51 protein-coding genes (2 of these 51 cut by a window edge) are annotated in these 57304 nt (G+C 71.3%); 38 read left to right on the top strand and 13 right to left on the bottom strand.

Annotated features, from left to right (window positions below; all coding sequences use genetic code 11):
- The 8 genes from lysA to ACFQ7C_RS14195 form a co-directional block, all read left to right on the top strand.
- Window positions 1-241, top strand: the 3' end of a protein-coding gene (gene lysA, locus ACFQ7C_RS14160) for a diaminopimelate decarboxylase (RefSeq protein WP_378902212.1). 1208 nt of this gene lie to the left of the window's left edge; the window shows 241 of its 1449 coding nt (coding positions 1209-1449); its start codon lies off the left edge, out of view; the stop codon is at window positions 239-241.
- Window positions 238-1554, top strand: coding sequence for a homoserine dehydrogenase (locus ACFQ7C_RS14165; RefSeq protein ID WP_378902215.1), 1317 nt, complete (start codon window positions 238-240; stop codon window positions 1552-1554). Before lysA ends, ACFQ7C_RS14165 begins: the two co-directional genes overlap by 4 nt.
- A 20-nt stretch (window positions 1555-1574) precedes the next feature.
- A complete protein-coding gene (gene thrC, locus ACFQ7C_RS14170) occupies window positions 1575-2663 on the top strand; it encodes a threonine synthase (RefSeq protein WP_378902218.1) in 1089 nt (362 codons plus the stop codon).
- Window positions 2660-3607 (top strand): homoserine kinase, encoded by a 948-nt coding sequence (gene thrB / locus ACFQ7C_RS14175; RefSeq protein WP_378902221.1) that lies wholly within the window; start codon window positions 2660-2662, stop codon window positions 3605-3607. The genes thrC and thrB overlap by 4 nt, the downstream gene beginning before the upstream one ends.
- Before the next feature lie 201 nt (window positions 3608-3808).
- Window positions 3809-6028 carry a transcription termination factor Rho gene (gene rho, locus ACFQ7C_RS14180; RefSeq protein ID WP_378902224.1) on the top strand — a complete coding sequence of 740 codons (2220 nt, stop codon included), beginning with the start codon at window positions 3809-3811 and terminating at the stop codon, window positions 6026-6028.
- Window positions 6029-6034: 6 nt separating this feature from the next.
- A complete protein-coding gene (gene prfA, locus ACFQ7C_RS14185) occupies window positions 6035-7114 on the top strand; it encodes a peptide chain release factor 1 (RefSeq protein ID WP_378902228.1) in 1080 nt (359 codons plus the stop codon).
- Between the two features lie 118 nt (window positions 7115-7232).
- Window positions 7233-7631: a hypothetical protein gene (locus ACFQ7C_RS14190; RefSeq protein WP_378902231.1), complete on the top strand. Its 399-nt coding sequence runs from the start codon at window positions 7233-7235 to the stop codon at window positions 7629-7631.
- Between the two features lie 61 nt (window positions 7632-7692).
- On the top strand, window positions 7693-10494 hold the full coding sequence (locus tag ACFQ7C_RS14195) for an AAA family ATPase (protein ID WP_378902234.1): 2802 nt from the start codon (window positions 7693-7695) through the stop codon (window positions 10492-10494).
- 22 nt (window positions 10495-10516) lie between these two features.
- Here ACFQ7C_RS14195 and epsC read toward each other — a convergent pair whose 3' ends face one another.
- From epsC to cysK (ACFQ7C_RS14210), 3 genes are all read right to left on the bottom strand, one after another.
- On the bottom strand, window positions 10517-11101 hold the full coding sequence (gene epsC, locus ACFQ7C_RS14200) for a serine O-acetyltransferase EpsC (protein ID WP_378902237.1): 585 nt from the start codon (window positions 11099-11101) through the stop codon (window positions 10517-10519).
- A complete protein-coding gene (gene cysK / locus ACFQ7C_RS14205; RefSeq protein WP_378902240.1) occupies window positions 11098-12051 on the bottom strand; it encodes a cysteine synthase A in 954 nt (317 codons plus the stop codon). The genes epsC and cysK (ACFQ7C_RS14205) overlap by 4 nt, the downstream gene beginning before the upstream one ends.
- Before the next feature lie 83 nt (window positions 12052-12134).
- Window positions 12135-13073 carry a cysteine synthase A gene (cysK, locus tag ACFQ7C_RS14210; protein ID WP_378902243.1) on the bottom strand — a complete coding sequence of 313 codons (939 nt, stop codon included), beginning with the start codon at window positions 13071-13073 and terminating at the stop codon, window positions 12135-12137.
- A gap of 159 nt (window positions 13074-13232) precedes the next feature.
- On the opposite strand from cysK (ACFQ7C_RS14210), the gene prmC reads away from it, so the two are divergent.
- The 13 genes from prmC to ACFQ7C_RS14275 all read left to right on the top strand — a co-directional run bounded on the left by prmC (window position 13233) and on the right by ACFQ7C_RS14275 (window position 24565).
- Window positions 13233-14111 (top strand): peptide chain release factor N(5)-glutamine methyltransferase, encoded by an 879-nt coding sequence (gene prmC, locus ACFQ7C_RS14215; protein WP_378902246.1) that lies wholly within the window; start codon window positions 13233-13235, stop codon window positions 14109-14111.
- Window positions 14112-14168: 57 nt separating this feature from the next.
- Window positions 14169-14978, top strand: coding sequence for an L-threonylcarbamoyladenylate synthase (locus ACFQ7C_RS14220; protein WP_378902249.1), 810 nt, complete (start codon window positions 14169-14171; stop codon window positions 14976-14978).
- Window positions 14975-16231: an undecaprenyl/decaprenyl-phosphate alpha-N-acetylglucosaminyl 1-phosphate transferase gene (locus tag ACFQ7C_RS14225; RefSeq protein ID WP_378902252.1), complete on the top strand. Its 1257-nt coding sequence runs from the start codon at window positions 14975-14977 to the stop codon at window positions 16229-16231. Before ACFQ7C_RS14220 ends, ACFQ7C_RS14225 begins: the two co-directional genes overlap by 4 nt.
- Window positions 16228-16722 (top strand): hypothetical protein, encoded by a 495-nt coding sequence (locus tag ACFQ7C_RS14230; protein WP_378902255.1) that lies wholly within the window; start codon window positions 16228-16230, stop codon window positions 16720-16722. The genes ACFQ7C_RS14225 and ACFQ7C_RS14230 overlap by 4 nt, the downstream gene beginning before the upstream one ends.
- A gap of 164 nt (window positions 16723-16886) precedes the next feature.
- Window positions 16887-17681, top strand: coding sequence for a F0F1 ATP synthase subunit A (atpB, locus tag ACFQ7C_RS14235; RefSeq protein WP_378902466.1), 795 nt, complete (start codon window positions 16887-16889; stop codon window positions 17679-17681).
- Between the two features lie 47 nt (window positions 17682-17728).
- Complete coding sequence (gene atpE, locus ACFQ7C_RS14240; protein ID WP_045274135.1) at window positions 17729-17962, top strand: ATP synthase F0 subunit C; 234 nt, start codon at window positions 17729-17731, stop codon at window positions 17960-17962.
- A 29-nt stretch (window positions 17963-17991) separates the two neighbouring features.
- Window positions 17992-18546, top strand: coding sequence for a F0F1 ATP synthase subunit B (locus ACFQ7C_RS14245; RefSeq protein ID WP_378902258.1), 555 nt, complete (start codon window positions 17992-17994; stop codon window positions 18544-18546).
- Window positions 18546-19337 carry a F0F1 ATP synthase subunit delta gene (locus tag ACFQ7C_RS14250; RefSeq protein ID WP_378902261.1) on the top strand — a complete coding sequence of 264 codons (792 nt, stop codon included), beginning with the start codon at window positions 18546-18548 and terminating at the stop codon, window positions 19335-19337. The genes ACFQ7C_RS14245 and ACFQ7C_RS14250 overlap by 1 nt, the downstream gene beginning before the upstream one ends.
- Before the next feature lie 60 nt (window positions 19338-19397).
- Entirely contained in the window at window positions 19398-21035 is a 1638-nt protein-coding gene (atpA, locus tag ACFQ7C_RS14255; RefSeq protein ID WP_378902264.1) for a F0F1 ATP synthase subunit alpha, read from the top strand.
- Window positions 21036-21055: 20 nt separating this feature from the next.
- A complete protein-coding gene (locus tag ACFQ7C_RS14260; RefSeq protein WP_378902267.1) occupies window positions 21056-21952 on the top strand; it encodes a F0F1 ATP synthase subunit gamma in 897 nt (298 codons plus the stop codon).
- Window positions 21953-22013: 61 nt separating this feature from the next.
- Window positions 22014-23462 carry a F0F1 ATP synthase subunit beta gene (gene atpD / locus ACFQ7C_RS14265; protein ID WP_378902270.1) on the top strand — a complete coding sequence of 483 codons (1449 nt, stop codon included), beginning with the start codon at window positions 22014-22016 and terminating at the stop codon, window positions 23460-23462.
- Window position 23463: 1 nt separating this feature from the next.
- Window positions 23464-23724, top strand: coding sequence for a F0F1 ATP synthase subunit epsilon (locus ACFQ7C_RS14270; RefSeq protein ID WP_045297537.1), 261 nt, complete (start codon window positions 23464-23466; stop codon window positions 23722-23724).
- 91 nt (window positions 23725-23815) lie between these two features.
- Complete coding sequence (locus ACFQ7C_RS14275) at window positions 23816-24565, top strand: YaaA family protein (protein ID WP_378902274.1); 750 nt, start codon at window positions 23816-23818, stop codon at window positions 24563-24565.
- 23 nt (window positions 24566-24588) lie between these two features.
- On the opposite strand, the gene ACFQ7C_RS14280 is transcribed toward ACFQ7C_RS14275, so the two are convergent.
- Window positions 24589-25317 carry a GNAT family N-acetyltransferase gene (locus ACFQ7C_RS14280; protein WP_378902277.1) on the bottom strand — a complete coding sequence of 243 codons (729 nt, stop codon included), beginning with the start codon at window positions 25315-25317 and terminating at the stop codon, window positions 24589-24591.
- 79 nt (window positions 25318-25396) lie between these two features.
- Window positions 25397-25849, bottom strand: a complete 453-nt coding sequence (locus ACFQ7C_RS14285; RefSeq protein WP_378902280.1) for a DUF4282 domain-containing protein — start codon at window positions 25847-25849, stop codon at window positions 25397-25399.
- Between the two features lie 183 nt (window positions 25850-26032).
- Between ACFQ7C_RS14285 and ACFQ7C_RS14290 the strand changes: the two genes are divergently transcribed.
- The 7 genes from ACFQ7C_RS14290 (at window position 26033) to ACFQ7C_RS14320 (ending at window position 37270) form a co-directional block, all read left to right on the top strand.
- Window positions 26033-26863, top strand: a complete 831-nt coding sequence (locus tag ACFQ7C_RS14290; protein ID WP_378902283.1) for a large exoprotein — start codon at window positions 26033-26035, stop codon at window positions 26861-26863.
- Window positions 26864-26982: 119 nt separating this feature from the next.
- Window positions 26983-27966 carry an aldo/keto reductase gene (locus tag ACFQ7C_RS14295; RefSeq protein ID WP_378902286.1) on the top strand — a complete coding sequence of 328 codons (984 nt, stop codon included), beginning with the start codon at window positions 26983-26985 and terminating at the stop codon, window positions 27964-27966.
- Between the two features lie 135 nt (window positions 27967-28101).
- Entirely contained in the window at window positions 28102-29835 is a 1734-nt protein-coding gene (locus tag ACFQ7C_RS14300; protein ID WP_378902289.1) for an ABC transporter ATP-binding protein, read from the top strand.
- Window positions 29832-31880, top strand: coding sequence for an ABC transporter ATP-binding protein (locus ACFQ7C_RS14305; protein WP_378902292.1), 2049 nt, complete (start codon window positions 29832-29834; stop codon window positions 31878-31880). Before ACFQ7C_RS14300 ends, ACFQ7C_RS14305 begins: the two co-directional genes overlap by 4 nt.
- Window positions 31881-31942: 62 nt before the next feature.
- Window positions 31943-32755 (top strand): PP2C family protein-serine/threonine phosphatase, encoded by an 813-nt coding sequence (locus ACFQ7C_RS14310; RefSeq protein WP_378902295.1) that lies wholly within the window; start codon window positions 31943-31945, stop codon window positions 32753-32755.
- A gap of 66 nt (window positions 32756-32821) precedes the next feature.
- A complete protein-coding gene (locus ACFQ7C_RS14315) occupies window positions 32822-35638 on the top strand; it encodes an FtsK/SpoIIIE domain-containing protein (RefSeq protein WP_378902298.1) in 2817 nt (938 codons plus the stop codon).
- Window positions 35639-35704: 66 nt separating this feature from the next.
- Entirely contained in the window at window positions 35705-37270 is a 1566-nt protein-coding gene (locus tag ACFQ7C_RS14320; protein WP_378902301.1) for an APC family permease, read from the top strand.
- Between the two features lie 25 nt (window positions 37271-37295).
- On the opposite strand, the gene ACFQ7C_RS14325 is transcribed toward ACFQ7C_RS14320, so the two are convergent.
- The 3 genes from ACFQ7C_RS14325 to ACFQ7C_RS14335 form a co-directional block, all read right to left on the bottom strand.
- A complete protein-coding gene (locus ACFQ7C_RS14325; RefSeq protein WP_378902304.1) occupies window positions 37296-37676 on the bottom strand; it encodes a DUF5655 domain-containing protein in 381 nt (126 codons plus the stop codon).
- A 98-nt stretch (window positions 37677-37774) separates the two neighbouring features.
- Window positions 37775-38890 carry an alanine dehydrogenase gene (ald, locus tag ACFQ7C_RS14330; protein WP_378902307.1) on the bottom strand — a complete coding sequence of 372 codons (1116 nt, stop codon included), beginning with the start codon at window positions 38888-38890 and terminating at the stop codon, window positions 37775-37777.
- A gap of 56 nt (window positions 38891-38946) precedes the next feature.
- The gene (locus ACFQ7C_RS14335; protein WP_378902310.1) at window positions 38947-39936 is read right to left on the bottom strand and encodes an asparaginase; all 990 of its coding nucleotides are present in this window, start codon (window positions 39934-39936) and stop codon (window positions 38947-38949) included.
- Between the two features lie 52 nt (window positions 39937-39988).
- Here ACFQ7C_RS14335 and ACFQ7C_RS14340 point away from each other — a divergent pair, with 52 nt between their 5' ends.
- A complete protein-coding gene (locus ACFQ7C_RS14340; protein WP_378902313.1) occupies window positions 39989-40465 on the top strand; it encodes an OsmC family protein in 477 nt (158 codons plus the stop codon).
- A gap of 109 nt (window positions 40466-40574) precedes the next feature.
- Here ACFQ7C_RS14340 and ACFQ7C_RS14345 read toward each other — a convergent pair whose 3' ends face one another.
- On the bottom strand, window positions 40575-41402 hold the full coding sequence (locus ACFQ7C_RS14345) for a lysophospholipid acyltransferase family protein (protein ID WP_378902316.1): 828 nt from the start codon (window positions 41400-41402) through the stop codon (window positions 40575-40577).
- A 74-nt stretch (window positions 41403-41476) separates the two neighbouring features.
- On the opposite strand from ACFQ7C_RS14345, the gene ACFQ7C_RS14350 reads away from it, so the two are divergent.
- Window positions 41477-42445 carry an FKBP-type peptidyl-prolyl cis-trans isomerase gene (locus tag ACFQ7C_RS14350; RefSeq protein WP_378902319.1) on the top strand — a complete coding sequence of 323 codons (969 nt, stop codon included), beginning with the start codon at window positions 41477-41479 and terminating at the stop codon, window positions 42443-42445.
- Between the two features lie 40 nt (window positions 42446-42485).
- Window positions 42486-43571: a 1-deoxy-D-xylulose-5-phosphate reductoisomerase gene (gene dxr / locus ACFQ7C_RS14355; RefSeq protein ID WP_378902322.1), complete on the top strand. Its 1086-nt coding sequence runs from the start codon at window positions 42486-42488 to the stop codon at window positions 43569-43571.
- A gap of 104 nt (window positions 43572-43675) precedes the next feature.
- On the opposite strand, the gene ACFQ7C_RS14360 is transcribed toward dxr, so the two are convergent.
- The 3 genes from ACFQ7C_RS14360 to ACFQ7C_RS14370 all read right to left on the bottom strand — a co-directional run bounded on the left by ACFQ7C_RS14360 (window position 43676) and on the right by ACFQ7C_RS14370 (window position 46919).
- Window positions 43676-45340, bottom strand: coding sequence for a Mur ligase family protein (locus ACFQ7C_RS14360; protein ID WP_378902325.1), 1665 nt, complete (start codon window positions 45338-45340; stop codon window positions 43676-43678).
- 154 nt (window positions 45341-45494) lie between these two features.
- The gene (locus ACFQ7C_RS14365; protein ID WP_378902328.1) at window positions 45495-46220 is read right to left on the bottom strand and encodes a YcnI family protein; all 726 of its coding nucleotides are present in this window, start codon (window positions 46218-46220) and stop codon (window positions 45495-45497) included.
- Window positions 46221-46355: 135 nt separating this feature from the next.
- A complete protein-coding gene (locus ACFQ7C_RS14370; protein WP_378902331.1) occupies window positions 46356-46919 on the bottom strand; it encodes a hypothetical protein in 564 nt (187 codons plus the stop codon).
- 108 nt (window positions 46920-47027) lie between these two features.
- On the opposite strand from ACFQ7C_RS14370, the gene ACFQ7C_RS14375 reads away from it, so the two are divergent.
- From ACFQ7C_RS14375 to ACFQ7C_RS14385, 3 genes are all read left to right on the top strand, one after another.
- The gene (locus ACFQ7C_RS14375; protein ID WP_378902334.1) at window positions 47028-48341 is read left to right on the top strand and encodes a M50 family metallopeptidase; all 1314 of its coding nucleotides are present in this window, start codon (window positions 47028-47030) and stop codon (window positions 48339-48341) included.
- Between the two features lie 106 nt (window positions 48342-48447).
- On the top strand, window positions 48448-48813 hold the full coding sequence (locus ACFQ7C_RS14380; protein WP_378902337.1) for a YciI family protein: 366 nt from the start codon (window positions 48448-48450) through the stop codon (window positions 48811-48813).
- Window positions 48813-50066 carry an RNA polymerase sigma factor gene (locus ACFQ7C_RS14385; RefSeq protein WP_378902468.1) on the top strand — a complete coding sequence of 418 codons (1254 nt, stop codon included), beginning with the start codon at window positions 48813-48815 and terminating at the stop codon, window positions 50064-50066. Before ACFQ7C_RS14380 ends, ACFQ7C_RS14385 begins: the two co-directional genes overlap by 1 nt.
- Window positions 50067-50174: 108 nt before the next feature.
- Here the strand turns inward: ACFQ7C_RS14385 and ACFQ7C_RS14390 are convergent, their stop codons facing one another.
- Window positions 50175-52109, bottom strand: coding sequence for an anthranilate synthase family protein (locus ACFQ7C_RS14390; RefSeq protein ID WP_378902340.1), 1935 nt, complete (start codon window positions 52107-52109; stop codon window positions 50175-50177).
- A 233-nt stretch (window positions 52110-52342) separates the two neighbouring features.
- On the opposite strand from ACFQ7C_RS14390, the gene nhaA reads away from it, so the two are divergent.
- From nhaA to ACFQ7C_RS14410, 4 genes are all read left to right on the top strand, one after another.
- A complete protein-coding gene (gene nhaA, locus ACFQ7C_RS14395) occupies window positions 52343-54244 on the top strand; it encodes a Na+/H+ antiporter NhaA (protein WP_378902343.1) in 1902 nt (633 codons plus the stop codon).
- An 84-nt stretch (window positions 54245-54328) separates the two neighbouring features.
- Complete coding sequence (gene ispG, locus ACFQ7C_RS14400; protein ID WP_378902346.1) at window positions 54329-55480, top strand: flavodoxin-dependent (E)-4-hydroxy-3-methylbut-2-enyl-diphosphate synthase; 1152 nt, start codon at window positions 54329-54331, stop codon at window positions 55478-55480.
- A complete protein-coding gene (locus ACFQ7C_RS14405) occupies window positions 55480-56334 on the top strand; it encodes a phosphotransferase (protein ID WP_378902349.1) in 855 nt (284 codons plus the stop codon). Before ispG ends, ACFQ7C_RS14405 begins: the two co-directional genes overlap by 1 nt.
- Before the next feature lie 130 nt (window positions 56335-56464).
- On the top strand, window positions 56465-57304 hold the 5' portion of the coding sequence (locus tag ACFQ7C_RS14410) for a benzoate/H(+) symporter BenE family transporter (RefSeq protein WP_378902352.1). The gene runs 372 nt beyond the window's last position; only the first 840 of its 1212 coding nucleotides appear in the window; the start codon lies at window positions 56465-56467; the stop codon falls past the right edge of the window.

The raw sequence follows: 57304 nt of genomic DNA on the forward strand, positions 1-57304 counted from the left end.
CCCCGGCGACGTCTCGCCCGGCGACCTGCTCGCCGTGCCGGCGACCGGCGCGTACTGCTTCTCGCTCTCGAGCAACTACAACTACGTCCCCCGCCCGCCGGTCGTGGCGCTGCGCGGGGGAGAGGCGCGCGTCATCGTGCGCGGCGAGACGGTCGACGACCTGCTCGCGCGCGACGCCGGCCTCGGCACCGTGCACGACGGGCGCGAGCTCGCCGGTGCACCGATGGAAGGGAACGCATGACCGACTACCGCCGCCTCCGGGTCGCACTGCTGGGAGCCGGAGCCGTCGGCTCGCAGGTCGCCGCGCTGCTGCGACAGCACGCCGATGAGCTCGCCGACCGGGCGGGTGCGCGACTGGAGCTGGTGGGCATCGCCGTGCGCGACGTCGACGCCAAGCGCGACGTCGACCTCCCGCGCGAGCTCTTCACGACCGACGCGGACGCGCTCATCGTCGGCTCCGACATCGTCATCGAGCTCATGGGCGGCATCGAGCCGGCCCGCGAGTACCTGCTGCATGCGATCAACTCGGGCGCCGACATCGTGACCGCGAACAAGGCGCTCCTCGCGACGCACGGTCCGGAGATCTTCGACGCGGCCGATCAGGTCGGCGCCGAGGTGTACTACGAGGCGGCCGCGGCCGGAGCGATCCCGATCATCCGTCCGCTGCGCGACTCGCTCGCCGGCGACCGCGTGCAGCGGATCATGGGCATCGTCAACGGCACGACCAACTACATCCTCGACCGCATGGACACCGAGGGCGCCGAGTTCGCCGACGTGCTCGCCGACGCGCAGCGACTCGGCTACGCCGAGGCCGACCCGACGGCCGACGTCGAGGGCTACGACGCCGCGCAGAAGGCCGCGATCCTCGCGAGCCTCGCGTTCCACACGACGGTGCCGCTCGATGCCGTGCACCGCGAGGGCATCACCGCGATCGACAAGTCGATGATGGATGCCGCGCGCCACGCCGGCTACGTCATCAAGCTGCTCGCGGTGTGCGAGCGCCTGACCGAGGCATCCGGTGAGTCGATCTCGGTGCGCGTCTACCCCGCGCTCATCGACCGCGCGCACCCGCTCGCGAGCGTGCACGGTGCGAACAACGCGGTGTTCGTCCAGGCGGAGGCGGCCGGCAACCTGATGTTCTACGGTGCGGGCGCCGGCGGCGTGCAGACCGCGTCGGCGGTGCTCGGCGACGTCGTGTCCGCGGCACGCCGTCACATCGCGGGCGGGGTCGGCGTCGGCGAGTCCACGCTCGCGAACCTGCCCATCGTCCCGGTCGGACGCGTGACGACCCGCTACCAGATCACGCTCGAGGTCGACGACCAGCCGGGCGTGCTCGCCACGGTCGCGGGCATCCTGAGCGAGGGGCGCGTGTCGATCGCGACCGTCGAGCAGACGGTGGTGGGGTCCGCGGGCGACGACGAGGTCGGCGTGGCACGGCTCGTGATCGGCACGCACAAGGCGTTGGAGCAGGACCTGAGCGAGACGGTCGACCGTCTCGCGGCGAGCGGCGTCGTCGAGCGCGTCGTCTCGGTGCTGCGGGTCGAAGGCAACTGAGGGTTTCGAAGGAGACTGACATGGCACATGTTTGGCGCGGAGTCCTCCGCGAGTACGCAGATCGTCTGGGCGTCACGGATGCCTCGACCGTGGTCACGCTCGGCGAGGGCGGCACGCCGCTCCTGCCCGCCCCGGCGCTGTCGCGCCGCACCGGCACCGACGTGTGGGTGAAGTTCGAGGGCATGAACCCGACCGGGTCGTTCAAGGACCGCGGCATGACCGTCGCCGTGTCGCGCGCGATCGACCACGGCGCGAAGGCCGTCATCTGCGCCTCGACCGGAAACACGTCGGCGTCCGCCGCCGCATACGCCGCGCACGCCGGGATCACGGCTGCCGTGCTCGTGCCCGAGGGCAAGATCGCGATGGGCAAGCTCAGCCAGGCGGTGGCGCACAACGGCCGCCTCATCCAGATCCGCGGCAACTTCGACGACTGCCTCGAGATCGCGCGCGAGCTCGCCGACAACTACCCGGTGCACCTCGTCAACTCGGTCAACCCGGACCGCATCGACGGACAGAAGACCGCCGCGTACGAGATCGTCGAGCAGCTCGGCGACGCCCCCGACTTCCACTTCATCCCCGTGGGCAACGCCGGCAACTACACGGCCTACACCCGCGGCTACCGCGAGGAGGCCGAGGCGGGCGTCTCGACGCGCGTCCCGCGCATGTTCGGCTTCCAGGCGGAGGGCTCGGCGCCGCTCGTGCGCGGCGAGGTGGTCAAGAACCCCGAGACGGTCGCGAGCGCCATCCGCATCGGCAACCCCGCGTCGTGGGACCTCGCGCTCGAGGCGCGTGCGGCGACGGACGGCTGGTTCGGGGCCATCGACGACGACCGCATCCTCGCGGCGCAGAAGCTGCTCGCCGGCGAAGTGGGCATCTTCGTCGAGCCGGCGTCCGCGATCAGCGTCGCCGGACTCCTCGACCGCGTCGAGGCGGGCGTCGTGCCCCAGGGCGCGCGCGTCGTGCTGACGGTGACCGGCCACGGCCTCAAGGACCCGCACTGGGCGCTGCGCAACGCCGACGGCTCGGAGGTCGAGCCCACGGTGGTCGACGCCACGACGTCGGAGGTGGCGTCCGTCCTGGACCTCGCCCCCGCGGCGGCGACCGCGTGAACGCAGCCGTCGCTCCGGCGCCCGGCCGCCGCGTGGTGGTGCGGGTTCCGGCGACGAGCGCCAACCTCGGACCCGGATTCGACACGCTCGGCCTCGCGCTGAGCGTGTACGACGAGCTCGACGTCACGGCGCTGCCCGAGGGCGAGCTCGAGATCGAGGTCGAGGGCGCAGGCTCCGCCGACGTGCCCCGCGACGCCTCGCACCTCGTGGTGCGGGCGATCGCCTACGCGTACGAGTCGGTGGGGCGACGGATGCCGGGACTCCGCCTGGCCGCCAAGAACGTCATCCCGCACGGGCGCGGCCTCGGTTCGTCCGGTGCGGCGGTCGTGTCGGGCCTGCTGGCCGCGAAGGGACTGCTCGAGGGTGACGTCGAGTTCGGACCCGACACCCTGCTCGCACTGGCCACCGAGCTCGAGGGGCACCCCGACAACGTCGCTCCGGCGCTGTTCGGCGGCCTGACCATCGCGTGGGTCGACGAGGACGGCCCTCAGCACAAGAAGCTGCTCGTGCATCGCGGTGTGTCCCCGCTGGTCTTCGTGCCGACGTTCACGATGTCGACGAAGCTCGCGCGCAGCCTGCAGCCGCTGCACGTGCCGCGTGAGGACGCCGTGTTCAACGTCTCCCGCTCCGCGCTGCTGATCGCGGCTCTCACGCAGAGCCCCGAGCTGCTGCAGGCGGCGACCGAGGACAAGCTGCACCAGAACTACCGCGCGAGCGCGATGCCCGAGACCGACGCTCTGGTGCGCACCCTGCGCTCAGCGGGCTTCGCGGCGGTCGTATCGGGCGCCGGCCCGAGCGTGCTCGTGCTCGCCGACGGCCCCGGGCGGCGCCTGGAGGCGGCGCGACTCGCCGCGGAGACGACCGACACCCCGTGGGAGGCGCTCATGCTCGCCGTCGACTTCAAGGGTGGTACAGTGAGGGAGTACGCGGAGGGTTCCACGTAAGACGTGAATCTGGCCTCCGTCGCAAATCTGCGAAACCACCGCACGGCATTCTGACCTGCCGACGTCCGCTGAGCACCCTCGCGGTCCCTCACCCGTCGGCGGGTGTTCCGACAGGCGTGACAACTGTTCGGAACAGCCAGACGCCACCGGCAGTGCCGTGCGATCGTGCACAATCGTTCCGTTTTTCACAAGGGAGAACTCGTGGAGTCCATCTCCGAGATCCACGCCGACGTTCCGGCCGACGAGCGCGCGGAAGCGCCCGAGGCCATCGAGAACACCGACAGCATCGAAGCCCAGACCGAGGCCGTGGCCGAGGAAGCCGTGATCGAGGCCGTCGCGGCCGAGGAAGTCGCCGAAGCGGCCGTCGAGGTCGCCGAGGCGGCCGACGCCGTCGCCGACGAAGCGGTGGTCGAGGCCCTCGCTGCCGAAGCCGTCGCCGAGGAGGCGGTCTCCGAGGCGATCGCCGCCGAGGAAGCGGGCGACGCCGCGGCGGCCGAAGTCGCCGAGGAGACGGCCGAGGAGGCCGTGGCCGAGGCGATCATCGCCGACGCCGTCGCCGAAGAGGCCGTGGCCGAGGCCGCCGTCGCCGACGCCGTCGCCGAGGAGGCGGTCGCCGAGGCGATCGTCGCCGAGGTCGTGGCCGAAGAGGTCGTGGCCGAGGCCGTCGGTGCCGAGGCTGCCGCCGCCGAGGCCGTCGAGGCCCCCGCCGCGCCCGCCAAGGCGCCGCGCAAGCGCGCGCCGCGCCGCGCGAAGAGCACGGACGTCGCTCCGGCCGAGCCCGTCGCCGAGGCGCCTGCTGAAGCACCCGCCGACGCGCCCGCCGAGGCCGCGCCCGCCGAGGCCGGCGAGCAGGCGGCGGATGCAGCATCCGTCCCCGCAGAGGCCCCCGCCGCCGACGCCGAAGCGCCCGCCGCCGACGCAGAGGCGCCCGCGGAGGGCGCCGAGCAGGCCGCCGAGGCCGAGGGTGCCGAGACCCCGTCGCGCAGCCGGAGCCGCAGCCGCAGCCGCAGCCGCAACCGCAACGCGCAGGGCCAGAACGCCCAGGCCGGCCAGAACGCGCAGGGCCAGAACGCCCAAGGCGGCCAGAACCAGAACGCCCAGCCGGCCGCCGAGGCACCGAAGGCCGACGCCCAGGACGAGGAGCAGCCGCAGGCGGGCGGCCGCGGCCGTCAGCGCAACAAGCGCCGCACCAGCCAGGCGACGGGTGACGAGTTCGAGACCGAGATCGGCGAGGACGACGTCCTGATCCCGATCGCGGGCATCCTCGACGTGCTCGACAACTACGCCTTCGTCCGCACGAGCGGCTACCTGCCCGGCACGAGCGACGTCTACGTCTCGCTCGGCCAGGTCAAGAAGTACAACCTGCGCAAGGGCGACGCGGTCGTCGGCGCGATCAAGCAGCCCCGCGAGGGCGAGCAGTCGAGCCGCCAGAAGTACAACGCCCTCGTCAAGGTGGACGCGATCAACGGCCTGTCCGTGGACGACGCGGCGACCCGCGTCGAGTTCGGCAAGCTCACGCCGCTCTACCCGCAGGAGCGCCTGCGCCTCGAGACCGCGCCCGAGAAGCTGACGCAGCGCATCATCGACCTCGTCGCACCGATCGGCAAGGGCCAGCGCGGCCTCATCGTCGCGCCGCCCAAGGCCGGCAAGACGATCGTGCTGCAGCAGATCGCCAACGCCATCGCGATCAACAACCCCGAGGTCCACCTCATGGTCGTGCTCGTCGACGAGCGCCCCGAAGAGGTCACCGACATGCAGCGCACGGTGAAGGGCGAGGTCATCGCCTCGACGTTCGACCGTCCCGCCGAGGACCACACCACGGTCGCAGAGCTCGCCATCGAGCGCGCGAAGCGCCTGGTGGAGCTCGGTCGCGACGTCGTCGTGCTGCTCGACTCGATCACCCGCCTCGGCCGCGCCTACAACATCTCGGCGCCGACGTCGGGCCGCGTGCTCACCGGTGGTGTCGACGCGTCGGCGCTGTACCCGCCCAAGCGCTTCTTCGGCGCCGCGCGCAACATCGAGAACGGCGGATCGCTCACGATCCTCGCGACCGCTCTCGTCGAGACCGGCTCCAAGATGGACGACGTCATCTTCGAGGAGTTCAAGGGCACCGGCAACAGCGAGCTGCGCCTGAACCGCCAGCTCGCCGACAAGCGCATCTTCCCGGCGGTCGACGTCAACGCGTCGTCCACGCGCCGCGAAGAGATGCTGCTGTCGCCCGACGAGGTCAAGATCACCTGGAAGCTCCGCCGCGCGCTCGCGGGCCTCGAGCCCCAGCAGGCCCTCGAGGTCGTGCTCGGCAAGCTCAAGGAGACGCAGTCGAACGTCGAGTTCCTGGTGCAGATGCAGAAGTCGATCCCGGCGCCCGCGAACGGGCACGGCGGTGGCCGCAGCCACGACCACGACAACAGCATTCGCTGATCCTCGATGTTCGAGTCAGTCAAAGGGCTGATCGACGAGCACCGCGCGGTCCAGGAGGAGCTCTCGGACCCCGCGGTGCACGCCGATGCGGCGCGCGCCAAGCGGGTGAACCGGCGCTACGCCGAGCTGTCGCGCATCGTGAAGGCCCACGAGGACTGGGTGGCGGCATCCGATGACCTGGATGCCGCCCGCGAGCTCGCCCGTGAGGACGATGCGTTCGCCGAGGAGGTTCCCGCGCTCGAGGCCGGGCTGGCCGAGGCGCAGGAGCGCCTGCGGCGCCTGCTCATCCCGCGCGACCCCGATGACGCGCGCGACGTGATCATGGAGATCAAGCAGGGCGAGGGCGGTGCCGAGTCGGCGCTGTTCGCGGCCGACCTCCTGCGGATGTACCTGCAGTACGCCGCGTCGAAGGGGTGGAAGACCGAGCTGCTCGAGCGCAACGAGTCCGACCTCGGCGGCTACAAGGACGTCCAGGTCGCGATCAAGGGCACCTCGAGCGACCCGGCACAGGGTGTGTGGGCGCACCTCAAGTACGAGGGCGGCGTGCACCGCGTGCAGCGCGTGCCGGCGACCGAGTCGCAGGGGCGCATCCACACCTCGACGACGGGGGTGCTGGTGTTCCCCGAGGTCGACGAGCCCGAAGAGATCCACATCGATCCCAACGACCTGAAGATCGACGTCTTCCGCTCGTCGGGCCCCGGCGGTCAGTCGGTGAACACGACGGACTCCGCGGTGCGCATCACGCACGTCCCGACGGGCATCGTCGTGTCGATGCAGAACGAGAAGTCGCAGCTGCAGAACCGCGAGGCCGGCATGCGCGTGCTCCGAGCCCGCCTGCTCGCCAAGCAGCAGGAGGAGCTCGAGGCTGCGGCATCCGATGCCCGCAAGTCGCAGATCCGGGGCATGGACCGCTCCGAGCGCATCCGCACGTACAACTTCCCCGAGAACCGGATCGCCGACCACCGCACCGGCTACAAGGCGTACAACCTCGACCAGGTGATGGACGGCGCGCTCGAGCCGATCATCGAGTCGGCGATCACCGCCGACGAGGAGGCGCGCCTGGCCGCCCTCGGCACCGACGACTGATCCGTCGGGACGGGGGATCGTCCGCGAGACGGGGCGAGACCATCGGTCTCGGCGGGAATCCTCGGTCTCGGCGTTGACGGTCGGCGGGGGGCGGATGCCGCGCCGCTATGCTTCGAGCGTGCTCACGCTCCTGATCCGTGCCCTGATCTTCCTCGTCTCAGCGGCGCTCGGCCTCATCGCGGCCGACTTGATCCTGCCCGGCTTCACCCTCCACTGGAACGACTGGTGGGGGATCCTGCTCGCTGTCGTGATCTTCGCCGTGCTCCAGAGCGTGCTCGCGCCCTGGCTCTTCAAGATCACGCGAAGGCACGCCAACGCGCTGATCGGGGGCATCGGCCTGCTGTCGACGTTCGTGGCGCTGCTCATCGCTGTGCTGATCCCCGCCGCCGGCATCGGCATCGACGGGCCGGTGGCCTGGATCATCGGAACGCTCATCGTGTGGCTCGTCACCGCGCTCGCGACGTGGCTGCTGCCGCCGCTGTTCATCAAGAACAAGGTGCAGGACCGCCGCGCCTGACGCCGGAAGATAGGGATTCCTCCTGATCCCCGACGGCCGCCTCAGCCGGGAGGCTGGTGGGATGATGGGCGGTATGCAGATCGGCCGGGTGCCCCTCGTCGGCCGCCAGGCGGACCTCGACGCGCTCCGCGAGGAGGTCGACGCCGTCGGCTCCGAAGGCCGCGCCGTCGTGGTGTCGGGCGACGCGGGAATGGGCAAGACGCGCCTGCTGCGGGACTTCACCGAGGGCCTCGACGGCGTCGTGGTGGTGCGCGGCGCGTGCGTCGACTCGGGCTCGGGTCCGGCGCCGCTGACGGCGGTGACCGACCTCTTGCGGGACCTCGTCGACGCGCTCGGCGTCGATGCGGTGCGCGCGGCCGCAGGACCCGGAGCCGACGCGCTCGGCGTGCTCGTGCCCGCACTCGCCCACACCCCCGGAGACGCGGAGCGCCTCGCCGACGTCGTGGTCGAGCTGTTCTCGCAGCTGGCGCGCACCCACCGGCTGGTGATCATCGTCGAAGACCTGCACTGGGCCGACAGCACCACGTGCGACATCGCCGCGCGGCTCGTCCGCCGGGCAGCGGTCCTGCCGCTGTTCGTGCTGCTGTCGTACCGCACCGACGACGTGGGGCGAGCCCATCCGCTGCGCCCGGTGCTCGCCGAGCTCGACCGCGGCCGACTGCTGACGCACCGCCCGCTCGCCCGCCTCAGCCCCGCCGAATCCGGCGCTCTCGCCACCGCCGTGCACGGCGACGCGCTGGCGCCCGGCGTCCTGAACGACATCGCAGCCCGGAGCGAGGGCATCCCGTTCTACGTCGAGGAGCTCGCGAGCTTCTCGGGCGCCCGGCTGCCGGTCTCGCTGCGCGATGTGCTCCTGCTGCGCTACGAGCGGTTGGATGCTGCCGCCCGCCGCTTCGCACGCGTGCTGGCGACCGGCGGCGTCGAGGTGGCGCATCCCGTCCTGCGCGAGGTCTTCCACGGCGACGAAGCCGACCTCGAAGACGCCGTCCGCAGCGCCGTGGACGCGCAGATCGTCGTGATCCGCGACGACGCCTATGCCTTCCGCCACGCGCTCATGCAGGAGGCGGTGTACGCGGAGCTGCTGCCGACCGAGCGCACGCGCCTGCACACCGCGTACGCCGTCGCCCTCGAAGACGCCGCGCCGACGGCGCGCGTCCTGGCCGACATCGCCCACCACTGGCGTGCGGCCCGGGTGCCCGATCGCGCGCTGGCGGCGGGAGTGGCGGCGCAGCGCGCCGCGAGCGTCGCCTCGGCGTGGTCGACGGCGGCCGAGGCGGGGGAGCGGGTGCTCGAGCTGTGGGACGCGGTTCCCGAGCCGGAGAAGGTGAGCGGCATGTCACGCGCCGAGGTGCTGCGACGCACCTCCGCGGCCCTCGTGTCGGCGAACCGCAACGACCGCGCCCTCGCCTTCGCGCAGGAGGCGGTCGCACTGTGGCCCGAGGACGACGTCGTGGGGCGCGCCGAGATGCTCGGAGACCTCGCGACCATCGAGTTCCAGGCCGGGGTGTCGGACGGCATCGAGAGCATCGAACAGGCGCTCGCGATCCTCGGCGACGATCCGCGCCACGGCGTGCAGCGGGCCGGGCTGCTGCTCAGCTCCGCCCGCGTGCACATGCTGAACGGGCGTCAGAGCCTCGGCGACGAGGTCGCCGCACAGGCGCGCGCGACGGCCGGGACGTCGACGTCGGCCGGCGATCCGGCAGCCGAAGAGATCGTCGCGCAGGCCCTGCTCATCTCTGCGACCTGCCGCGCGAGCGTGGGCGACGTGCGCGGCGTCGCCCTCTTCGAGGAGGCGCGAGGCCACTCGGCCCCCTTCGTCCGCGCGATGATGCGGTACTACATCAACTACTCGAACACCTTGATGCAGGTGGGCCGGTACGACGACGCGGTGGGCGTGGCGCAGGAAGGTCTGGAGTACGGACGCTCGCACGTCGCCGACCTGGGGCCGCTCGTCATGATCGAGGCCAACGTGATCGAGGCGCACATCTACGCCGGACGCCTGAGGGAGGCCGAGCAGCTCGGCGGACTGCTGCCGCTGGTCGAACCGGGTCTCTACTCCGCGTTCCTCCGTGAGCGGCTGGTCTGCCTCGCGATCTGGCGCGGGCGCATCGACGGCGCCGAGGCGGCGCTGGAGGCGGCGCGCCTCGAGCTCGACCGGTTCGGTGCCTACGAGTATCAGACGCGATTCGGCATGGCGTACGACTTGGGCGAACTCGCGCTCGCCCGCGGCGATGCGCGGCAGGCCCTCTCCCACGCGCAGCTGGCGTGGGAGACGTCCGCCGGCGGCGTGCTCGCGCTGCCCCTCACGGCCGTCGCGGCGCGAGCCGTCGCGATGCTGCGCGAGCGCGGCGAGGACGCCGACATCGAGCCGTATCGAGCCGTGCTCGCCGGGTTCGACGCGTGGCCCGTGACACCCCTCTGGGCCGCGGTCTTCGCGGCCGAGCTCGGCGAAGGCCCATGGACAGCCGCGATCGACGCGGCGGGACCCGCCTACGTCCGGGCGTACTCCCGCGTGCGGCACGGCGAGGCGCTCCTCGCCGGCGGCGATCGCACGGGCGCCCGGGAGGTGCTCGCGGCGGCCGCGTCGTACGCCGACGAGCTCGGTGCCGATGGCCTCGCGGCGCGAGCGACCGCATTGATGACCGACGCCGGGCTCACGGGCGATGCGTCACGGTCGGTGCTGACCGCTCGCGAGGAGCAGGTGCTCGAGCTCGTCGCCGAGGGACTCAGCAACGGCCAGATTGCAGAGCGGCTCTACATCAGCGTCAAGACCGTGTCGGTGCACGTCTCGGCGATCCTGCGCAAACTCGAGGCGCCGTCGCGCACGGCCGCCGCGGCGATCTACCGCCGCAGCGCGGCCTGACGCGACATCCGTCCCGCAAAGCTCAGATGTAGTACTCGGGCGTCGTCAGCAGGGCGCGGGTGTCGTCGCCGACACGACGGGCGCGCGGCTTCGCGGGCACGCCGACGAGCACGCTGTCGGCGGGGGCGTCCTTGGTGACGACGGCGTTCGCGCCGACGACGGATCCGGCGCCGATCGTGATCGGGCCGAGGATCTTGGCGCCGGCGCCGACCGCGACGCCGTCCTCGATCGTGGGGTGCCGCTTGCCGCCCTCGCGCTGCCGGCCGCCGAGCGTGACGCCGTGGTAGAGCATCACGTCGTCGCCGACCTCGGCGGTCTCGCCGATCACGACGCCCATGCCGTGGTCGATGAAGAAGCGCCGCCCGATCGTCGCGCCGGGGTGGATCTCGATGCCGGTGAGCCAGCGCGTGATCTGGGACCCGGCCCGTGCGGCGAACCGGATGTCGCGCGTCCAGAGGGCGTGCCACACGCGGTGGGCCCAGATCGCGTGCAGGCCCGGATACAGCACGGCGATCTCCACCCCGCCGCGCGCGGCGGGGTCGCGCAGTTTCGCGGCCGCGACATCCTCCCGTGCGCGCGCGAAGAATCCGATGCGTTCGTCGGTCATTTGGTCTGGGCCTCCGGCTCGCGCAGGTGCTCGTACAGAGCAGTCGACAGGTATCGCTCGCCGGAGTCGGGCACGATCACGACGATGCGCTGCCCGGCGGCCTCGGGGCGTGCGGCGATCTGCAGCGCCGCCCACACGGCCGCCCCCGCCGACATGCCCGCGAGGATCCCCTCGCGGGTGGCGAGGTCGCGGGCGACCCCGATCGCGTCGTCGAAGTCGACGTCGAAGATCTCGTCGACCACGGAGCGGTCGAGCACCTCGGGGACGAAGTTCGGCCCGATGCCCTGGATCCGGTGGCCGCCGGCGCGGCCCTCCGTCAGGACGGGGGAGTCCTTCGGCTCGACGAGCGCGATCTTCACGTCGGGGTTGCGCTCCTTGAGCACCTGCCCGACGCCCGTGATCGTGCCGCCGGTGCCCGAACCCGCGACGAACCAGTCCACGCGGCCCTCGGTGTCGCGCCAGATCTCCTCGGCGGTGGTCTTGCGGTGGATCGCGGCGTTCGCCTCGTGCTCGAACTGGCGCGCGAGGACGGCGCCCGGCGTCTCGGCAACGATGCGCCTGGCGGTCTCGACCGCCTCGGTCATGCCTTTGTACGGGTCGGTCAGCACGAGTTCCGCGCCGTACGCCTTCAGCAGCGTGCGGCGCTCCTTCGACATCGAGGCGGGCATGGTGAGGATGACGCGATAGCCGCGTGCGGCGCCGATCAGCGCGAGGGAGATGCCGGTGTTGCCGCTCGTGGACTCCACGATCGTGCCGCCCGGGGGCAGCTCGCCCGCCTCCTCGGCGGCCTCGACCAGCGCGTAGCCGAGACGGTCCTTGACCGACGAGCCCGGATTGTAGAACTCGAGCTTCGCCAGCACCTCCGCTCCGAGACCCTCCGTGAGCGCGTTGAGGCGCACGAGCGGCGTCTCGCCGAAGGCGGTGGTGATGTCGGAATGGATGCCGGGCACGGGGTGCTCCCTCGGATCAGCGATGTGCGAAGACGGCGACGGCGCGCCGGCACCCGAGCGGGCCGGCGCGCCGTCGTGACGTGTCAATCTTCGCGCAGATCCTCGAAGAGCGCGGTCGAGAGGTAGCGCTCGCCCGTGTCGGGGGTGACGACGACGATCTTCTTGCCGGCGTTCTCGGGGCGGGCCGCGATCTGGAGAGCGGCCCATACGGCGGCGCCGCTCGAGATGCCGACGAGGATGCCCTCCTTGGCGGCGAGGTCGCGCGAGGTCGAGATGGCGTCCTCGAATTCCACGGTGACGACCTCGTCGAACACGTTCGTGTCGAGGATCGGCGGAACGAAGTTCGGGCCGATGCCCTGGATCTTGGCCGGTCCGGGGGTGCCGGTCGACAGCAGCGGGGAGGCGGTCGGCTCGACGGCGACGACCTGCACCTCGGGCTTGCGCTCCTTGAGCACCTGGCCGACACCGGTGATGGTGCCGCCGGTGCCGATGCCGGCGACGAAGATGTCGACCTCGCCGTCGGTGTCGCGCCAGATCTCCTCGGCGGTGGTCTTGCGGTGGATCTGGCGGTTCGCCTCGTTCTCGAACTGCTTGGCGAGGATCGCACCGGGCGTCTCGGCGACGATGCGCTCGGCCTCGGCGACGGCGAGCTTCATGCCGCCGGCCGGGTCGGTCAGGACGAGCTCCGCGCCGAACCGCTTGAGCAGCTGGCGGCGCTCGACCGACATCGACGACGGCATCGTGAGGATGACCTTGTAGCCGCGCGCGGCGCCGACGAGGGCGAGCGCGATGCCGGTGTTGCCGCTCGTGCCCTCGACGATGGTGCCGCCCGGCTTCAACGCACCCGACGCCTCGGCGGCGTCGACGATGGCGATGCCCAGGCGATCCTTGACGGACGAGCCGGGGTTGTAGTACTCGAGCTTGGCGAGGACCTCGGCGCCCGAGCCGTTCGTCACGCGGTTGAGGCGGACGAGAGGGGTGTTGCCGAAAGCAGCGGTGATGTCGGAGTGGATGCCGGGCATGTCGGGCCTTTCGCGGGGTTCACGGCGGATCGAGCCCAGCCTAGGGCGAGCCTTTCGCTGTGAGTCCTTCTGTGACGAAAGGCTGGCCGCGCCCCGGTACCCTGACCGCCTTGATCGGCGGAATCGCCCGGCCGGCAGGGGCCTAGAGTGGATGCGGTCATGGCTTCTCCCGACGAATCCCCCCTGCTCTCCCAGGCGCTTCGCCGTGCCGCCGCCCGCCTCGCCGAGGCCGGCATCGCCGACCCGGCCGTCGACGCCGAGCTGCTCGCCGCCTTCGTGCTCGGGTTCGGGCGCGGGGGAGTGCAGGCCGCCGCGATCCGCGGCGACCGCGTGACCGCGCCCGACGCCGCCCGCTTCGACGAACTCGTCGCACGCCGGTCGACGCGCGAGCCTCTGCAGCACATCACCGGCACGGCCCCGTTCCGGCACCTCGAGCTGCGGGTCGGGCCCGGCGTGTTCGTGCCGCGTCCCGAGACCGAGGTCGTCGCGCAGCTGGCGATCGACGCGCTGCGGGCGGCAGCATCCGTCTCTCCGGTCGCGGTCGATCTGGGCACCGGAAGCGGCGCGATCGCCCTCGCGATGGCGACCGAGGTGCCGCACGCTCGCGTGTTCGCCGCCGAGAACTCGGTCGACGCGTTCGTGTGGACGAAGGAGAACTTCGCCCACGTCGGCGCCGACAACGCGACGCTCGCCTTCATCGACCTGGCCCACGCCTTCCCGGAGCTCGACGGGACGGTCTCCGTGGTGGCCTCCAATCCTCCGTATGTTCCGGATGCCGCGATCCCGCGCGATCCGGAGGTGCGGTTCTTCGACCCGCCCGCGGCGCTGTACGGCGGCGAGGACGGCCTCGACGTGGTCCGCGTGCTGAGCCGGGTGGGCCTGCGCCTGGCTCACGCCGGCGGCATGATCGTGATCGAGCACGGCGAGTGGCAGGGCGAGGCGATCCGGGGGATCCTGGCGGCCGACGGCTGGCGGGCCGCGGCGACCCATCCCGATCTCACGATGCGCGACCGGGCGACGACCGCCCTGCACCCCTGACGGCTCGACCGGTTCGGAGCGTTCGTCCGGGGCTTCGCAACTAGACTGACGGGCGACATGTCCCCCATCTACGACTGCCGTGACGAGGCGCAGCTGCTCACCGGCATGCGCCAGGCGCGCCAGGCCATCGGCCGCGGCGAGCTCGTCGTCATCCCCACCGACACCGTGTACGGCGTCGCCGCCGACGCGTTCGACCACCAGGCGGTCGCCCGCCTGCTCGCCGCGAAGGGGCGCGGACGCCAGTCGCCGCCCCCCGTGCTCGTCGCCGGGCTCACGACGCTGCGCGCGCTCGTCGCCGAAGTGCCCGAGCCGATCGAGCGACTCGTCGAGGCCTACTGGCCGGGCGGGCTCACCATCGTGCTGCCCGCGCAGCCCTCGCTGTCGTGGGACCTCGGCGAGACCCGCGGCACCGTCGCGGTGCGCATGCCGGCGCATCGCATCGCCCTGGAGCTGCTCGAGGAGACCGGCCCGCTCGCCGTCTCGAGCGCGAACCTCACCGGCATGGCCGCCGGCATCACCGCCGAGGACGCCGAGGGCATGCTGAAGGACAGCGTCGCCGTCTACCTCGGCGACGGTCCGTCCACGACGGGGATCCCGTCGACCATCATCGACGCGACGAGCCTCGTCGGCGGCGACGCGCCGCAGGTGCGCGTGCTGCGCGACGGCGCGGTGAGCCGCGAGCAGCTGCGCGACGTGCTCGGTGACCTCCTCGAGCCCGAGCCCCGCTCCGGGCCGGACGCCGACGAGGCGGCTCCCGCTCCCGACGCCGCGGACACGGATGCCGCACCCGAGGCGACTCCCGCGCCCGGAGCACCGGAGCTCGAGGCCGCTCCCGCGCCCGGGACGCCTGACCCCGACCGCTCGTGAAGCAGTACGTCTTCACGATCCTCCTCACGGCGGCCGTCACCTTCGTCCTGTCGTGGGCGGTCTGGCGTCTCAGCCTCCGGTACAAGCTGTACCCGGGGATCCGCGAGCGCGACGTCCACAAGACTCCTACGCCACGCCTCGGCGGCATCGCCATGTTCCTCGGCGTGCTGGCGGCGTTCGCGGTCTCGTCGCAGCATCCGTACTTCTCCATCGTCTGGGCGCAGCCGCAGCAGATGTACGCGCTGCTCGGCGCGACCGCGCTCATCGTCGTCATCGGCGTTCTCGACGACCTGTGGGACCTCGACTGGATGATCAAGCTCGGCGCGCAGTTCCTCGCCGCCGGAGTGATCGCGTGGTTCGGTCAGCTGCAGATCTACACGCTGCCGCTGGGCGGGATGACCATCTTCTCCAGCTGGGCGAGCTTCACCCTCACCGTGTTCTCGATCGTCGTCGTCATGAACGCCGTGAATTTCATCGACGGACTCGACGGACTGGTCGCCGGCGTCTGCCTGATCGCGAACGCGGTGTTCTTCGCGTACTCCTACATGGTCTTCCGCGACATCGGCTCGAGCACGTACTTCACCCTGTCGTCGCTCATCGCCGCGGTGCTGATCGGCGCCTGCATCGGCTTCCTCCCCTTGAACTGGAGCCCGGCGCGCCTGTTCATGGGCGACGCCGGCGCGCTCATGCTCGGCCTCCTCATGGCCTGCTCGGCGATCTCGATCACCGGCAACTTCGACCCGGCGATGATCGCCGACAACGACGAGTTCGGGCGCTCGCAGCTCCTCGGTGCGTTCATCCCGATCCTGCTGCCCGTCGTCGTCGTGCTGCTGCCGCTGCTCGACTTCGGGCTCGCGGTCGTGCGACGGATGAGCCGCGGCAAGTCGCCTTTCTCGCCCGATCGCAAGCACCTGCACCACCGCATGCTCGACATGGGGCACTCGGACCGCGATGCCGTGCTGATCTTCTACGCGTGGACGGCGCTCGTGAGCCTGTCGGTGCTGCTGATGTACATCGGCACGACGCTGCAGTGGCCGGGGGACTACCTCCTGGGCGTGCTCTACGGCATCGTCGGCATCGCGGCGTGCCTCGTCGTCACCCTGCTTCCCTCGCGCCGCCGCCTCGCCCACGCCGCTGCGGTCGCGCCCGAACCCGAGCTCCAGCCCGAGCCCGGACTTCAGCCCGAACCCGAGTTCCAGCCCGAGCCCGGACTTCACCACGATCCCGCGCCCGCACAGGAGGACGCCCGATGAGCACCAACCCCGGTTCCAGCACCCCGATCTCGAGCACCCCGATCCTGCGCACCGTCCTGGTGTGGTCGGCGAGCGTGACCGCGATCCTGGCGGTCGTCGGCGCGATCGTCGGATTCCTCGTCGCGGGCGCCGACGGGATGTGGAGCGCGCTGGCCGGCGTGCTCATCGCGGCCGTCTTCCTCGCGATCACCGCCGCCAGCATCCTCATCGCGAACCGCTGGTACGGCGACGCCCTCTACGTGCCGATCTTCTTCGGCATCGTGCTCGGCGGCTGGATCCTCAAGTTCGTCGTCTTCCTGATCGCGCTGTTCGTGCTGCGCGACCAGCCCTGGATCGTCGGCACCGTGTTCTTCCTGGCGCTGGTGGCGAGCGTGCTCGCGTCGCTGGCGATCGATGTGGTGGTGCTGCTTCGCATGCGGGTGCCGAACGTGAGCGACGTCGAGCTTCCGACGGATCCGGATGCCGGGGACCGCAGGGACGACGCGTCCTGACCCCGGGGCGCGGATTCAGCGACCTCACAAGTTTGATAGGCTGAACGAGCGCCCGCCCACTCGCTCTGCGAGTTCTTGCGGAGTGACGCTCACCGACCATCGTCGCACCGGTCTTCTCCGGTGCCCCGAAGCTGGAGCCAGCGCTGTCTATTCAAGCTGCGACCCTGATCGCCCCCTTTGCCGCGGATGAACCGCCCGTCTTCCACGGGCCGTCGATCGAAGAGTTCTTCCCCGAGGTTCTTTTCACTGCGTTCGGGGTGGTCCCGGTCACCCGGATCCACCTGATCCAGTTCCTCGCCACGCTCGCGGTCATCCTGATCTTCTGGCTCGGCACGCGTCGCATGCGCGTCGTGCCCGGCCGGTTCCAGAGCCTCGTCGAGATGGGGCTGGACTTCGTCCGCGTCAACATCGGCGAAGACCTGCTCGGCAAGAAGGACGCCCAGCGCTTCCTGCCGATCCTCACCACGATCTTCTTCATGGTGCTGTTCATGAACATCACGGGCATCATCCCGTTCCTGAACATCGCCGGGACGAGCATCATCGCCGTGCCGCTCACCCTGGCGGTCGTGAGCTACGTCACGTTCATCTACGCCGGCATCAAGAAGAGCCCGGGTAACTTCTTCAAGAACTCCCTCTTCCCGTCGGGCGTGCCGTGGCCGATCTACATCATCGTCACGCCGATCGAGCTCATCTCGACGTTCATCATCCGGCCCGTCACGCTGACGCTCCGACTCCTGATGAACATGATGGTCGGCCACCTGCTGCTGGTCCTCTTCTTCGCCGCGACGCAGTTCTTCGTCGTCGACCTCGGCGGCTGGTGGACGGTGCTCGGCGCGGGCAGCCTCGCCTTCGGCTTCGTCTTCACCCTGTTCGAAATCCTGGTGGCGGTCCTCCAGGCCTACGTCTTCGCTCTCCTCACCGCGGTCTACATCCAGCTCGCGGTCGCCGAAGAGCACTGAAAGCGGGACGGCTGCAAAGCCGCCCACAACTGAAAGGAAACACCCCCGTGGACGCAACTACGGTTCTCGCAGAGCTCAGCGGCAACGTCGCGACGATGGGCTACGGCCTCGCCGCGATCGGCCCGGCCATCGGCGTGGGCATCGTCGTCGGCAAGACGATCGAGGGCGTCGCCCGCCAGCCCGAGCTCGCCGGTCGCCTGCAGGTGCTCATGTGGATCGGTATCGCCTTCACCGAGGCGCTCGCCTTCATCGGCATCGCGACCTACTTCATCTTCGTCTGATCGCCGATACACAGTCCTAAGGAGACAGGATGCTGAACGCTCTTGTCGCGTACGCGGCGGAGGAGGGGGAGACTCACAACCCCCTCATCCCCGCCTGGTACGACATCATCTGGTCGTCGGTCTGCTTCATCGTCATCCTCATCATCTTCTGGAAGGTCGCCCTTCCGAAGATGAAGAAGCTGCTCGACGAGCGCTCCGCGGCGATCGAGGGCAACATCGCCAAGGCGGATGAGGCCCAGCGCAAGGCCGAGGCTGCGCTCGAGGAGTACACCTCCCAGCTCGCCGACGCGCGCAAGGAGGCCGGTGAGATCCGCGACGCCGCCCGTGAGGACGGCAAGAAGATCGTCGCCGAAGCCAAGGAGACCGCTGCGGCCGAGGCCACGCGCCTGACCACGACGGCACACGCCCAGATCGAGGCGGAGCGCCAGTCGGCTCTCGTGTCGCTGCGCAGCGAGGTGGGCACGCTCGCCCTCGACCTCGCAGGCGGCGTGATCGGCGAGACGCTGTCCGACGACAAGAAGGCCCAGGCCGTCGTCGACCGCTTCCTCGCGGAGCTCGAGGAGTCCGAAGGGGCCAAGGCGTAATGGGCAGCGCGACCACTCAGGCCCTGGCGGCGACGACCGCGGCGCTGCGCGCCGCGTCGGGCGTCGACCTCGACGTGGCCGGCGAGCTGTTCGCCGTCGCGCGCGCCGTGGGCGACTCGTCGCAGCTGAGCGGCGCGCTCGCCGACTCCGCCGCGCCGGCCGAGGCCCGCCGCAAAGTCGTCGCCGACGTGTTCGGCAAGGCTGTGAAGCCCACGACGGCATCGCTGCTGACGACCGCCGTCGCCGAGCGGTGGTCCTCGTCCGACGATCTCGTCGACGGCATCGAGGAGCTCGCGGTGCGGGCCGCCGCTGTCGCCGACGCGAACGCCGACGTCGAGGCCGAACTGTTCGCGTTCTCGCGGACCGTCGCCGACAACCCCGAGCTCGAGCTCGCGCTGGGGAGCCGGCTGGGCGACTCCGCCGCGAAGGGGACGCTCGTCGAGAAGCTGCTGCAGGGCCGGGCGAGCGCGGGGGCGACGCTGATCGCGTCCTCCCTCATCCGCCAGCCCCGCGAGCGGCGCGTGCGCCAGCTGCTGGCGCGTGCCACCCGGCTCGTCGCCGACCAGCGCAGCCGCGCGGTCGCGACCGTCGTCGCGGCGGCGCCGCTGAGCGCCGCGCAGAGCGAGCGGCTCACCGCCGCGCTCACCAAGCGCTACGGCACTCCGGTCTCGCTGAACACCATCGTCGACCCGACCGTCGTGGGCGGTGTGCGCGTGCAGATCGCGGACGACGTGATCGACGCGAGCGTGTCGTCGCGCCTGGCCGACCTCCGTCAGCGGCTCGCCGGCTGACACAGACTTCCCGCACACGCGGAGATTTCGGGGCCGAGGCCCCTTGAACGAAGGAAAACAATGGCAGATCTCTCTATCAGCCCCGACGTCATCCGTGACGCGCTGAAGGACTTCGTCGCCGCCTACGAGCCCACCGGGGCTGCGGCCACCGAGGTCGGCACGGTCGTCGACGCTGCTGACGGCATCGCCCACGTCGAGGGCCTGCCCGGTGTCATGGCGAACGAGCTCGTGACGTTCGAGGACGGCACGCAGGGCCTCGCGCTGAACCTGGACGAGCACGAGATCGGTGTGGTCGTCCTGGGCGACTTCGCCGGCATCGAGGCCGGCCAGCAGGTCACCCGCACCGGCGAGGTGCTCTCGGTCGCCGTCGGCGACGGCTACCTCGGCCGCGTGGTCGACCCGCTCGGCAACCCGATCGACGGACTCGGCGAGATCGCGACGGTCGGCCGTCGCGCCCTCGAGCTGCAGGCGCCGGGCGTCATGCAGCGCAAGTCGGTGCACGAGCCGCTGCAGACCGGCATCAAGGCCATCGACGCGATGATCCCCGTCGGCCGCGGCCAGCGTCAGCTCATCATCGGCGACCGCCAGACCGGCAAGACGGCCATCGCGATCGACACGATCATCAACCAGAAGGCCAACTGGGAGTCGGGCGACGTCACCAAGCAGGTGCGCTGCATCTACGTCGCCATCGGCCAGAAGGGCTCGACGATCGCGGCCGTGAAGGGCGCCCTCGAGGACGCCGGCGCGCTGGAGTACACGACCATCGTCGCGGCTCCCGCCTCCGACCCCGCCGGCTTCAAGTACCTCGCGCCGTACACCGGCTCGGCCATCGGCCAGCACTGGATGTACGAGGGCAAGCACGTGCTGGTCATCTTCGACGACCTGTCGAAGCAGGCCGAGGCGTACCGCGCCGTGTCGCTCCTCCTCCGCCGCCCGCCGGGCCGCGAAGCCTACCCGGGCGACGTCTTCTACCTGCACTCGCGTCTGCTCGAGCGCTGCGCGAAGCTGTCCGACGAGCTGGGCGCCGGCTCGATGACGGGTCTGCCGATCATCGAGACCAAGGCCAACGACGTCTCGGCGTACATCCCGACCAACGTGATCTCGATCACCGACGGCCAGATCTTCCTGCAGTCCGACCTGTTCAACGCCAACCAGCGTCCCGCGGTCGACGTGGGCATCTCGGTCTCGCGCGTCGGCGGCGACGCCCAGGTCAAGTCGATCAAGAAGGTCTCCGGCACGCTCAAGCTCGAGCTCGCCCAGTACCGCTCGCTCGAGGCGTTCGCGATGTTCGCCTCCGACCTCGACGCGGCTTCGCGTCGTCAGCTCGCCCGCGGCGCGCGCCTGACCGAGCTGCTCAAGCAGCCGCAGTACTCGCCGTACCCGGTGGAGGAGCAGGTCGTCTCGATCTGGGCCGGCACCAACGGCAAGCTCGACTCGATCGAGGTCGAGGACGTGCTGGCGTTCGAGCGCGAGCTGCTCGACTACCTGCGCCGCAACACGACGATCCTCGACACGCTGCGTGACACGAACGTCCTCGACGACGACACGGTGGCCGAGCTGACGAAGAAGACCGACGAGTTCATCCTCGAGTTCCAGGCCGGCAAGGGCCAGTCGATCACCAAGCCCGGCCACGAAGAGGTCGCGGCGGCGCAGGCCGACGACGTGAACCAGGAGAAGATCGTCAAGGGCCGCCGCTGAGGCGGGCCTGGGCATAAACCATGGGCGCACAACTCCGGGTCTACAAGCAGAAGATCTCTTCTGCTCAGACGACCAAGAAGATCACGAAGGCGATGGAACTCATCGCGGCTTCGCGCATCCAGAAGGCGATGGCGCGTGTGCGCGCGTCGTCGCCCTTCGCGCGGGCCGTGACGCGCGCCGTCTCCGCCGTGGCGACGCACTCCAACGTCGATCACCCGCTGACCGTCGAACGAGAGACGATCCGCCGCTCCGCGGTCGTGATCTTCTCGTCCGACCGCGGTCTCGCGGGCGCGTTCAACTCGCAGATCCTCCGCGAGGGCCTCGAGCTCGCGCAGCTGCTCCGCGAGGAGGGCCGCGAGCCGGTGTTCTACCTCGTCGGTCGCAAGGCCGTCGGGTACTTCCAGTTCCGGCGCATGGATGCGGCCGCCGAGTGGACGGGTGACACCGACACCCCGCACTTCACCACGGCCGAGGAGATCGCGGCGACCTTGCTCGACGCATACGACCGCGGCGGCGAAGAGAACGGCGTCGACGAGATCCACCTCGTCTACAACCGCTTCGTCAGCATGATGACGCAGACGCCCGAGACGGTGCGCCTGCTTCCGCTCGAGGTCGTCGAGGCCGAGGAGTCGTCCTCCGCCGCGGTGTACCCGCTGTACGAGTTCGAGCCCGACGCCGAGACGGTGCTCGACGCGCTCCTGCCGGTGTACATCCAGAGCCGTGTCTTCAACGCCCTCCTGCAGTCGTCGGCCGCGAAGCATGCCGCGACGCAGAAGGCGATGAAGTCCGCCAGCGACAACGCCGACAAGCTCATCACCGACTACACGCGCCTGCGCAACAACGCGCGCCAGGCCGAGATCACGCAGCAGATCGCCGAGATCGTCGGCGGCGCCGACGCGCTCTCCTCGGGCAAATAGCGGAAACGCCGCCGCGCCCGAGAAGCACTGCGCACCCAGACCACACGAAAGAGAAGAAGCCATGAGCCTCACCGCTGACAAGACCGAGACGGCGGTCGTCGGGCGCGTCGCCCGCGTCACCGGCCCCGTCGTCGACATCGAGTTCCCGCACGACTCGATCCCCGACATCTACAACGCGCTGAAGACCACGATCGTGATCGGCGACGACGCGTCCGAGATCACGCTCGAGGTGGCTCAGCACCTCGGTGACGACCTCGTCCGCGCCATCTCGCTCAAGCCGACCGACGGCATGGTCCGCGGCCAGGAGGTGCGCGACACCGGCGGCCCGATCACGGTTCCCGTCGGCGACGTCACCAAGGGCAAGGTGTTCAACGTCACGGGTGACGTGCTGAACGGCGAGCCCGGCGAGACCATCGAGATCACCGAGCGCTGGGGCATCCACCGCCAGGCGCCCTCGTTCGACCAGCTCGAGTCGAAGACCGAGATGTTCGAGACCGGCATCAAGAGCATCGACCTGCTCACGCCGTACGTGCAGGGTGGAAAGATCGGCCTGTTCGGCGGTGCCGGCGTCGGCAAGACGGTCCTCATCCAGGAGATGATCCAGCGCGTCGCGCAGGACCACGGCGGTGTGTCGGTGTTCGCCGGTGTCGGCGAGCGCACCCGTGAGGGCAACGACCTCATCGGCGAGATGGAGGAGGCGGGCGTCTTCGACAAGACCGCGCTCGTCTTCGGTCAGATGGACGAGCCGCCGGGGACGCGTCTGCGCGTCGCGCTGTCGGCCCTCACGATGGCGGAGTACTTCCGCGACGTGCAGAAGCAGGACGTGCTGCTCTTCATCGACAACATCTTCCGCTTCACGCAGGCCGGTTCCGAGGTCTCGACGCTGCTCGGCCGCATGCCGTCCGCGGTGGGCTACCAGCCCAACCTCGCCGATGAGATGGGCGTCCTCCAGGAGCGCATCACGTCGACCCGCGGCCACTCGATCACGTCGCTCCAGGCGATCTACGTCCCCGCCGACGACTACACCGACCCGGCGCCGGCGACCACGTTCGCGCACCTCGACGCCACCACCGAGCTCTCGCGTGAGATCGCGTCGAAGGGTCTGTACCCGGCCATCGACCCGCTGACGTCGACGAGCCGCATCCTCGACCCGCGTTACATCGGTGAGGACCACTACCGCGTGGCGACCGCCGTGAAGCAGATCCTCCAGAAGAACAAGGAACTGCAGGAGATCATCGCGATCCTCGGTGTCGACGAGCTCTCGGAAGAGGACAAGATCGTCGTCGCCCGCGCGCGCCGCATCCAGCAGTTCCTGTCGCAGAACACCTACATGGCGAAGAAGTTCACCGGTGTCGAGGGTTCGACGGTCCCGATCAAGGAGACCATCGAGTCGTTCGACGCCATCGTCAAGGGTGACTTCGACCACGTCGCCGAGCAGGCCTTCTTCAACGTCGGCGGCATCTCCGACGTCGAAGAGCAGTGGGCGCGCATCCAGAAGGAGAACGGCTGACATGCCGCTCAAGGTGAGCCTCGTCTCCGCGGACGCGGAGGTCTGGTCGGGTGAGGCGTCGCTCGTCGTCGCCAAGACCGTCGAGGGCGAGATCGGCTTCATGACCGGCCACGAGCCGGTGCTCGCGATCCTCGCAGAAGGTCAGGTGCGCATCACCGAGACCTCCGGCACGAAGATCATCGCCAACGCGCAGGACGGCTTCCTGTCGATGGAGGGCGACGACCTCACGATCGTGGCCGGAAACGCCGCACTGATCTCCTGATCCACCACCATCCGCACTCGGCCGGTCCCCTCGGGGATCGGCCGAGTCGTTTCCCCGGGAACCCTTCACCCGAACCGTCCCACGGAGCCCCATGCTGATCCTTCTTCCGCCGTCCGAGACCAAGCGGGCCGGGGGTTCGGGGGCTCCGTTCGATCCGACCCGGATCGCTCTGCCGCAGCTGGCGGCACAGCGCGAAGCGGTCCTCGACGCGCTCGTCGCACTCTCGGCGGACGAGGATGAGGCCGCCAGGGTGCTCAAGCTCGGCCCGAGGCAGCGTGGCGAGGTCGCCGTGAACGCCGTTCTGCGCACCGCGCCCACCATGGCCGCTATCGACCGCTACACCGGCGTCCTCTTCGACGCGCTGGGCGCAGCATCCGTCTCCGCCGCCGGCCGGCGCTGGCTGGGTGCCCACGTTCTCGTGCACTCCGCGCCGTTCGGGCCGGTCGGTGCTCTCGACCCGATCCCCGCGTACCGTCTCGGCGCGTCGACCTCGCTTCCGGGTGTGCCGCCGCTGCGGCGGCTGTGGGCCGCCGATGTGAGCTCCGCCCTCGCGGACCACGCGCCGCGCTTCGTGCTCGACCTGCGCTCCGAGGCGTACGTGGGCCTCGGTCCGGTGCCCGACGGCATCGCGTCGCGCTACGTCCGCGTCGTGAGCGAGGGACCCGACGGGACCGTGCGCGCGCTCAACCACTTCAACAAGCATGCGAAGGGCGCGCTCGTGCGCCGGCTCGCCGAGGATCGCCCGCGTATCGCCTCTGCCGCGGGCTTCGTGACGTGGGCGGATGCTGCGGGCCTGCGCGTGCGCGACATCGGCGCCGGCGAGCTCGAGCTCTTCGCCTGAGCGCGGCGCGGCCCGCGTCCGCGCTACTGCGTGGGCGTGCGCACGGCGGAGAATCGGTTGCGCCGGCGCAGGGCGAAGCCGAGTCGCTCGTACGCCGCGATCGCTCCGACGTTCGACGCCGCCGCGTGCAGCAGGGCACGGTCGCCGCGCTGCTGGATGTGGAAGGCGACGTCGAGCACCAGGCGCGACGCGAGCCCCTGCCGACGGTGGTCGGCGTCGACGGCGACCGCGCTGATCTCGGTCCAGCCCTCGGGGTGCAGCCGCTCGCCGGCCATGGCGATCAGGCGCCCGTCGCGCCGGATGCCGACGTACCTGCCGAGTTCGTACGTGCGCGGGCGGAACGGACCGGGCTGGTTGCGCTCGACGATCGCGAGCATCTCGGGCACGTCGTCGGCGCCGAGGAGGATCGCCTCGGCATCGGGGCGCGGCTGCAGCGCGCCGGTCTCGACGAGCTGCACGCCCTCGCCCTGGCCCACCACTTCCCAGCCCGCCGGCACCTCGCCGTCGTACCCCGACAGCCCGATCTCGGCGTCGTGACCGACCAGATCGACGAGCGCCTGCCAGACGCCCGGGTCGTCCCACGTGCGCACGGCCACGAAGGGCGCGACGTCCTCGGGGTAGCGGCGCACGAGGTCGTTCCCGATCGCGAACGAGGCGTGCGGTCCGGTCAGCGCGTGCCAGGGGGCGTTGTCGAGCACCGCGGCGTCGGCGTGCGGGGCGTCGAGGATCGTGGCGGGGGAGGCGTCCGGCATCCGCCCACTCTCGCCCGTCGCGGCCCTTGTCGCAAACGCTGCGCGTCACCGCGCGCAACACGGCGGTGGCGCCTCGCAGTCAGCGCTTGGTGTGCTGCGCCGTGCGCTCGGTGTTCTCGGCGATCGCGATGAGTGCGACGACCGCCTCGATCACGAACCGCAGGAGGATGATCGCGAGGAACGTGATCACGGGTACGACGATGATCGTCGCGACGAGCCCGCTGATGCCCGCGCCGAGGTTGAACCACATCACCGACACGGCGCTGATGATGCCGCCGACGAAGTAGACGATGAAGCCGATGCCGATGGCGATGAGGCCGACGAGGTAGAAGACGCTCGCCAGTCGCCGCGTGATGAACGTGCGGAACGAGAGATCGAAGAGCGCGGAGAAGAACCCGCGCCCGACGTCCGCGACCTCGCCCTCGACCGTCGGGACGCCCGTGTCGTCCGGGTCGGCGGCGCGTGCGGCGTCGGCGGCGGACTGGGGAGGCTTCGGCGGGGGAGTGTAGGCGGATGGTGTCTGGTCGGTCATGGCGGCCCTTCGCTCGGGAGTTCTGCTCAGGCTATCCACCGGCGCCGAAGGGGGCCATCCCCCCGAAGCGGTGTCAATGCTGACAGGAAGCTGAGAGCGTCGCTAGCATGTGTCGAGCGGAGCAGGGGCTCCGTGGGCGCGTCCCGGTGCGCCCCGAACCGACTCTCTCGGAGGTCGCTCCACATGGATTACAACGACGGCAGCGGAGTCGGGGCGCTCATCGCCTGGCTCGTGCTCGCCCCCTTCCTCTTCCTGCTCGCGATCGCCGGCTACGTCATCGGCTCTTGGTTCCTCATGAAGGTCTTCGACAAGGCCGGCGTGCAGGGCCGCTGGCGTGCATGGGTGCCCGTCTACAACACCCTCATCTTCGTGAAGCTGGGCGACCTCAACCCGTGGTGGCTGCTGGCGCTGTGGGGCGGCACCATCGTGCTCGGCTGGGTGCCCGTCCTCGGCACGCTCATCGGCATCGCCACGTTCATCTACACCCTGCTCGCGGCATGGCGAGTGGGCCTGAAGCTGCAGAAGGAAGCCGTCTGGCTCATCCTCTACTTCTTCCTCGCCATCGTCTGGCTCGGCATCAACGCGTTCGACCGCTCGCGCTGGAACACCGCGATCCCCGCCGCGCCGTGGGCCCGCAGCTTCCTCGCCGACAACACGGTCTGGGCGGGCATCCCCAGCCAGGCGCCTGCGGGCGGCTATCCCGCGAACCCCGCGACGACGCCCGGCTACGGCGCTCCCGCGGGCTACCAGCCCCCGGCCGGCTACACGGCACCGCCGGCGCCGCCCGCCGGCTACACGCCGCCGCCCGCGCCCCCGGCCGGCCCCACCGCGCCCGTGCCGCCACCGGCTGCCGGGCAGCCGCCGGTGACGCCGCCCGCGCAGTCCCCGGCGACCCCGCCGCCCGCGCAGTCCCCGGCGACCCCGCCGCCCGCTGCCGAGCCCCCGGCCGCGCAGCCTCCGGCGACCGAGCCGCCCGCGACGGAGCCGCCCGCGCCCGACGTGCCCAAGCCCTAGCGCCATCGACAGCCCCTCGCCGCACGGCGAGGGGCTGTCGCGTGGGGCGGCCGCAGGACGCGTGTCGCATCGAGCGGGACAGCGACGACGCATTCCGGCGTCGCCGCTAACGTGGACGCATGAGCTCGACTGTTCCCCTTCGCCGCGTCGGCGCGTCCGGCCTCCTCGTCTCCGCCGTCGGCCTCGGCTGCAACAACTTCGGGCGACCGGGCACCCGCACCGAGACGATCGACGGCACGCGCGAGGTGCTCGACGCCGCGATCGAGGCCGGGGTGACGTTCCTCGACACCGCCGACATGTACGGCGGGGATCCCGGCCAGTCCGAGACCCTCATGGGCGAGGCGCTCAAGGGGCGCCGCGACCAGGTCACGCTCGCGACCAAGTTCGGGCACCCGGGCCGCGACATGGGCTACCCGCCGTCGGGTGCGAAGGGCTCGAGGTCGTACATCCGGCGCGCGGTCGAGGCATCCCTCACCCGTCTCAAGACCGAGTGGATCGACCTCTACCAGTTGCACGTACCCGACGACGGCACGCCGATGGAAGAGACGCTCGACGCGCTCGGCGACCTCGTCCGCGAGGGCAAGGTCCGCTACATCGGACACTCGAACTTCTCGGGCTGGCAGATCGCCGAAGGTCACTTCACCGCGCTCATGCGCCACGGCGTGCCGTTCGTGTCGTCGCAGAACGAGTACAGCCTGCTCGCGCGCGGGGCCGAGCGGAACCTGCTGCGTGCCGTCGAGCGCTACGGTCTCGGCTTCTTCCCGTACTTCCCGCTCTTCAACGGGCTGCTGACGGGCAAGTTCACGCGCGACGCCGCGCCCGCCGACACCCGCATCATCCGGCAGCGCCGCCACCTCTACGACGACGCGCCGTGGGACGCGCTCGAGAGGTACCAGGCGTTCTGCGACGAACGGGGCATCACCATGCTCGAGGCGACGTTCGGATGGCTGCTGTCGCGGCCGGCCCTGTCGAGCGTCATCGCCGGCGCGACGACACCCGACCAGGTGCGGGCGAACGCCGCGGCGGCCTCGGCATGGACGCCGACGGACGCGGACCTTGCGGCGATCGACGCGCTCTTCCCGCCGCCGGACGCGGGAGTCTGACGCTCCACGGCCGGCGCCGGGGGAGTTCGCCGACGGCGTACGCGACGGCTTGTCCAGGGTGACGGCGCAGGCGTAGCGTCGCTATCCGTGCGCGGCCTGTAGAGCGGGCGACTCCGCGCGCCGGAAAGGACCGTCGTGCTCGGAAAGCTCCTGGTGCGGTACCTCACTCCCGCCTGGCCGCTCATCGTGGCGGTGGTCGTCTTCCAGCTGGCGCAGTCGATCGCGTCGCTGTGGCTGCCGACGCTCAACGCCGACATCATCGACAACGGCGTGGTGACCGGCGACATCCCATACATCTGGTCCACCGGCGGCGTCATGCTGATCGTCAGCCTGGTGCAGGTGGTGTGCGCGATCGTCGCGGTGTACTTCGGCTCGCGGCTGGCGATGGGGATGGGGCGCGACCTGCGCGGCGACCTGTTCCATCGGGTCGTCGCGTTCTCGCAGCGCGAGGTCGGTCAGTTCGGTGCACCGTCGCTCATCACCCGCAACACCAACGACGTGCAGCAGGTGCAGATGCTCGTGCAGGTGTCGGCGACGCTGATGATCTCGGCGCCCATCCTCGCGATCGGCGGCGTGATCATGGCGATCAGCCAGGATGCCGGCCTCTCGTGGCTGATGGCGGTGGCGATTCCGGTGCTGCTGGTGATCGTCGGGCTGATCGTGTGGCGCATGGTGCCCGCTTTCACGCAGATGCAGACGCGGATCGACCGCGTGAACCAGATCATGCGCGAGCAGCTGAGCGGCATCCGCGTGGTGCGCGCGTTCGTGCGCGAGCGGCAGGAGCGCGAACGTTTCGAGGCCGCCAGCGACGACGTGATGGCGACGGGCCTGCGCGCCGGCAACCTGATGGCGCTGATGTTCCCCGCGGTCATGCTCGTCATGAACCTGTCGAGCGTCGCCGTCATCTGGTTCGGCGCCTTCCAGGTGCAGGACAACGGCGTGCAGATCGGCACCCTCTTCGCCTTCCTCACCTACCTGATGCAGATCCTGATGGGCGTCATGATGGCGACCTTCATGTTCGTCATGATCCCGCGCGCGGCGGTGTGCGCCAACCGGATCGGCGAGGTGCTCGAGACCGCGCCGTCGGTGTCGGCGCCGGTGGCCGCAGCATCCGCCCCCGCTCCCACCGGCCGGATCGAGTTCGACCATGTCGACTTCGCCTATCCGGGCGCCGAGGACGCCGTGCTGCACGACCTCACCTTCACGGTCGAGCCGGGCACCACGACGGCGGTCATCGGATCGACGGGCTCCGGCAAGACCACGCTGGTCAGCCTCGTTCCGCGCCTGTTCGACGTGACCGCGGGCAGTGTGCGCGTCGACGGCGTCGACGTCCGCGATTACGACCCCGACGAGCTGTGGACACGAGTGGGACTGGTGCCGCAGCGGGCCTTCCTGTTCTCGGGCACCATCGCGTCCAACCTGCGCTACGGCGACCACGATGCGACCGACGAGCAGCTGTGGGACGCGCTCGAGCTCGCGCAGGCCGCCGACTTCGTGCGCGCCATGCCCGAGGGGCTGGCGGAGCAGATCGCGCAGGGCGGCACCAACGTCTCGGGCGGGCAGCGCCAGCGTCTGGCCATCGCGCGGGCGCTGGTGAAACGGCCGGAGACGTACATCTTCGACGACTCGTTCTCGGCCCTGGATCTTCGGACGGATGCTGCGCTCCGCCGCGCGCTCGACACCCACCTGCCCGACGCGACCCGGCTCGTCGTCGCGCAGCGCGTCTCGACGATCCAGCACGCCGACCAGATCCTGGTGCTCGACCACGGGCGCATCGTCGGCATCGGCACGCACGACGAGCTCGTCGAGACCAACGACACCTACCGCGAGATCGTGGAGTCCCAGCTCGCGGCGGAGGCGGCGGCATGAGCGGCCCGGGGCGGCCCGTGCAGCGGATGCCGCTCGGGCGCGGGCCGATGGGGCAGGCGACGGGCGGCGAGAAGGCGCAGAACTTCGGTCCGAGCGCGAAGCGCCTGCTCGGCACCCTGCGCGCGGACAGGCCGCTGCTGTTCGTGGTGCTCCTGTTCAGCATCCTGTCGGTCACTCTCTCGGTGATCGGGCCGAAGCTGCTCGGCGAGGGCACGAACGTCGTGTTCGCCGGCTTCATCTCGCTGCAGATGCCGGCGGGCATGACCAAGCAGCAGGTGATCGACCAGCTCGTCGCCTCGGGCAACCAGGACCAGGCGAACATGATCGCCGCGATGGACTTCGTGCCGGGCGCCGGCGTCGACTTCGAGCAGCTCGCCCGCATCCTCGCACTCGTGCTCGTCGTGTACGTGCTCTCCAGCCTGTTCGGGTGGCTGCAGGCGCGCATCCTGAACGGCGTGGTGCAGCGTGCGATGCACCGCCTGCGTCTGCAGGTCGAAGACAAGGTGCACCGCCTGCCGCTGTCGTACTTCGACCGCGTGCAGCGCGGCGAGCTGCTCAGCCGTGTCACGAACGACGTCGACAACATCGGCCAGACGATGCAGCAGACGCTCTCCCAGGTCGTCATCTCGCTGCTGACGGTGATCGGCGTGCTCACGATGATGTTCCTCATCTCGCCGCTCCTGGCGGTGATCGCGCTCGTCACGATCCCCCTCACGATCCTCATCACCGTGCTCGTGGCCAAGCGCTCGCAGAAGCTCTTCGTGCAGCAATGGAAGACGACGGGCGTGCTCAACGCGCGCGTGGAGGAGACGTTCTCGGGCCACTCGATCGTGAAGGTGTTCGGCCACCAGAAGGAGGTCGAGGCGGACTTCCGCGCCGAGAACGACGAGCTGTACCGCACGAGCTTCGGCGCGCAGTTCCTGTCGGGCGTGATCATGCCCGCGATGATGTTCGTCGGGAACCTCGTGTACGTCGCGATCGCCGTCGTCGGCGGACTGCAGGTGGCCGCCGGCCTCATGTCGATCGGCGACGTGCAGGCGTTCATCCAGTACTCCCGTCAGTTCACGCAGCCCCTCAGCCAGCTGGGATCGATGGCGAACCTGCTGCAGTCGGGCGTCGCCAGCGCCGAGCGTGTGTTCGAGCTGCTCGACGAGGAGGAGCAGACGCCCGACGACGACCCCGCCGAGACCGCACCGGACTCGGCGAGCCGCCTCGAGTTCGAGGACGTGTCGTTCCGCTACGTCGCCGACAAGCCGCTGATCGATTCGCTGACGCTCGCCGCCAGGCCGGGGAGCACCGTCGCGATCGTCGGGCCGACCGGCGCCGGCAAGACGACGCTCGTGAACCTCATCATGCGCTTCTACGACGTCGACGTCGGCCGCATCACGCTCGACGGCGTCGACACGCGCAGCATGACGCGCGACGATCTCCGTGCGCGCACCGGCATGGTGCTGCAGGACACGTGGCTGTTCGCCGGCACGATCCGCGAGAACATCGCGTACGGCCGTCCGGAGGCCTCCGAGGAGGAGATCGTCGCCGCAGCACGGGCCGCCTACGTCGACCGCTTCGTCCACGCGCTGCCCGACGGCTACGACACGATGCTCGACGACGAGGCGACGAACCTCAGTGTGGGGGAGCGGCAGCTCGTGACGATCGCCCGCGCGTTCCTCGCCGATCCCCGCATCCTCATCCTCGACGAGGCGACCTCGTCCGTCGACACCCGCACCGAGCTGCTGATCCAGCGTGCGATGTCGCGGCTGCGCGAGGACCGGACGGCGTTCGTGATCGCGCACCGGCTGTCGACGATCCGGGATGCCGACCTCATCCTCGTGATGGAGGACGGCGCGATCGTGGAGCAGGGGTCCCACAGCGAGCTGCTCGCGCAGAAGGGCGCGTACTGGCGCCTCTACAACGCGCAGTTCGAGGGTGCCGCCGAGGAGGAGGAGGAGGCCGTCGCGGTGCCCACCGTGCCGCTCGCGCCGCCGCCCACGACGGCGCAGATCGTCGTCGAAGCGCTCGCCGAGTCCGAGGATGCCGTCGAGTGACCACTAGGATGTGAGGACGCGGGGCGAAGGGTTCCTGCGTATTCCGACGGGGAGGACAGGGCGTGCCCGAAGTTTCCACCCAGTCGCTCGCCGTCCCGGTTCCCGGTGGCGTGCTCGAGCTCTCCTGGGCGGCCGTGACCGACACCGGCCGGCGTCGCGAGGTGAACCAGGATGCGGTGTTCGCGTCGTACCCGCTGTTCGTCGTCGCCGACGGCATGGGCGGTCACGTCGGCGGCGAGATCGCCAGTGCGAGCACCATCGAACGTCTCCGCGCCGTCGCCGACAGCGGCACGGTGACGCCCAAGACGATCGAGAAGGCGCTGGCGCGCGCGGTCAAAGACATCGCGTCGCACCCGGAGGCCACAGACGACGGCACGGGCACCACGGTGACGGGCGTGTTCCTCGACACGTCGGGCGATGCCCCCCACTGGGTCACGCTCAACATCGGCGATTCCCGCGTGTATCTGGTGCGCGAGGGCGCGATCGTCCAGATCACCACGGACCACTCCGTCGTGCAGGAGCTCGTCGCTGCCGGACGCCTCAGCCCCGAGGAGGCCGAGAACCATCCCTACGGCAACGTGATCACACGGGCGGTGGGGCCGAGCGAGGGCGTGACGCCCGACTACGTGCGCCTCGATGTCATCGCGGGGGATCGTTTCGTCATCTGCTCCGACGGACTGACGAAGGAGCTCACCGACTACGGCATCCGCCACTTCCTCGAGGAGAACGCCGACCCGGGCGACGCGGCGGCCGCGATGCTCGAGGCGGCACTCGAGAACGGCGGCCGCGACAACATCACGATCATCGTGCTCGACGTCGGGCGCCCGGCGGAGGAACCTGCCGATGAGGGCGACTCCTCCCCAGGCGAGGACTGAGCCCCGCCGTCCACAGATGTCGGTGGACGCGAGCACCAGGGCGCATACCCGCGGTGGACTGACCGCATGCGATCGACCGCTTCTTCGCCGTTCTTCGCCGGCGGTGTGCTCGACGATGAGCCCCTGACGCTTCCCGCGGCCTGGAGCCCGCCGGCGCGTCCGCCCCTTCCGATCGTGGCCGCGATCGTGCCGGTGGTGGGCGCCGTCGCTCTGTGGCTCGTCACGGGCTCGATCTTCTCCCTCTGGTTCGCGCTGCTCGGGCCGCTGATCGCGGCGGCGACCATTCTCGATGCGCGCCGGGCGGCTCGACGGGACGGCAGGCGTGCCGCGGCTGATGCACTGCGCGCCCGCCAGGAGGTCGCGTCGGTCGTCGCGGCTCGTCACGACGACGAACGGGCGCAGCTGTGGGCCCGGCACCCCGACGTCGCCCGCCTCGTCACGCGGGACGGCGAGGTCTGGCGCGGCGGGCGGGACGCGTGGATCGTCGTCGGCGAGGGCGAGCGCGCCAGCGGCGTCCGCGTGACCGGAGGCGAAGGAGACCCGGATGCCGCAGACCTGCGTCGCCGCGCAGCGCGCGTCGATGCGGCACCGGTGACGCTGCCGCTCGCTGCGGGCGTGGTGGTCGTCGGGGGCGAGACGCTGGCCGTCGCCGTGCAGCGGGCGCTCGTGCTCCAGGCGTGCCTCATGTTCGCCCCGGACGAGCTGCGCATCACCGGGTCTCTCGGGCGGGGCCTCGACTGGGTCGAGGCGCTGCCGCACCGTCACGGTCAGAGCGGATCGGTGCTGGCCGTCGTGGCGCCGGGCGAGCTCGTGCCCGCGGAAGCCGACCTCGTGATCGCCCGCGGCCGACCGGGCGAGCCGCTGCCGCCGCGCTGCCAGGCGGTGCTCACGGTCGACTCACCCGACAGCGCGCGACTGGAGTACGCGGGCGAGACCGTGCCGGTGCGGATCGAAGCCGTCGCCAGGTCGCAGGCGGAGGAGATCGCAGGCGAGCTGTCCGCTCGGGCGGCACGCAGCCTGGGGATGCAGCGTGGGGTGGCGGAGCCGGTCGCCCTGGCGCCGCTGCTGCATGCCGTCCCCGAGGTGACGGGAGGGCTGCCCGCGGCCATCGGCGTGACGCGGGGCGAGCCGGTGCTGGTGGACCTCGTGGCCGACGGACCCCACGCGGTCGTCGCGGGGGTCACGGGCGCGGGCAAGAGCGAGCTGCTCATCACCTGGATCCTCGCGCTCTGCGCGACGCGCTCGACGGACGAGGTGACGTTCCTCCTCGCGGACTTCAAGGGCGGCACGGCGTTCGACGGACTCTCGGGGGTGCCGCACGTCAGCGGCGTGATCACCGATCTCGACGGGTCGGGCGCCCGCCGCGCGATGGAGAGCCTCCGAGCCGAGCTCCGCCGCCGCGAGGCGGCCGTCGCCGCTGCCGGCGCGCGCGACATCGGCGATCCCCGCGTGCGGCTGCCTCGGCTGGTCGTGGTGGTCGACGAGTTCGCCGCCCTGCTCGGCGACCACCCCGAGCTGCACGGGCTGTTCGCCGACCTCGCGGCGCGCGGACGGGCACTCGGCATCCATCTCATCCTCGGCACGCAGAGGGCGGCGGGCGTGATCCGCGACAACCTGCTGGCGAACTGCCCGCTGCGGATCAGCCTGCGCGTGACCGACGCCGCCGACAGCCGCACGCTCCTCGGCACCGACGATGCGGCGCGGCTTCCCGGTGGGGCCGCCGGGCGCGGAACCGCGTACGTCCGCCGCGCCGGCGATGCGAGCCCGCACGAGGTGCGGATCGCGCTGTCGGGTCCGGACGACGTCGCGGCCGCCGCGCTTCGCACCGGGCACCGCGCACCGGATCGGCCCTGGCTGCCCGAGCTGCCGCGACTGCTGTCGCTCGACGAGCTCACCACCCGCTCCGCGGGCGAGCGGGACGCGCCGCCGCCCGGCGCCGTGCTGCTGGGGCTGGCCGACGAGCCGGACCGTCAGCGGCAGCCGGTGGCGTTTCTGACGGCCTCCGCACGGGGCGTGCTGGTCCTCGGCGGACCGACATCGGGGGTCACGAACGCCCTCGACCTCGTCGAGGCGCAGTGGCAGGGATCTGTCGTGCGGATACCGGCCCACCCCGAGCGGCTGTGGGATGCGGTCGCGGCGCTGCACGAGGAGCGGCCGCCGCGAGGGGCGGCGGTACTGGTCGACGATCTCGACGCGATCGCCGTGCGCCTGCCTCCGGAGTACGCGCAGTCGGTCCTGGAGCGCCTCGAGGCGCTCGTGCGCGGAGCCTCCGGGGCGGGCGTGCTCGTCGTGATGGGCGCGCACCGGCTGAGCGGACCCGTGTCGCGCCTGGCCGAGCTGTTCCCGCGGAGGCTCCTCCTGCCGTACCCCACGCGGGTCGACCACGCTGCTGCGGGAGGCGATGCGTCGGAGTTCGACCCGTCCGCGGCGGCCGGGCGCGCACGCCTCGACGGGCGCCAGATCCAGCTCGCACTGGCGCCGGCTGCGCCGCCCCGGCGCCCCGGGACCGACGTGGCATGGACGCCCTCGGCGCTGCTCACCGGCGTCGTTGCTCGACGCTCGCCCGCCGTGCGCCGCGCACTCGCCGCGTGGGAGGAGCACGGCGTCGGCGTGGTCGCCGTCGATGACTACGTCGCCGATCCTGCGCCGGCTGCCGCCGGTCGCCTGGTCGTCGTGGGCGAGCCTGACGACTGGCAGCGCCACTGGCGGCTGCTGGCCGACGTGCGCGGCGACCATGATCTGGTGGTCGACACGTCGTGCGCTCCCGAGCTCCGTGTCCTCGCGGGCTTCCGAGGCGTCCCGCCGTACTGCGAGCCCGGCGCAGGGCGTGCGTGGCTCATCTCCGCCGGCGCCGAGCCCGTCCGCATCGTCCTCCCGGCCTGAGAAGTCCGGCCGAACCGTCGGGCCGGTGTATTGACCGACGCTTCGCGCAGCGCCTAGCGTCGCTCTGTGGCTACAACCCCGATCGACATGCAACGGCCTGAGGGCAAGGGACTCGCCGCGGGAACGCTGGGACTGTGGGGTTCCACCGTCATCGGCCTCGCGTCGACCGCGCCCGTGTACTCGCTGGTGGCGACCCTCGGGTTCGTGGTGCTGGCGGTCGGGGCGCAGGCGCCCATCGCGTTCGTCATCGCGTTCATCCCGATGCTCTTCATCGCGTTCGCGTACCGCGAGCTCAACAACGACGTCCCCGACTGCGGCACCACCTTCACGTGGGGCACGAAGGCCTTCGGGCCGTGGGTCGGCTGGCTGGGTGGGTGGGGCGTCGCGGTCGCCGGCATGGTCGTGCTGGCGAACCTCGCACAGATCGCCGGCATCTACTTCTGGGCGCTCGTGGACGGCATCGTGGGCAACCCGGAGGACGCGCTGCTCGCCGACAACGTCCCCCTCGTGACCGCGACCGGCGTGGTGTTCATCGCGGCGATGACGTGGGTCAGCTGGCGAGGCGTCGAGATCGGCGAGCGCATCCAGAACGTGCTGCTGGCGATCCAGTACCTCGCGCTGGCCATCTTCGTCGTGGCCGCGCTCTGGCAGTTCTTCGCCGGCACGGCACCGGACCCGACGCCGTTCGACTGGTCGTGGTTCAACCCGTTCGCGTTCACCGAGTGGAGCGGCTTCGTCGAGGCGGTCCTGCTGGCGCTGTTCATCTACTGGGGCTGGGACACCTGCCTCGCCCTCAACGAGGAGACCAAGGACCCCAAGCGCATCCCCGGTCGTGCGGCGCTGCTGACAACGGTGATCCTGCTCTTCACCTACGTCGGTGTGACGGTGGCCGCGATGATGTACGCCGGCCTCGGCGAGACCGGCACGGGCCTCGGCAACGAAGCCAACGCGGACGACTTCTTCCTCGCCATCAGGGACGGCCTGCTCGGGCCGCTCGGATGGGTGCTCGTGGTCGCGGTCATGATCTCGGCCATCTCGTCGACGCAGACGACGATCCTGCCGACCGCGCGCGGCACGCTCTCGATGGCCGCGTACAAGGCGCTGCCCCGCCGGTTCGCGACGGTGCACCCGCGCTACAAGACGCCGTCGTTCTCCACCCTCGTCATGGGTGTGGTCGCGATCGTCTACTACGTCGGCATGACCTTGATCAGCGACAACATCCTGCAGGACTCGATCCTGTCGCTCGGTCTCGCGATCGCCTTCTACTACGCCATCACCGGCTACGCCTGCGTGTGGTACTTCCGGCGGGAGCTGTTCAACAGCGCCCGCAACTTCTTCTACCGGTTCCTCTTCCCGCTGCTCGGGGCGGGGATGCTCACGTACGCGTTCGTGCAGTCCGCCATCGACATGTACGACGTCGACTACGGCTACACCGTGCTGCTCGGCATCGGCGGCACGTTCGTGCTCGGCATCGGATCGCTGGCGTTCGGCGTGCTCCTCATGCTTCTGTGGTTCCTGTTCCCCCGCGCCAAGGCGTTCTTCCGCGGCGAGAGCCTCAACCGCGACACCCCGGTGCTCGTCCCCGAGGACCCGGCGGACTACGCCCGGTCGATCGACGGCGGGCTCGCCTGACCTACACCGTCCGGAGCCGCCGGGGTCACGGGCCCAGGTGCGCCCCGCAGCCGACGTCGTACGCCTCACGCAGCCACGCGGCGACCTCGTCGTCGAACTCGCTCTCGTCGGTGAGGCGGAACTGGTGCACGAACAGGCGCCTGCCGTAGGGGGAGACGCTGAGGATCCTCGGGTCGGGCGGGAGCTCGCGCATCAGATCGAAATATCCGCGCACGCCGGCCCGGAGCGGCCGCGCACCGGCGAACCCGCGCCGCGGACCCTTGAACGTGATCGTCGTCTTCGCGACCGAGTGCGTCACCGGACCGAACGATCCGATGAGCCGGTCGATGCGGTGCCACAGCCGCACCGCGGCGGCATCGGCATCCTTCAGGTGATCCTCCACCGTCCAGACGTGTGCGTCCGTCATCACCCCAGTCTCGGTCAGGGAGCGGGCGCGCGCACCCCCGGGCGCGCAGCAGCCCCGGACTCATTCGGGAGCCCGGGGCTGCGAAGCGCCGGGCGGCGTCAGACCAGCGCGGCGTCCAGCGGCGCGAGGTCGAGGTCGTGCGCGGTCGCCACCCCGGCGTTGACGATGCGACCGCCGACGGTGTTGAGGCCGGCCGCGAGCGCGGCATCCGCTCGCAGCGCTTCCTTCCAGCCTCGCCGCGCGATCTGGCGGATGTAGGGGAGCGTCGCGTTGGTGAGCGCGGACGTCGACGTGTTCGGCACGGCGCCCGGCATGTTCGCGACGCAGTAGAAGATGCTGCCGTGCACCGGGAAGGTGGGGTCGGCGTGCGTCGTCGGGTGCGTGTCCTCGAAGCAGCCGCCCTGATCGACGGCGATGTCGACGAGCACGGAGCCCGGGCGCATGCGCGACACCATGTCGTTGGTGACGAGCTTCGGCGCCTTGGCGCCGGGGATCAGCACGGACCCGATCACGAGGTCCGAGGCGATGACCGCCCGGTCGAGGTCGAGCGGGTTCGACGCCGCGGTCTTGACCCGGCCCTGGAAGTGGTCGTCGAGGTAGCGCAGGCGCTGCACATTGGTGTCGAACACCGTGACGTCGGCGCCCATGCCCACGGCGATCACGGCGGCGTTGGCACCGGCGACACCGCCGCCGATGACGGTGACGGTCGCGGGCCGCGTACCCGGCACGCCCGACATGAGCAGGCCGAGTCCTCCTGCCGAGCGCATCAGGGTCGCGGCGCCGACGGTCGGGGCGAGACGCCCCGCGACCTCGCTCATCGGGGCCAGCAGCGGGAGCCCGCCGCCGGCGAGCTGGACGGTCTCGTACGCGATCGCCGTCACGCCGTCGGCGACGAGGCGCTCGGTGAGCGGCCGGTCGGCCGCGAGGTGCAGGTACGTGAACAGCACGAGGTCGTCCCGGAAGTAGCCGTACTCGCTCGCGATCGGCTCCTTGACCTTCAGAAGCAGCTCGGCACGCGCCCACACCTCGGCGGCGTCGTCGAGGAGGACCGCTCCCGCGGCCTCGTACTCGGCATCGGGCATCGACGAGCCGGCGCCCGCGCCTCGCTGCACGAACACCTCATGCCCCGACGCGACCAGGTCATGCACGCCCGCGGGAGTGAGGGCGACCCGATACTCGTTGTTCTTCACCTCGGTGGGGACGCTGATCCTCATCGTGTGATCCTTTCCGCTCCGCCGTTGGAGCGCTCGGGCTCCTCGTGGGAGCGCCTCTAGAAAGCGGGGCGGATGGCCCCGACGTCCTGTCCGCCGCCGGTGACGGCCAGCGGAAGCTTCGAGAGCGTGTCGGCCACGTCGGCCGACGCCAGCGCGCCGTGGCGCTCGAGGAGTCGCAGTGCGACGGCGGTGGCGGCACGGCCGCTGCCGTCGAGCATCTTGAGCGCCACCGTGGTGCCGTCGGGGGCGACCATCACCATGACGCCCTCCGCGCCGCCCTTCGCGAACACTCCGAGCCGCTCGATGGCGATGGTGTCGGCGCGTCCGGGGCCGTCGATCGTCCACGGGGCGGCACGCACCGCCTCCACGAGCGCACCGGCGCTGCGGTGCAGCGCGAAGGGAGAGGTGGTCGAGGAGTTGCCGATGCGGTGGATCGCGCGCGCGAGCCCGAAGAGGGTCATCGCGTAGACGGGGGCGCCGCAGCCGTCGACGGCGGTCGCGGCGGCCTTCTCGCCGATCAGGCGCTCGATCGTCTCGCGGATGAGGATCTGGACGGGATGCTCGGGGGCGAGGTAGCCCTCGGGATCCCATCCGTTCACCACGCAGGTGAGGAGCATCGTGGCGTGCTTGCCGGAGCAGTTCATGCGGATGCGCGCGGGCTGGCCGAGTTCGCGCACCAGTTCGTCGCGCGTGGCCGTGTCGCTGGGCCAGGAGGCGGGACACCCGAGGTCGTCTTCGCCGAGCTCGGCGAGCGACAGGATGTCGCGCACGACGGCGACGTGGCGGTCGGTGCCCGAGTGGCTGGCGGTGGCCAAGCCCAGCCGCTCACCCTCGAGCGGCGCGCCCGCCGACAGGCACGCGAGTGCCTGCAGCGGCTTGAGGCTGGACCGGGGGAGGATCAGCGCCGACGGGTCGCCGAGCTTCTCGGCGACGGTGCCGTCGGCGGAGAGCACGATCGCGATGCCGGCGTGACGCGACTCCACGAATCCGCTGCGTTCGACGACGGCGAGTTCGACGGCGTCGGTCGCGGCGAAGGTCTGCGGCACCCCGACAGCCTACCGCCGGAGACGCCGCCTGCCCGCATGACAGACTGTGCTCATGTGGGGCGAGCATCGATACTCCGTCCGGACGACGTGGACCGGTGACCGCGGCACCGGCACGTCGGGCTACCGGGACTACGACCGGGCGACGACGATCGAGATCGACGGCAAGCCGGCGCTGCTCGCGTCCTCCGACAAGCCGTTCCGCGGGGATCCGTCCCGCTGGAATCCGGAGGACATGCTGCTCGCGGCGCTCAGCCAGTGCCACCTGCTGTCGTACCTCCACGCGTGTGTGCAGGCGGGTGTGGTCGTCGTCGGCTACGAGGACGAGGCATCCGGTCTCATGGTCGAGGACGGCCGCGGCGGCGGCGCGTTCCGCGAGGTCGTGCTGCGGCCGCGGGTGACCGTCGCGGGTGCATCGATGACGGATGCCGCGACCGCCGCGCACGCGCAGGCGCACGAGTGGTGCTTCATCGCGAACTCGGTGAACTTCCCCGTGCGCCACGAGCCCACGATCATCGTCGCCGGCGCCTGAGCCCCACCGTCGACCCTGAGCCTCACCCTCGACCGCGAGAGTGCAACCGGCGGACGAGAGGGAGGGAAGCAACCGCACTCTCGTCCGGGAGCTGCACCCTCGCGGGGCGTCAGCGGCGCTCGTGGGGGAGGACCTGCTTGATCCGGTCGATCGCGTTGTGTGCGGGGACCTCGTTGTAAGCGTTCGCGAGCTCCTGACCCGACAGGGCGTGGATCGCTGCCATGATCTCGTCGGTCGCGAGGCGGCGGGCCTTGCCCGAGGAGGCCGGCCCGTGGTGGGCGAGATCGAGCGGCGCGCCGAACCTGACGGTGATGCGGTGCTGGAACGACGGCTTCTTCGCTCCCACCGGCATGACCTTGTCGGTGCCGATGAGCCCCACCGGCACGACGCGGGCGCCGGCCTGGAGCGCGAGGAAGGCGACGCCCGTGCGGCCCTTGTAGAGACGCCCGTCGAGCGAGCGGGTCCCCTCGGGGTAGAGGGCGACGGCCTTGCCCTCGTCGAGGAGCGCACGCTGCTGGTCGAGCGCGTCGAGTGCGGCCTGTCCGGCGCCACGCTGCACCGGGATCGCGCCGATCGAGGTGAAGAACCACCGCGACGCCGGCTTGTCGAAGTAGCTCGACTTCGCCAGGAAGTGAACGGGGCGGGGCGCCGCGACCGGGATCGCGATCGAGTCGATGAACGACAGGTGGTTGCTCGCGAAGATGATCGGGCCGGTCTTGGGCACGTTGGCCTTGCCCTCGATGTGCGGGCGGTAGACGATCCGGGCGAGCGGAGTCAGGATGCTGCGCCCCAGCGCGTACGTGAAGCCCATGCGGCGGGCGGGAGGGGCGGGTGTGTCCGGTTCCTCCACCGTCTCGTCGGCGGTGTCTTCGGCGCCGGGCACGAGGTCGGAGGTCACCCGTAGAGGGTACTCCCGGTTGCATTCCGGTATCGGCATGCCGTTTCCCAGCGCGAACAGAGGAAAGATGCGAAAGGATGGTGTCTTCCCTTCCCTTGACTCGAGGTTGTTCCGTGCGCATTCGCCCGTTCGCCGCCCTGTCCGTCGTCGCCGTGTCCACCCTGCTGCTCGCGGGATGCACGGGATCGACCGGTCCGGACGCCACCCCCACGCCGACGTCGACGCCGTCCTCCGAGTGCCTCCTCGACGCCCAGCCGGGTGCGGACTCCGACGCGATCGAGGTCACCGGCAGCGGCGCCGACCTCGCCGCGACCGTCCCCGACACCCTCGCCTTCGAGGACGTCGAGCGCACCATCGTGACCGAGGGCTCGGGCGACGACGTCGTGGCGGGCGACCTCGTCAGCGGCTTCTACACCCTCTACGACGGCGCGACCGGCGAGGTCCTGCAGGATTCGTCCGACACCTCGGCCGACGACTCCGGCGCGGTCCCGATCATCATGGACCCGCAGCAGTACTCCCTGTTCGTCGCCGCACTCGAGTGCGCACCGGTCGGCTCGACGGTCGCGATGTCGATCCCGGGCAGCGCGTTCGGCGAAGGCGCCTCGCCCGTCGTGATCGTCGCCGAGACCACCGACTTCGTCCCGACCAGTGCGGACGGCGCCGAGCAGGACCCGGTCGACGGCATGCCGACCGTCGAGCTCGACGACAACGGCGCGCCCACCATCACCGTGCCCGACGCCGAGCCGCCGACCGAGGTGCAGATCGCCCAGCTCAAGGAGGGCGACGGCCCGGTCGTCGAGTCGGGTGACACCGTGTTCGTGCAGTACACCGGCGTGAAGTGGTCGGACGGCTCCGTCTTCGACTCCAGCTGGGACCGCGGCCAGCCGACGGCCTTCCAGACGACCGGCGTGGTCGCCGGCTTCCAGCAGGCGCTCGAGGGCCAGACCGTCGGCTCGCAGGTGCTGGTCGTGATCCCGCCGGAGTTCGGCTACGGGGCGAGCGAGGGCCACGAGCTGCAGAACGAGACCCTCGTCTTCGTCGTCGACATCCTTGGCGTCCAGCGCGCCGCCGCACAGCAGTAGCCCGAGGCGGCCGCATCCGGCCCGGCGATAGGCTGGCCGGATGCGGCGCGTCCTCATCCTCGGCTCGACCGGCTCCATCGGCACCCAGGCGCTCGACGTCGTGCGGGCCAACCCGCGGCGGTTCGAGGTGGTGGGGCTCGCGGCGGGATCCGACCGTGGCACGCTCGAAGCCCAGGCGGCCGAGCTCGGGGTCGAGAACACGGCCCTCGGCGCGGTCGAGGCGGAGCAGCTCGTGCGCGACGTCGAGGCCGACGTCGTGCTCAACGGCATCACCGGCTCCGTCGGCCTCGGCCCGACGCTCGCCGCGCTCGAGACGGGACGTACGCTGGCGCTCGCGAACAAGGAGTCGCTGATCGTCGGCGGCGACCTCGTCACGGCGCTCGCCCGGCCGGGGCAGATCGTCCCCGTCGACTCCGAGCACTCCGCGATCGCGCAGGCGCTGCGCTCGGGCGAGCGCAGCGAGGTGCGCCGCCTGGTTCTCACAGCCTCCGGGGGTCCGTTCCGGGGCCGCAGCCGCGCCTCGCTCGAGAGCGTCACACCGGCCGAGGCGCTCGCGCACCCGACGTGGGACATGGGCCGGGTGGTGACGACCAACTCCGCCACCCTCGTCAACAAGGGCCTGGAGGTCATCGAGGCGCACCTGCTCTTCGCGGTGCCCTACTCCGAGATCGACGTCGTGGTGCACCCGCAGTCGATCGTCCATTCGATGGTCGAGTTCGTGGACGGCTCCACCATCGCGCAGGCGTCGCCGCCCGACATGCGGCTGCCGATCTCGCTCGGGCTGGACTGGCCCCACCGGGTCGCCGGCGTCGGCCGGCCGCTCGACTGGACGACCACAACCTCGTGGACCTTCGAACCGCTCGACGACGCGGCCTTCCCCGCCGTGCGGCTCGCGAAGCAGGTCGGGCGCGCCGGCGGCACCTACCCCGCGGTGTTCAATGCGGCGAACGAGCAGGCTGTGGACGCGTTCCACGAGGGTCGTCTCGGCTTCCTCGGGATCATCGACGTGATCGAGCGCGTGGTCGACGCGCACGACGCCCCCGACGCCTTGACCCGCGCCGCGCTCTCCGACGCCGAGGACTGGGCGCGCCGCAAGGCCGACAAGGTCATCGCCGCAGCATCCTGACCCGCTCGCGCATCGCCGCGCCGGCGTTCCGCCCGAGTGATTTGCTCGCCTGTCGCAATGTGCCGCTGGGGGCAGCACTTCGCGACAGGTGAGCGGGGTGGGGCTCAGGCCTCGGGATACACCGGACGCAGGGGGTCGGATGCCGGGGTCTCGTGCTCCGGGTACGGCACCGGCCAGTGCGGCTCCGGCACGGGCCAGCCCGCCGCGCGCAGCGCGCGCCGTGCGAGCTCGCGGGCCGAGTACGGCGTGCGGACGCCCCGGATGTCGCGGTAGTCCTGGTGGCCGGGACCGGCCCACAGGATCGCGTCCCCGTCGCCGACGAGCGCGACCGCCTCGATGATCGCGCGCTCGGGCGGCGAGAACTCGTGGATCTCGGCATCCGGCTGTGCGCGTCGCGCCCCTTCGACGAGGGTCGCCCGGATCGAGTCGGGGTCCTCGTGGCGCGGGTGATGGTCGGTGACGACGAGGATGTCGCTGCCTTCGACGCCGGTGCGGCCCATGTCGTGGCGCTTGGTCGCATCGCGGTCGCCGTCGGCGCCGAACAGCATGACGACCTTGCCCGGCGTGACACGGCGCACCGCCGCGAGCGTCTTCTCGAACGCGTCGGGGGAGTGGCCGAAGTCGACGTACACGGCGGGGCCGGTCTCGCCCGAGACGAGCTCGGTGCGCCCGGGCAGGTAAGCCTCGATCCGGCCGCCGTCGAGTGCCGCGACCAGACGCTCCCAGGCGTAGCCGCCTTCGAGGATCATCACGATGGCCAGTCCGGCGTTGGCCGCCATGTGGCGGCCGATCACCGGCACCAGCGTCGTGAGCGTCCGCCCGTCCCGGGCGGTGAGACGGAACTCGGTGCCGACCTGCCGCTCGTCGAGGATCTCGACCACCCAGTCCGCGGCGGCCGCGGCCTCGGGGTCGGAGGCGAGCGCCGGTGTGCCCACGGTCACCGTGGGCACCTTGCTGCGCGCGACGACCTCGGCTCCGTTCTCGGAGTCGATGCACACCACGGCGCGGCGCGAGCGATCGGGCAGGAAGAGCGGCAGCTTGGCCTCGAAGTACTCGCGCATGTCCGCGTAGTCGTCGAGGTGGTCGTGGGTGAGGTTCGTGAAACCGGCGACGTCGAACACGATGCCGTCGACGCGGCGGCGGCTGAGTGCCTGTGCGCTCACCTCGACGGCGACGGCCTCGACGCCGCGCTCGCGCATGAGGGCGAGGAGCGCATGCATCTCGTACGCCTCGGGAGTGGTGAGCCGCGAGACGATGACCTGCCCGGCGATGTGGCGCTCGGCGGTCGACGACAGGCCCGTCGTGGCGCCGAGCTGGCCGAGGATCCCTTCCAGCAGGTGCGACACGCTCGTCTTGCCGTTGGTGCCGGTCGTGCCGAACAGGATCGGCAGGTCGTCGTCGCGGCCGGTGCTGTAGACCCAGGCCGACAGCTCGCCGAGGATCGCGCGGGGGTTCTCCACCAGCACCACCGGAAGCCCGCTCGCCTCGGCGACGTCCGCTCCGGCAGCATCCGTCACCACCGCCACCGCGCCCTTCTCGGCGGCCGCCGCGGCGAACTCCGCGCCGTGCCGGTTGACACCCTGCACGGCGACGAAGACGTCGCCGGGGCGGAGATCGGCGGTCGCGAGGGTGAGGCCCGTCAGGGTGGCGTCGGCGACGTCGCCGCGGACGTCGACGGCGAAGCTCGCCGCGAGATCCGCGAGGGAGTGGGTCGGCGGCGCGTCGGGGCGGAGTACCGGGGGCAGGTTCGAAGGCGCGTCGGTCGGCATGGCGCATCCATCTTCGCACGGCGCCTGCATCACGCCGGCGGTCTCCGGTCGTTGAGCGAGCGAGGAACGAGCGAGTCGAAACGTCGCATGGATCGCCGACGACGTTTCGACTCGCAAGCTCGCTCAACGACCGGGGAAGGCGCCCCTGTCGAGCTCAGGCCTTGCGGCGACCCCGCACCAGCACGACCACGAGTGCTGCGATGCCCGCTGCGAGTCCGCCGGCGGCCAGCCAGCGGGCGACCGGGTCGGCGGAGGGGACGGATGCCGCGTCCCCGGCCGCCGCGTCCGCCGCGGCGCCCTCGTGCGAGGCGTCGCCCGCGCCGTCGGCCGCGGCGTCGCCATGCCCGGCCTCCGCATCGTCCGCGACCGCGCCGACCGCGACCAGCGGCGCGGGCGCGTCGAGGTCGTGCGGGTCCTCGCCGTCCTCCGCGAGCTGGGTCCATGCGGTCTCGCCCTCGGCGCACGTCTGCGTCACCGGGAAGGGCAGGGTCGTGTCGGCGGCGCCCTCGGTGAACAGCACGTCCATCGCGACGGCGGCCTTGAGCCCGTCCTCGACGGGGGTGTCGGCGGTGTACACGACGCGCGTCGGCACGCCCGCCGAGCCGAGCTCGCGCGTGATGGTCCACCCGCCCTGGACGACCGGCGTGGCATTGCCCACGCCCTCGGGGATGTCGATGGCGAGGGCCGTGGTGGGGGAACCGTCGCAGCCGTGCGAGAACGAGAAGGTGAGCGTCTCGGTGCCGCCGGCCGAGGCGGTCTCGGGGGTGACGTGCACGTGGGCGGACGCGGCGAGCGGCGCGCCGATCGCCAGCGCGAGGCCGGCGGCGACGCCGATCGCGACGCGGCGGGTGCGGGAGGAACGGGGGGTGGATTCGGTCATGGCTGTGCTTCGTCTTTCGTCTGAGTCGTCGGCGGGATCGCCGTTCGGCGCACGCCGGCGGGACCCGGACGCGCGAGGGGATTCCGGCGCGCGCATCGGGCGCGGGCCGGTGACGGGCGCGGCGCGGAGCGCCGCTCAGACGAACACGGGAGGGCCGCGCCGCGAGACGTCCGACAGGACGATCCGCGCCGCGACGACCGCGGCGTCGGACGGCGTCGGCGCGAGTCGAGGCATCGACGGGCGCGGTGCGACCGCGCGGGCGCGCGAGAACAGCGAACGGATGCCGCGGCCCAGGGCGCGCAGCATCCGTTCTCCGCCGTACAGGGCGGTGACGGTCGCGACCGCCGCCAGCACGTGCGCGGCGAGCATCGGGGCATCGGGGAGGACGACGGCGCTGAGGTCTCCGCCGAGGTGCGTGACGTGGTGCCCGTTCAGGGCGGCGGGCTGGGCGTCGGCGGTCACCGCGAAGGCGACGTGGAACAGTGCCTGGCTGGCGAGCACCGTGGCACCGACGCGCCAGGACGACAGTCGTCGTCCTGCCAGGGCGACGGCGAAGGGAGCGGCCAGGATGCCGACCGCCGCGACGAAGGCCGGCGACGGCGCACCGCCCCCGCCGAGAGTGTGCGCCGTGGCGGCGATGACGGTGGCGACCCACGCGGAGGCGGTGCCGCGCAGCGCGCGCACGTGGCGTGGGGTCACGGCTCCTCCTCGCGTCGAGCCTACGGGAGGCGCGACGCACCCGACGCCCGCGCCACGGCGTTCGGTCGTCACACCCAACTCAAAGGCTGGCGCGGGTACCGTGAGCGTGTGGAGATCCTCGCGTTCGTCATCGGTGTCGCCCTCATGGTCGTGGGCCTCGCCGTGTCGATCGCGCTGCACGAGCTCGGCCACCTGTGGCCGGCCAAGAAGTTCGGGGTGCGGGTCGGCCAGTACATGATCGGGTTCGGCCCGACGCTGTGGTCGAAGCGCTGGCGCGGCACCGAGTACGGGTTCAAGGCGATCCCGCTGGGCGGCTACATCTCGATGGCCGGCATGTACCCGCCGTCGCCGGCCCTCCGTCAGGCTCAGGGACCGGGTGCACGGCCCGGACGCGCCGCCGGCGGCTTCTTCGCGACCATGGTGCAGGACGCGCGCGACGCCAACGACGAGACCCTTCGGGGCGACGACGACACGCACGTGTTCTACCGCCTGCCGATCTGGAAGCGGATCGTCGTGATGCTCGGCGGGCCGCTGATGAACTTCTTCTTCGCCATCGTGCTGTTCGCGATCCTGCTGACCGGCATCGGCATCCAGACGGCGACGACCGAGGTCGCGAGGCTGTCGGAGTGCGTCCCGACGACGAGCTCCACCGAGTGCACGGATTCGTCGCCCGCAGCCCCGGCCGAGGCCGCCGGCATCCAGCCCGGCGACGTCATCGTGTCGATCGACGGGGAGCCGGTCGCGGACTTCACCGAGGCGACCGCCATCATCCGCTCCTCGCCCGGCGAGCAGCTGACCTTCGTCGTCGAACGCGACGGCGCCGAGCAGTCGTTGCAGATCACGCCCGCCACCATCCAGACCGAGGTGACGGCCGCGGACGGCACGATCACCACCGAGGAGGTCGGCTTCGTGGGCATCGGCCCCACGGTCGAGTACGTGCAGCAGCCGATCTGGGCGGGGCCGCAGATGGCCGTGCAGAACGTCGGCGCGGTCGCGGGGATCATCTGGCAGCTGCCCGCCAAGGTCTGGCAGACCGGCGTAGACCTCGTCACCGGCCAGGAGCGCGACCCGAACGGGCCCCTCAGCATCGTCGGCGCGAGCCGCCTCTCCGGCGAGGTCGCCGCCGCCGACTCGCCCGTGCTCAACCGCGTCGCGGGCTTCCTGTCGCTGCTCGCGTCGCTGAACATCGCCCTGTTCGTCTTCAACCTCATCCCGCTGCTGCCGCTGGACGGCGGCCACATCGCGGTGGCGCTGTGGGAGGGCATCAAGCGGGTGTGGGCCAAGCTCTTCCGGCGCCCGCCCCCGAAGCCCGTCGACGCGACCAAGCTCGTGCCGCTCACCTTCGCCGTGTTCGTGGCCCTGCTCGTGATGGGCGGCATCCTGATCCTCGCCGACCTGTTCAACCCGGTCACGCTCTTCTGACGCCTCGCGGCTCGCCGCGCCGGAGGATCTTCGACGGTCGTGTCGAAATCGGCCTTGTCCGTTCGCTGTAGGGATGCAACGGTTCCACTGACGAAAGGACACGACCGTGAAGTACGTGATCATGTTCACCTCGACCCCCGAGCTCGACGCCGCGGTGCCCGAAGAGCGCCGGCAGGAGGTCTACGGGCGGATCTACGAGTGGTTCGGCACCAACGCCGACAAGATCGACGACTCGGGCGCGGAGCTGCACCCGGTCAGCACGGCGACGACGGTGCGATCGGGCGATGACGGTCCGGTCGTCGCGGACGGGCCCTTCTCGGAGGCCAAGGAGGTCATCGGCGGATTCAGCGTCATCGACGTGGCGGATCTCGACGCGGCGATCGAGCTCGTGAAGACCTGGCCTTCCCTGGAGTTCCCGGGCGTGGCCGTCGAGATCCGGCCCATGGTCGTCGACTACAGCCAATTCGAGTGATGTCCGGAACGGATGCTGCGGCCCCGCGCGACCCGGGACGTCCGGGCGACGCCGGGGCCGCAGCATCCGATCGCCTCCTCGCCGGAGTGGTGCGCGAGGAGTCCGCCCGCATCACGGCGGCGCTGACCGTCTCGTTCGGCAGCTTCGATGTGGCGGAGGAGGCGGTCGCCGAGGCCGTCGAGGAGGCGCTGCGGGAATGGCGGGCGCGGGGGATCCCGCCGAAGCCGGGCGCCTGGCTGATGCAGGCGGCGCGGCACAACGCCCTCGACCGGGTGCGTCGCGCGCGGGTGCTCCGCGATAAGGTCGCGCTGCTCGAACCGGTGGTGTCGGCGACGGGCCCACCGGGCGACGAACGGCTCCCTCTGCTCTTCGGATGCTGCCACCCGGCGCTCGCGCCGGACTCGCAGCTCGCGCTGACCCTGCGGGCCGTGTGCGGGCTCACCACCGCCCAGATCGCACGGGCGACGTTCTCGACCGAGCCCGCCACCGGGCAGCGGATCTCGCGAGCCAAGCGCAAGATCGCCGACAGCGGCATTCCCCTGCGCGTTCCCGAGGGCCCGGACGCGGCGGCGCGGCTCGACCTCGTGCTCACCATCGTGTCGGTGATGTACAGCGAGGCCCACTTCGTGGCGGGGGCGGATGCTGCGGCCGACCGCGATCTCGCCGACGACGCGCTGTGGCTGGCCCAGGTGGTCGCCCAGGCGCTGCCGCGCGCCGCCGAGGCCTGGGGGCTGCTGGCGCTGCTGCGCTTCCACCGCGCGCGCGAGTCGGCGCGGTCGGTCGACGGCGAACTCGTGCTTCTCTCCGAGCAGGACCGCACGCGGTGGGACGCTTCGCTGCTCGCCGGTGCGCGCGAAGCCCTGGAGCGGGCGGCACGACTGCGACGGCCCGGACGCTGGCAGCTGCACGCGGCGATCGCGGCGTGCCACGCGGATGCCGCTGACGCGGCGTCCACCGACTGGCTCCAGGTGCTGACGCTCTACGACATGCTCCTCGCGTACGACCGCTCGCCGGTGGTGCGGCTCAACCGCGCGGTCGCGCTCGCGCGCGTCGACGGCGCGGCGGCCGCGCTCGCCGAGGTCGACGCGCTCGAGGGCCCACTGGCGCGCTCGCACCTGTGGCACGCCGTGCGGGCATCCCTCCTGCGCGACCTCGGCCGGGACGACGAGGCGCTCGCCGCGGACCTGCGCGCCCTCGAGCTCACCGCGAACGAGGCCGAGCGCCGCCTGCTCGCCGCCCGCGCGGCGCGCTGAGCCGCAGCATCCGTCCCCCGGCATCCCCGCCCGTTCGGAGCGTGCGGAAATCCACCCTTTCGCGATTCCTCAGCCTCGGACTCGCGAAAGGGTGGAGCTCCGCATGGCTCAGGCGCGGACGGGGCTCAGCGCCTGCTCGACCAGGCGCTGCAGCGTCGTCATGCCGTCGCGCGAGAGGATCGACTCGAGGTGGCCTTGCACCGAGGCGAAGCCGGGGCCGCGCAGCGCATACACGTCGCCGGATGCATCGGCGGCGATCTCGGCCTCGCCGGCACGCGTCGTGCCTGCGGGGACGCGTGCCGTGAAGGTGTTGTAGAAGCCGATGGACGCCGGCATCCCGAACACATCGACCGACTTCTGCAGACCCTGGTGCGGCGCGTCGAGCGGAGCGAGGCCGATGCCGAACGTGTCGGCGAGGATCTGGTGGCTGAGGCACACGGCGAGGAGCGGCCGGCCCGCATCACGGCGGCGCGCGACGACCTCGCGCATACGACGGATGCGGGGGCTCGAGGTGTCCCGCGGATCGCCGGGTCCGGGTCCGGTCACGAGGAGCTCGGCCGCATCGATCTGCTCGTCGGTGACCTCGCTCCAGGGCGAGATCTCCACGTCGAGCCCGAGGTGGCGCAGCTGATGGGCGAGCATCGTCGTGAAGCGGTCCTCGGCATCGACGACGAGCGCGGAGCGCCCCTCGAACGGACCGGGCTCGCCGGAGCCCTGCGGGTTGAGCCAGAACTCGGCGAGGCGTCCGTTGCGCGACGCCAGCAGCTCGGCGATCGCCGGGTCGTCGGCGAGACGCCGAGGGGCCGCCGCGGGGGCGTCCTCGTCGATGACGTCGCCGCCTGCCGCGGCCGGCTCGGCCGCGGGGTCGCGCGGCACGGCGCCGATCGCGCCGAGCACGCCCGCGGCCTTGCCATGGGTCTCGCCGACCTCGCCGTACGGGTCGGAGTGGCGCACCAGCGTCGCACCCACGGGCACGCGCAGCCGGCCGTCCTGAAGGTAGGCGGTGCGGATGAGGATCGGCGCGTCGAGGTCGTGCGTCGCCTCGCCGGCAGCGAGCGTCTCGCGGGGGGTGAAGAGCGCCGCGACGCCCGAGTAGTAGCCGCGCGGCGTGGTCTCGTGGCGCGTGATGACGGTGCAGGCGTTCTGCATCGGCGAGCCGGTCACGGTCGGCGCGAACATCGTCTCGCGCAGGATCTCGCGGGGGTCGAGCCTGCTGCGACCCCGCAGCACGTACTCGGTGTGCGTGAGCCGCGACATCTCCTTGAGGTGAGGCCCCGTGATGCGGCCGCCGTCGGAGCACACGGCGCTCATCATCTTGAGCTCCTCGTCGACGACCATGAAGAGCTCCTCGGTCTCCTTCGTCGAACGGAGGAACTCGCTGAGCGTCTCGGGGGTCGCGCCGCCCGCGGGGTGGCGGAAGGTGCCCGAGATCGGGTTCATGGTCACGACGCCGTCACGCGCGCTGACGTGCGCCTCCGGGCTCGCCCCCACGGCGACGTGGCCCGGCGTGACGACCGCGAACGTCCAGTAGGCGCCGCGCTCGTGCTCGAGGAGAGCGCGGAACCACGTGAGCGCGGCGGTGGCGGCATCCGTCGTCACTCCCGCCGTGAAGTCGCGACGGATGACGAAGTTCGCACCCTCGCCACGGCCGATCTCGTCGGCGATGACCCGCCGCACGATCTCGGCGTACTCCTCGTCGGCGATGTCGAAGCCGGGATCCTCGAGGGCGACCGCGTCGGTCGGGAGCTGAGCGAGCGCTTCGTCGCGAGCCAGGGAGACGCGATCCCGCACGACGAGGCACCGCAGCGGCGCGCCGTCGTCGTGGCACTCGAACCCGCGCTCGCGCACCTGGCGGAAGGGCACCAGAGCGAGCACCTCGCGCGGCGCCCCGGAGTCGTCGGTCAGCGGGATGTCGGCGAGCAGCTCGACGTCGACGACGTCGCCGGTCAGCACCTCGACGGTGCGGTCGTCGCGCGCGATGAGCGCGAACGGGATGCCACTGGTGGCCAGGTCGGGAAGGGACGGGGGAACGGGCCCGGTCATGGTGAGTCATCTTTCGTCGTGGGGCGGAGTCCCGTACGAAAAAGAAGACCGCCCCGTGGGCGGTCTGTGGTCGCGCGAACCCACCGCCTATGCGGTGAGCCACCAGGAGAGGTGCGCGGACATGCGCCGAACCTACCACACGCGCGTTCCGGCGATCGGCCCCTCGACCCTGGGTTACGCACCATACTGGGGCGAGCCCGTCTCCTCTCGTCCCCGCGCCGCGGAGGTATGCCATGACCCAGCTGACCGTCACCGAGCGCTCGCCCGAACCCGAACGGCCGTCGCGCGCGCGCCGACGCGGTCCGTCGATCGCCGACCGCATCCGCAACATGGGGGAGCAGCGCACCGGCGCGCTCCTCCTGGTGCTCGCGACGCTCGTCGCGATCGTGTGGGCGAACATCTCGGCGACGTCGTACCACGACTTCTGGGAGACCGCGCTGACCATCGGGTTCGGCGACATCCACCTCGAGTTCACGCTGCACGCGCTCGTCAACGACGCGTTGATGGCGATCTTCTTCTTCACAGTCGGGCTCGAGGTGCGCCGCGAGTTCGCGATCGGCGAGCTCACGAGCTGGTCGCGCGCGATGATCCCGGTGATGGCCGCCGTCGCGGGACTGCTCGTGCCGGCCGCGCTCTTCCTCGCGATCGCCGCGGGCTCCGGCCACGAGCACGCGTGGGGCGTCGTGATCTCGACCGACACCGCGTTCCTGGTCGGCGCGCTCGCGCTCATCGGGCCCCGGGCGTCCGGCCGGCTGCGGGTGTTCCTCCTCGCCCTCGCCGTCGTCGACGACATCGGGGCGCTGAGCATCATCGCGCTCTTCTACACCGAGAACTTCACGCCCATGCCGCTCCTGGTCGCGGCGGTCGGGCTCGCCGGCATCTACTTCACCCGCTACGTGCGCCGCGGCCGCGGCCCCATCTACGCGACGCTGTCCATCATCGTGTGGCTCGCGTTCCTCGCGTCGGGCGTGCACCCGACGCTCGCCGGCGTCGCCATCGCCCTGCTGATCCCGGTCTACCGGCCCAACCGCCGCGACGTGGAGCAGGCGCTCGAGCTGGCGCGGGTGTTCCGCCAGTCGCCGAACACCGAGTACGCCCGCCAGGCGGCGAACAGCCTCCGCGAGTCGATCTCGATCAACGAGCGGCTGCAGTCGGCGTACTCCCCGTACGTCGCCTACGTGATTCTGCCGCTGTTCGCGCTCGCCAACGCCGGGGTCGAGATCTCGGGGCCGATCCTCGCCGCGGCGGCGCAGTCGCCCGTCACCTGGGCCATCATCGTCGGCCTCGTCGTGGGCAAGTTCGTCGGCGTCTTCGGCGCGGCCGCCATCATGAAGGTCTTCAAGCTGGGCGAGTTCGGTCTGGGGCTCACCCTCGACCGCATCGCGGGCGGCGCGATGCTGTGCGGGATCGGCTTCACGATCTCGCTCTTCATCATCGATCTCGCCATCGACGACCCCGACGTGCAGAACGAGGCGCGCGTAGGCGTGCTCGCAGCATCCGTCCTCGCCTTCATCCTCGCCGCCATCATGTTCCGCATCTCCGACGCGCGGCGGCCCGACGACGACGGCGGGCGAACGCTGGTGCGCCCGGTCGACCCCAAGCGCGACCACATCTACGGCGACGTGAACGCCCCGCTCACCATCGTCGAGTACGGCGACTTCCAGTGCCCGTTCTGCCTCAAGGCGTCGGGGTCGATCGAGGAGGTGCGCCGTGAGCTGGGCGACCGGCTGCGGTACGTGTGGCGGCACGCGCCGCTCGAGCGGCAGCATCCGAACGCGCTCGCCGCGGCGGAAGCCGCCGAGGCCGCGAACCTGCAGGGCAGGCTGCCCGAGTTCTCGCGCAGCCTGTTCGCCGACCAGGACCACCAGCTGCCGTCCGACATCATCCGCCGGGCGCGCGAGCTCGGCCTCGACGTCGAGCGCTTCGAGGAGGACCTGAGCTCGCCGAAGGTCACCGAGCGGGTGCGTGACGACATGCTGGATGCCGAGGCGATGGACATCACATCGGTGCCGACGTTCTTCATCAACGGCGTGCGCCACGTCGGGCCCTACGACGCGCGCACGCTGATCCGGGCGCTCACCGGCTCGGAGCCCGACGGAGCCGACACCCAGCCTCGGCCCCGCGCCGACGCGTAGTCGCGTCGGCGACGCTCCACGCGTGCTCGCCCGGCTCCGTTCGCAAGCGGCCGGGTCTCACGCGCTGCGCGTAGGCTGTCAGACGTGCCAGCCGTCAACATCGGGATGCCCAAGGTCCCGGAAACGCTCGCCCCCCGCCGCAAGACCCGTCAGATCAAGGTGGGCAAGGTGCTGGTCGGCGGCGACGCCCCCGTGAGCGTCCAGTCGATGACCACGACGCCGACCACGAACATCAACGCCACGCTCCAGCAGATCGCCGAGCTCACCGCCTCGGGGTGCGAGATCGTCCGTGTCGCGGTCCCGTCGCAGGACGACGCCGACGTGCTGCACATCATCGCGGCGAAGAGCCAGATCCCGGTGATCGCCGACATCCACTTCCAGCCGAAGTACGTCTTCCAGGCGATCGACGCCGGCTGCGGTGCGGTGCGGGTCAACCCCGGCAACATCCGCAAGTTCGACGACCAGGTCGGCGCGATCGCCGCCGCGGCGAAGGCGGCCGGCGTGTCGCTCCGCATCGGCGTCAACGCGGGCTCGCTCGACCGGCGCCTGCTCGAGAAGTACGGCAAGGCGACGCCCGAGGCGCTCGTCGAGAGCGCCGTGTGGGAGGCATCCCTCTTCGAGGAGCACGACTTCCACGACTTCAAGATCTCGGTCAAGCACAACGACCCGATCGTCATGGTGAAGGCCTACCGGCAGCTGGCCGAGCGGGGTGACTGGCCCCTGCACCTCGGTGTGACCGAGGCCGGCCCGGCGTTCCAGGGCACGATCAAGTCGGCCACGGCGTTCGGCATCCTCCTCGCCGAGGGCATCGGCGACACCATTCGCGTCTCGCTGTCGGCCCCGCCGGCGGAAGAGGTCAAGGTCGGCCACCAGATCCTGCAGTCGCTCAACCTGCGCGAGCGCAAGCTCGAGATCGTCTCGTGCCCGTCGTGCGGCCGTGCCCAGGTCGACGTCTACTCGCTCGCCGACAACGTGACGGAGGGGCTGAAGGACATGACGGTCCCGCTGCGCGTCGCGGTCATGGGCTGCGTGGTGAACGGTCCGGGTGAGGCGCGCGAGGCCGACCTCGGCGTCGCGTCGGGCAACGGCAAGGGCCAGATCTTCGTGAAGGGCCAGGTCATCAAGACCGTGCCCGAGGCCGACATCGTCGCGACGCTCATCGAAGAGGCGAACCGCATCGCCGACGAGATGGGTCCCGACGCCCCCGTCGGCACCGCGCAGGTCGTAACGGCCTGATGGGCTTCGGCCGGCTGTCGGCCGCGCAGGGCGCGCTCGTCGGCGCCTGGCTCCCGGGCGCCGAGGTCGTCGCCGACCTCAGCTGGAACCAGGTCGAGACCACCGTGCTCCAGGTGCGCCAGGGCGATCGCACGCTGATCGTGAAGGCGGCCGGCGACACCGACCACCACCTCGGCCGCGAGCTCGACGCCCACGAGGGCGGTTACGTCATGCCGTGGACGCGACACGGTCACGCGGCGCAGCTGCGGTTCGCCGATCGCGAGGCGCGCGTGCTGGTGCTCGACTGGCTGCCGGGTGAGCTCGCGTACCGCACGCCGGCCGGCGTCGATCCTGACGTCCATCGCCGCGCGGGCGCGCTGCTGCGGGAGTTCCACGCGCAGGCGACTCGCCGCTCGGAGGGGACGGATGCTGCCGCCACCCGCCGCGCGACCGCCTGGCTGGATTCCCCACATGCGATCGCCCCGGCCGTCGAGCGCCGGCTGCGGGCCGCGCTCGCCGGGCTGCCGCCGGTGGAGGACGACCTCGTCCCGACCCACGGCGACTGGCAGCCGCGCAATTGGCTCGTGGACGCCGGCGAGGTGCGGGTCATCGACTTCGGGCGCTTCGCGTTCCGCCCCGCCGCCACGGATCTCGTTCGGCTCGCCGCACAGGAGTGGCGTCAGAACCCCGCGTGCGAGACGGCGTTCCTCGATGGCTACGGCCGCGACCCGCGGCATCCGTCCCACTGGATCCTCATGCGCCTGCGCGAGGCCGTCGGCACCGCCTGCTGGGCGCACCAGGTCGGCGACAGGGAGTTCGAAGCGCAGGGCCACCGCATGATCGCCGAGGTGCTCGCGGACCTCGAGGCGCGCTGAGTCGGCCGGTTCGTCGAGCCAGGGAATCCGCCCCGAGAGCGAGGACATCGTCCCCCGTTTTCGGCCGAGATCCCCGGTCTCAGCGTCGGGCCGTGACCCGGCCGGTGCGGCGGCGTGGCATGATCCGAGGGTGCCCGAGCCCGAGACCGAGACCCCTGCTCCGCCCGAGCCCATCGCTCCGCTGTCGCGGCCCATCGTCGCGGGCATCGTGACGTCGCTCGTCGGCGTGACGAGTTCGTTCGCCGTGGTGCTGACCGGCCTCGACGCCGTCGGCGCCTCGCGGGCGCAGGCGGCGAGCGGTCTGCTCGTGCTGTGCCTCACGATGGGCGCGTCGGCGATCCTCCTCGCGTGGCGGTACCGCATGCCGATCACCGTCGCCTGGTCCACGCCCGGCGCCGCGGTGCTCGCCGCCACCGGTGCCGTCGAGGGCGGCTGGCCGGCGGCCGTCGGCGCCTTCCTCGTGACCGCGGCGCTCATCCTGCTGACGGCGCTGTGGCCCCAGCTCGGCCGCCTGATCGCGCGGATCCCGCCCTCGATCGCCCAGGCGATGCTCGCAGGCGTGCTGCTCCCGCTGTGCCTCGCCCCGATCACCGGGCTGGTGGCGAACCCGTGGGGCGTGGTTCCGGTCCTCGTCACGTGGCTCGTGTTCGTGCGGCTCGCCCCGCGGTGGGCGGTGCCGCTCGCGTTCGTCGCGGCATCCGTCGTCGTGGCGGTGGATGTCGCGGTCACCGGCGCGACGATCGACCCGGCGCTGCTCGTTCCGCGGCTGGAGTTCACCGCGCCGACGCTCACCTTCGGCGCGGTCGTCGGTCTCGCGCTGCCGCTGTTCCTCGTGACGATGGCGTCGCAGAACGTGCCGGGCGTCGCGATCATGCGCAGCTTCGGCTACCACGTCCCGTGGCGGCCGGCGATGCTCGTGACCGGTGTGGGCACGGCGCTCGGAGCGACCGCGGGCGGGCACGCCATCAAC

It is taken from the genome of Microbacterium sp. NPDC056569 (genome assembly GCF_042793475.1).
GTDB lineage: Bacteria > Actinomycetota > Actinomycetes > Actinomycetales > Microbacteriaceae > Microbacterium.

Excerpts from the sequence above, each read along its gene's own strand:
- ACFQ7C_RS14165 (WP_378902215.1), top strand. The coding sequence starts at position 238 with ATGACCGACTACCGCCGCCTCCGGGTCGCACTGCTGGGAGCCGGAGCC.
- thrC (WP_378902218.1), top strand. The coding sequence starts at position 1,575 with ATGGCACATGTTTGGCGCGGAGTCCTCCGCGAGTACGCAGATCGTCTG.
- prfA (WP_378902228.1), top strand. The coding sequence starts at position 6,035 with ATGTTCGAGTCAGTCAAAGGGCTGATCGACGAGCACCGCGCGGTCCAG.
- ACFQ7C_RS14195 (WP_378902234.1), top strand. The coding sequence starts at position 7,693 with ATGATGGGCGGTATGCAGATCGGCCGGGTGCCCCTCGTCGGCCGCCAG.
- epsC (WP_378902237.1), bottom strand. The coding sequence starts at position 11,101 with ATGACCGACGAACGCATCGGATTCTTCGCGCGCGCACGGGAGGATGTC.
- cysK (WP_378902243.1), bottom strand. The coding sequence starts at position 13,073 with ATGCCCGGCATCCACTCCGACATCACCGCTGCTTTCGGCAACACCCCT.
- prmC (WP_378902246.1), top strand. The coding sequence starts at position 13,233 with ATGGCTTCTCCCGACGAATCCCCCCTGCTCTCCCAGGCGCTTCGCCGT.
- ACFQ7C_RS14220 (WP_378902249.1), top strand. The coding sequence starts at position 14,169 with ATGTCCCCCATCTACGACTGCCGTGACGAGGCGCAGCTGCTCACCGGC.
- ACFQ7C_RS14230 (WP_378902255.1), top strand. The coding sequence starts at position 16,228 with ATGAGCACCAACCCCGGTTCCAGCACCCCGATCTCGAGCACCCCGATC.
- ACFQ7C_RS14245 (WP_378902258.1), top strand. The coding sequence starts at position 17,992 with ATGCTGAACGCTCTTGTCGCGTACGCGGCGGAGGAGGGGGAGACTCAC.
- ACFQ7C_RS14250 (WP_378902261.1), top strand. The coding sequence starts at position 18,546 with ATGGGCAGCGCGACCACTCAGGCCCTGGCGGCGACGACCGCGGCGCTG.
- atpA (WP_378902264.1), top strand. The coding sequence starts at position 19,398 with ATGGCAGATCTCTCTATCAGCCCCGACGTCATCCGTGACGCGCTGAAG.
- ACFQ7C_RS14260 (WP_378902267.1), top strand. The coding sequence starts at position 21,056 with ATGGGCGCACAACTCCGGGTCTACAAGCAGAAGATCTCTTCTGCTCAG.
- atpD (WP_378902270.1), top strand. The coding sequence starts at position 22,014 with ATGAGCCTCACCGCTGACAAGACCGAGACGGCGGTCGTCGGGCGCGTC.
- ACFQ7C_RS14270 (WP_045297537.1), top strand. The coding sequence starts at position 23,464 with ATGCCGCTCAAGGTGAGCCTCGTCTCCGCGGACGCGGAGGTCTGGTCG.
- ACFQ7C_RS14275 (WP_378902274.1), top strand. The coding sequence starts at position 23,816 with ATGCTGATCCTTCTTCCGCCGTCCGAGACCAAGCGGGCCGGGGGTTCG.
- ACFQ7C_RS14280 (WP_378902277.1), bottom strand. The coding sequence starts at position 25,317 with ATGCCGGACGCCTCCCCCGCCACGATCCTCGACGCCCCGCACGCCGAC.
- ACFQ7C_RS14285 (WP_378902280.1), bottom strand. The coding sequence starts at position 25,849 with ATGACCGACCAGACACCATCCGCCTACACTCCCCCGCCGAAGCCTCCC.
- ACFQ7C_RS14290 (WP_378902283.1), top strand. The coding sequence starts at position 26,033 with ATGGATTACAACGACGGCAGCGGAGTCGGGGCGCTCATCGCCTGGCTC.
- ACFQ7C_RS14295 (WP_378902286.1), top strand. The coding sequence starts at position 26,983 with ATGAGCTCGACTGTTCCCCTTCGCCGCGTCGGCGCGTCCGGCCTCCTC.
- ACFQ7C_RS14305 (WP_378902292.1), top strand. The coding sequence starts at position 29,832 with ATGAGCGGCCCGGGGCGGCCCGTGCAGCGGATGCCGCTCGGGCGCGGG.
- ACFQ7C_RS14315 (WP_378902298.1), top strand. The coding sequence starts at position 32,822 with ATGCGATCGACCGCTTCTTCGCCGTTCTTCGCCGGCGGTGTGCTCGAC.
- ACFQ7C_RS14325 (WP_378902304.1), bottom strand. The coding sequence starts at position 37,676 with ATGACGGACGCACACGTCTGGACGGTGGAGGATCACCTGAAGGATGCC.
- ald (WP_378902307.1), bottom strand. The coding sequence starts at position 38,890 with ATGAGGATCAGCGTCCCCACCGAGGTGAAGAACAACGAGTATCGGGTC.
- ACFQ7C_RS14340 (WP_378902313.1), top strand. The coding sequence starts at position 39,989 with ATGTGGGGCGAGCATCGATACTCCGTCCGGACGACGTGGACCGGTGAC.
- ACFQ7C_RS14345 (WP_378902316.1), bottom strand. The coding sequence starts at position 41,402 with ATGCCGATACCGGAATGCAACCGGGAGTACCCTCTACGGGTGACCTCC.
- dxr (WP_378902322.1), top strand. The coding sequence starts at position 42,486 with ATGCGGCGCGTCCTCATCCTCGGCTCGACCGGCTCCATCGGCACCCAG.
- ACFQ7C_RS14360 (WP_378902325.1), bottom strand. The coding sequence starts at position 45,340 with ATGCCGACCGACGCGCCTTCGAACCTGCCCCCGGTACTCCGCCCCGAC.
- ACFQ7C_RS14365 (WP_378902328.1), bottom strand. The coding sequence starts at position 46,220 with ATGACCGAATCCACCCCCCGTTCCTCCCGCACCCGCCGCGTCGCGATC.
- ACFQ7C_RS14385 (WP_378902468.1), top strand. The coding sequence starts at position 48,813 with ATGTCCGGAACGGATGCTGCGGCCCCGCGCGACCCGGGACGTCCGGGC.
- ACFQ7C_RS14390 (WP_378902340.1), bottom strand. The coding sequence starts at position 52,109 with ATGACCGGGCCCGTTCCCCCGTCCCTTCCCGACCTGGCCACCAGTGGC.
- nhaA (WP_378902343.1), top strand. The coding sequence starts at position 52,343 with ATGACCCAGCTGACCGTCACCGAGCGCTCGCCCGAACCCGAACGGCCG.
- ACFQ7C_RS14405 (WP_378902349.1), top strand. The coding sequence starts at position 55,480 with ATGGGCTTCGGCCGGCTGTCGGCCGCGCAGGGCGCGCTCGTCGGCGCC.